The organism is Prevotella scopos JCM 17725, from assembly GCF_018127785.1.
Lineage (GTDB): Bacteria > Bacteroidota > Bacteroidia > Bacteroidales > Bacteroidaceae > Prevotella > Prevotella scopos.
Genome location: NZ_CP072390.1, coordinates 1,038,083 through 1,095,753, shown reverse-complemented (window position 1 = coordinate 1,095,753; position 57,671 = coordinate 1,038,083). Strand labels below are relative to the sequence as shown.

Here is a 57,671-nt window from a genome sequence, read left to right as displayed (position 1 = left end):
ATCTGTTCCTCTGTCAGCCTTTCTTTTAGTAGGGAACTTACCATTTCTGAATCACGTGCTGTAATAAGCAATGCCTCGTATCGGGTAATAGCATCTGCCAACTGGAGATAAACCTCAGTAATCTCCTCAAGATACGGATGCCAATCTGTATCTTCGTGTGGCCATATCAGTATAACTCCGCTTTGTGGCTCCCACTCTGCAGGTAATCGAAAGCTATGATTATAGTTTGTGTTCATAGTGCAAAGGTAAGAAAAGAAAATGTGATACTTGTCTTTCCGTCTTCTTTTTTATTATAATATATTCGTTTAGAGGATGTTGATATAAAGGCACGCATGGGTTGATATATGTCAAATAGCGGGATTGATACGAGTCAATCTTATTGACGCAGGTCAAAATTTAATAGAAAAACAAAGTGAAAGTGTAAGTTTCCTTTGTGAGATTTTGGAAAGTGTACTAACTTTGCAAGCACAAAACAACACAAACGGCACCTCAATAGGATAACAAAGAGGTAGCCACTGAAAGGGCTTCAGTCTCAATAGGGACATAGGTAAAAGATTGTATAACTCAACAGAGGAAAGGAAACGTTATGAAAGAGAAAGTAAAGAATATGAATGTTATGCGTAAGTTGATTAATTATATGACAGATGGCATTAAGGCGTACAATGTCGGTCGTGTAAATTGTTTAGCATAAATCAGAAACAGGCTTCTTCTTGCGAGATTCGCATGTAGTTAAGAAGAATAATTGAGAGAATATAAAAAAGAATCGGGTTAGAGTCAATTGACTTTAATCCGATTATTGTTTATGGAAGTTTCTCGGTTTATTTGACTTTGTTTATGAACTTAGGGAAGAATGTATAAAGTTTTGTGATTGTTTTAACATGTTAAAGAATCCCTGATGTTTTGTGGATAGATGAAATAATATCGGTTTACTCGCTTTTCTTGGTTTATTTGTAGATGTTATATTTGTTTAAAATGTAATGTTTTTGTTTATAATAGAAAGAAAAGTTTTTTTTAGCTTGTATATTTAATCTAAATTACTTAAATTTGTCCATGGTTAAGTAATAGCTGAAAACAATAGTCCGTTTGTGAAAAGGTGTCACTTAAGACTTCCCCACCATAGTAGCAACGTGGCTCAATTAATAAAATAGAAAGAATGCCATGGGGAGTCGGCTCAAAAAAAGTTATGGAAGAGATGAATACTCCTAAGCCAAATAACAATTTGGCTCTTGCGATTTTCACAACTGTATGTTGCTGTTTGCCAGCAGGTATTTATGCAATCATTCGTGCTATGAAGGTGAATGATTATTATATGATGAAACAATACGATGAAGCTGTTTTAGCTGCTAATGACGCTAAAAAGTGGAGTATTATTGGTATTGTTGCAGGTGCAATTGGTTCTATCCTCTACCTTGTTTTCTGCGGTGGTTTGGCAGCATTGAGCACAATGGCTGGATCTCACTAAATCCTTGAAACGTACTATAAAGTGTATAGGTTGGTTCTGTTTGGGAGCCTTCCTATTAATTCTGTATTATTTCTATAACCCTGTTACGACTTTATGGGCGCCTAAATGTCTCCTTAAGGTCGCAACAGGGTTACAATGTCCTGGTTGTGGCATTCAACGTGCGTTGCATGCTTTATTGCAAGGGCGATTTTTAGAAGCAATTCACTATAATTATTTTCTTCTGTTTTCTGGACCATACATCTTATCATTTGGAGTACGTGCCTTACTTCCAAAAGGGAAGGCTAAGGATAGTCTCACAAAGGTAATAGAGGATAAGCGGCTTATATGGTTATACATAATCCTCTTTTTCATTTGGTTTATTGTAAGAAACATCCTAAAGATATAGTGGATATGGGTTTTGAGAACATGAAAAGTTATGTAAATTATTAAATCTAAGATAATTATTATGGAATCAGATAAGGTGAATCATATATTGATGATGCTTTCATCAAAAATCCCTGCAGGAAGTATTCCGAGCATTCGTACAAGATTGGAAAACACTGATATTAGTGAGTCAGAGATATTGGCTCTCCTGTCTCAGATGAAAGATCCTTTGCTATCAATTCTTTTGTCAATATTTATCGGGACACTCGGTGTTGACCGTTTTTATATTGGTGATGTTGGTTTAGGTATTGGTAAGTTGTTGACAGGTGGTGGTTGTGGTATCTGGTGGCTTATAGATATCTTTTTAATAACGGATGCAACTAAGCAGAAGAATTTAGAGCAGTTGTCATACTATCTTCGCTAAAGTTAGGTAGTCCTAATTGGTTTTATTATAAAATATCCTTATATAGTTATCTCTTAATAGAAATGACTATATAAGGATGTTATGCTTTCTAAAGTCTTATAAATTGGGCTTATAATAGGTCTATTGTCTCAATTCTAATATCTTCTGTAGGACGGTCGTTGCGGTCTGTATCGTAGTTTTGTATACGTTCAACGATATCAAGACCTTCCTCCACCTCGCCGAAGACGGTGTATTGATTATCGAGGAAAGGAGTACCACCAACATTAGTATAAACCTCTATTTGTTCTTCTGTAAAGGAAGGCTTACCTTGTTGCTTACAAGTTGTTTTTGTTTGTTCTATCAGTTTGTCTTGTAGTTCTTGCAGTCTTGCACGGTCACGATTACGTCTTAAATTCATTATCTCCTCGTGATGTTCTCGTGTAAGTTGATTGAATACCTGTTGCTCTTGTTGCATGGCCATCTGATGTTCCATTTGCTTCAGTTCTGCAGGCTTAAAGGTCTTTCCCCATACAATATAGAACTGACTACCACTACTTTCTCTATTAGGGTTAACTTCATCACCAGTACGGGCTGCGCTTAAGGCACCACGTTTGTGGAAGTATTGTGGATAAACAAATTCAGCAGGAATGGTATAGTCTGGTCCACCTGTACCTAACATCTTTCCCTTAGGAGCATTCTTACTATCAGGGTCACCACCTTGTATCATGAAATCTTTTATTACTCGGTGAAAAAGGGTGCCATTGAAGTAACCTTCATCTGCCAATTTTAGGAAGTTATCACGATGTTTGGGAGTCTCATCATAAAGGCGAATGATGATATCGCCTTCAGTTGTTTTTATTTTAAGTTTTGTTGCCATGATGTTATTTATAATAATTTCTTTTGTAACTATGAAAAATGATGCTTTAGATGGTTTTTCTTTATTTTATTGATAATCAACAATCTGTATTCAAATTGTCATTAGAAACTAGTTCACTTGTTAACTGCAAACTTGTTTACCTGTCAAAAACTCACAATCCTCTTGCTTTATAGATTCTATCTTTTGCATCGTTTATTTCTTGGAACTTCTTCTCAGCTGCTTTTCTAATGTCATCTCCCAATGAAGAAACACGGTCAGGGTGATGTTTTAAAGCCATCTTGCGGTAAGCCATCTTAATCTCATCGTCAGTAGCAGATGGAGATATACCTAATACCTTATAAGCATCCTCAATGTTACCGCCTGACCTTGCTCCACTCTCCAAGTTGAGCATAGACTCTACGTCTTGAGCTGAAAGCCCAAGATATAGGGCAATCTCCTTTAGTGCAACAACTTCTTCTGGGCTTACTGTGCCATCTGCTTTTGCTATGATGACAAGGTAATTTAGTAGTTGTAGTCGTTGACTATCACTCGTATGAAAACGTATCTCTATGCAGCTCTTACGGATTGTTTCTTTAAATTGATAAGGGCCTTGTTGCTTCTGTAATTCAAATAACTTTAGCAGAATTGATTCTCCTTGACTCACAGCCTGCTCACCGAAGTTATGACGAAGGAATTGGCGAACATACTCCATTTCGGAGTGCATTATCTTACCATCGGCTTTTATTATGTAGGAGGAAAGAACAAGCATCGAGAACAAAAAGGAGTTACGATCTTCTTCAAATGGATGCGTACCTCCAAAATGACTTTGTTCGCCATATCTGCTCTGTCTATCACCACTTCTATTATTGCCTGAAAATGCTTCGTCAAGCATTGTTCCTATACAATAACCAACTAAACCACCCAGCATACTTCCACTAAGTATCCAGCCTAATGCGCCACCAATCCATTTCCCTATTGCCATATCATCTTCTATTTATATGAAATAACATCTGTTTATAGTTTCATACTGACCTATAAACAAAGATAGTGCCAAAGTATGTTAGCTTATTGATTGTAAAGATTAATAGGGAAAACTATATGAGAATTATATAACTGTAATGTTAAATGTTTTGATAGTCTGGAATCGTCTCGAGGAATGCGTATGTTTGATTCTCATAATCCATCTTACAGATATAAGTATCTAAGCCATTTGATACAATCAGATAATCAACGTGGAGTAGGAGGTTATATACTGATATCTGGTCAAACACTTTCTGTGTTAAGGGTATGGATGGAGCCTTGTACTCAATAATCATCCTCGGTCGGAGCTGATTATCGTATAATACACTATCAGCACGAACTTTCTTTTCACCCACCTGTAACGGCACCTCATTAGCGAGGAGGGAAGCTGGGTAATACTTGTGCTCGATAAGGTAGTGTATAAAGTGCTGTCGCACCCATTCTTCTGGAGTGAGTGTTATGTATTTCCTTCGAAGGACATCAAAAATCTGCTTTCGTCCGTTTACCTCTTTTACTCTAATTTGGTAAGGCGGAAGGTTAAGCTGCTTCATATCTATATATCCTATATAATAAGGTGTAAACTGAAAATGAAAGTCAAATGAAAATTTTGTTTTCTATCTCTTTTCTATTAACTTTGCATGAAAGACCGACCAGTAAGATATAACGAGGTGTGTCTCTTTCAGCAGAATTTCTGTTAAGAAGGAATCTATAGTCTCGCTCTTCTTGTCTGTGTATATGGTTTATCTTTAATGCAAAGTTAATAAAAAAGTAAATGCCAGCAAAGCAAGGACCAACATTTCAGAGTATAATGCAGGATCTGAAGAATAAGAAGTTCGCCCCCATCTATCTGCTGATGGGTGAGGAATCGTATTATATCGATCAGATTTCTGATTATATTGCAGAGTATGTTCTTTCATCAGAAGAACGGGATTTTAATCAAACCATCTGCTTCGGATCAGACGTAACTGCTGTTCAGGTAGCCGATATGGCACGCCGTTATCCAATGATGGCGGAACATCAGGTGATAATTGTCAAAGAAGCACAAAATATCCGCTCTTTGGAAGCATTGGATAAGTATCTTAAAAATCCCATAAAATCAACCATCCTTGTATGGTGTCATAAAAACGGGAAAATTGATGCACGTAAGAAGACCATAGGGTTAGCTCAGGCTGTAGGAATCGTTTTTGAAAGTAAGAAGTTACGCGATTATCAACTTCCTGATTTTATCCAAAGTTACTTGAAGGAAAAAAAGGTTAGTATCGATCCCAAGTCATGCCAGATTATAGCTGATCATATTGGGGCAGATCTTAGTCGTCTTACTTCAGAACTTGATAAGGTACTGATATCTCTTCCTGCAGACAACCTTCGGGTGACACCAGAAGTAGTGGAGAAGGAGATAGGGGTAAGTAAAGATTTTAATGCTTTTGAACTTAGAAATGCAATTGTTCAGAAAGATTATTTTAAGGCAAATCAGATTGTAAAATATTTTGACAATAATCCCAAAGCTGGTTCCCTTTTTTCTTTTCTTCCTTTGCTCTTTTCTTATTTTCAAAATTTGATGATTGTTCATTACACTCCTCGAAAAAACACGGAACAAGATATTGCAGCAGCTTTAGATTTACGAAGTGCATGGGGTGCAAAAGATTTTCTGATTGGACAAAAGAATTATTCTGCACGTAAAACGATGGACATTATTTCAAAGATTCGAGAGATTGATGGTAAGAGTAAAGGATTAGATAATCCTAATACTGGTGCAGGAGATTTGATGAAAGAGCTAATTTTCTTCATACTTCACTAAAAATAGAAGGACTTTTTATGCTATTGAGGCATAAAAATCACTTATTTTTACCCGAAATCATGATATTTTAAGCTAAAAGGAGCACTCTGAAAAGGGTGCTTTTTTTATGTTTCCTATTGATTAATAGTGTAGTTAGCTCATTTTATCCTCTTCATTTTTCGCGTATTTTTCGGCTTCTTTATCCTTGTTCGTAAATACATTAAGCACGCAAAAAATGGGACTTTTTCGTAATAATTGATTTATATTTCACATTCTTTTAGTTTTAGTTTTGTGAAATAAAAAACAGCCGTTTTTATACTTTACGTTTGTATATGTTGAATAGTACGGATAGTTTTTATATTGAAAATTGCACATACAAAAATATATTTGCAAATTAAAATCAGAGTATTTGTATTTACAAATCAATATGCATTTTCATACACTAAGAAGTTTTAATATATAATACATTGTTAATCAGATATTTATTATAATTTATTGATACTTTTATCAGCTTAAACTCTTGTTATCTCCCTTTTTATTGCATATTCGGCTATTTTAGGTTTGTATATGCCAATAAAGATTGTTTATAGCCAGTAATTTAGAGTTTTCTGCTTATTTATTCCTTTTATATTATATAGGTTTGTATATATCGTTTTGTAAATGTATATTAGAATTGCACATACTTAGTTATTTATGTTTGTAAAATGTAAATATCAAAAGTTAGATATACAAATGAAATATCATTATCTCATTATTTTGATATTTAAAATATTATGTTTACCTTTGTAAAGTTCTTAGAGAAGTGGCTATTCAGCTAAAAAACTTCTCTATTTGCTAACGAACGATAGAATTTGGATATGAAAGATCGAATCAGACAGCTCATGGAGAGTCAGCACATGACTCAACAAACTTTCGCAGATTTCATAGGAATCTCATCAGCATCTCTTAGTAGTATTTTTACTGGTAGAACAAAACCGACTCTAAATACAGTTGAGGCTATCAAGAGTAAGTTTACAAAGATTAATCTTGATTGGCTTCTGTATGGACAAGGACCTATGTTTAAGGATCAGGTTTCTGAACCTAATTCTTCAACTGGAGAAGCTGGTATGATGTCTCCTGGAGTCTCTGAGGGTGTGCTTGACTTTCCTAATCCTACCCCCTCCTCACTACCAGAGACGGAACAGATTAGCTCTCCATATAGTGATAATATGTACAAAAGTCCGTCTCGCACAGAGGTAAAATATATTGACAAACCACAACGTCGTATCACAGAGATTCGTATCTTCTTTGATGACCAAACATGGGAGACTTTTGTTCCAAAGAAGTAAGTTTTAGGAATGCGAAATTGATATTCAAAGAATAGCACTCGGAGTTTGTAAACGTATTCGTTAACTTCCGAGTGCAAAGTTACATTAGATATCTCTTAAAACAATTTCTAAGTAGCGTACATTATTCTATAAGAATCTATGTAATCTTTCTTACAAGCCTTTGTTTCTATTTTTATGTATTTGCTCTTACTATAAAGAAATAGGTGTTTATAGCATGCAAACGAACTTTAAGCCCACAAAGACCTTTTCTCTTATTTATACTACAGGGTTCTTACGTTTTATCATGTCTATCCAGAGTTTTGAAGTGTTACGATAGACTTAAATTTAAGCGTTTACTTACAAAACTATTTTCGATTTAGTTTGCTGTCATTTTAACATTTAGCACAAACTCCTTATAAACTAATTAGTTATAAACTCTCTTTGGATGACAGTAGTGACAGGAAAGTGTAAATCTAAGGAATCGTATGTTGGAAGTGGATGCCTATTACGCGCAACGAATTATTGACGTGTTCGAGAAAAGACCGAACACGCCATTAAATAAAGAAAGGATAAATGATATATTTAGTTTCGCTGCTGATGCAGCATAATATTTAACGGACTATTGGAGAATATGAAGAAGAGAGTTTACAGAGTACGAATGCAGTACATTTTCGAGGGAGTGTTTGAGGTGGTTGCCAAAAGCAGGGAGGAAGCACGGCAAAAGGTCATTCAGAATTGCGGATTGGTACTGGCTTGGAATATTCGCAGCACCCTGCCCGATGAGGAGGTGAATTGGGCTTTCTCCACCCACCCCGATGTAAGGACGGGACGGATAACCGTTCAAGAAGAACAGACAGAGTAACGCAGTCGGCAGATTTGCCGACCGATCCTTTCTTTCGTGAACCTAAGTGGATAAAGAAAGGAGCAAAGAAACCCCAATGAAAAACACCTCGTTACTTTTGACAGTGAGTTGAGACGGCTCAAAAGAATTCTAAGACAAATCCAAATCATTTTCAACTTATTTTCATATCAATCGACATATTAGTGCAAGGGATAGTTAACTGTAGTTTGTACAAGCAAGATACTTGCAGGTTTTCACCACTGCTTCCGCGAGCCTACAGCACTACTTATGCCTATATGCTTGTTGGAAGCAGGTGTTTTCATGTTGTTATGGTTTTCATAAAATTATTGCTGTCCGGTAAAAGTAAACTGAAAGCTCTGTATCTCTTTATCCATCGGTATTGCAGCAGTTTTACTCATTCTGGAGCTTGGTTTTCAGTTTCAAACTGTAAGCATTATAAAATGCACTTATTTAGACAAGAATAGACCTATAATAACCGATAATTCTAAGGAATAATAAGTTCAAGTCTATTTTAACTAATACAGATAGCCCATAAAGTTTTACCGGACAGCAATATCATAAAATACTTTCTCTTAATAAATATCCATGCATAGAACCTCGTTCAATCATGAAATCAAGAATCGGAATAATTTTATTTTTCAATCTAATTTCTTCTTTTATTTTTTGTCTGTTGATGAAAACGAACTTTCTTAAAAACTTTTCCAAATAATATAAAGTGTTTGATTCTAAGTCGTCATGATGTAACAATTTGTTGTTTGACACAATTGTATAAATCCAATCAATACCTTCGTCTTTAAAGTTTGTCCCGATTGAATTTAAAACTTTGACAACAGAATACAATACAGCAGGAATGTTTCCTATATCTTTTGAAGCATTTGCATAAAGGGATAAATTTCCCTCTTTTAAACTATGCCAATCTTCAATTCCTTCACGCCACCAACGCCATGCGAAAAAATAATTTATTATGATTTCTTTTAAATGATAGCCACATGGATTTACACATAGTTCTTTTATTTTTGGATATAGATTGTCCCAAATATGCCAAAATTGTTCATACTTGTTTAGATAATCCTCTGCACTTACTAATTCTCCAATAAATGAAGCTGTTTCTTCGGTTGAAGAAAATGAGTCAACAAATGGTTTTAGAAACGCATCAATTTCATATTTCTCTCTATGTAAAATGAAATAAGCAAAATTTTTGAAAATATGCAAGCGTAATAAGTAAATGTTAGAATTGTCTCCTGAATCATCTTTGTAACTTCTTCTGTCTTTTAATAACTGTGAAGCTAATAAGGGCAACGATTTTGCATAAATTTCTAAGTGAATTATATCTTTCGTGTCAGATGGTATTAACTGAAGAACTATTTCCAAAGAATGAATATCAAGTGAAGTAATGTTGTTTATGTCTAATGATGAATTTTCAAAAGTGAAATCAGAATTTCTTTTCTCTAATTCTTCGAAAATGGATTTTTTAGAAATTCGTCCCCAACCAATTTCTTTTCTTTTTTCAGCAACAATGGTTTTGTAGATGGGTTTGAGTTTTACATATCCGAACAGAATTGCCTGTGCAACTTTTGAATTTTGCTCCCATAATTTTGAATTATGAATAGATTCAATAACGTAATCACATATTCTTTTGTAAGCACCAAGAGATGTTTCATCGAAAAGAGTTAAAACCATTATAGAAACATAGCTTTCTATTTCATCAGGGTATTCTTTTATTAATGATGGAATTGCATGAATAGAGGCTTCAACGCCATCACTTATTTGATAATCATAATTATCGGTGAAAAGATTCGACAGGGAAGAAAGAATAATTTCTTTACAAAAAAGCTTATCTTCTTTTGATAATTTGTCTTTGTGTTCAAGTAATAATTTAGAACACGAAAACGCAGGTATAGAATAATCAAGCATACCTATTCCGTTTCGTCCTGCTTTCAGTTCTTCAACAAGTTGCTTTGTTTCTGATAAAGCTAAAAGAGGATTGTTGTCATATTCCTCTTGCTTTGCGCTTTTAGTTTGATTTCTCGCACCAATCAAAAAATCAGCCCACATTCTTAGCGAAGAGTATTTAAGAAGTTCTTGATGTTGATTTAACGCTTCTTCGCTTTCCTTTTTATGTTCGTCAGAAAGTTCTTTAGGCGTAAATTCTATTCGTAAATGGTTGTCGTCATGCTGTGATACTTTTGGTATTAAATTACGTCTATCCATTCTAGCCAACAATATTCCAAAGGATTTACTTGTTGAAGTATTTGATTTATATTGGTCAATAATGTCGTATAATTTACCGATGTATTCAGTATTCTGCTCTTCGTTAAATCCTTTGACACCAAAAAGTTGATAATTAAGAAACAATGATTCTAAATTTGAGTTTCTATGTTTATCTTCATAAGTTTTCAATCTTTCATCTGTGTATAAAATGTCTTTTATTTTATCCATTCCATATCCTATACCATACAGTGATTTAGTATGAAATTCGCCTGACCACCTAATCGTGTCTATGTGAAATAATTCAATTGTTTTGAATAAAATCAAAGCAACATCATAGAACTTATCAGGATTCGCAAGCACAACACTACAAACAACAGAAGTAAGTGAAGCTGATTTTGATTGAATGAGAATTTTAAGAAGTATATTCTGAATTATTTCGGACTTTGAGATTAGAGAAAATTCTAAAAGAATTTTTTCTAATGCCATATGCATTGACTCTAATACGTGGGGAACAGAGGGACTTCCTCCTCCACGATACATACTCCAAATTGCGTCACTCAAATACTGTGTTACTTTCGTTTCGCTTACGTGTAATGTGATTTTTTTAACGTCTTGTTGTCCATAGTCGGATTTACTATAAGAATCAACAGCCCTATTTGTAAAATCTATGATAAAATCAAGTGTTTTGCAGAATTCTATTTGCAATAACCATTTTATTGGCGTTTGATTAGCATTTGAGGGGAAATAATTCAATTCGTGTTTGCCCAGTAAGCCATAACGACTTTCCATTGTATCGCTTTCATATCCAAATCCGTCTTGCTTTTTCGGCTGTTTTTGCCAAAATAAATCACATAATTGAATAACAGATAATGGAAGTGTTTTAATTAATTCAATTGCTATGTAGGGCTTCTCTAAAATTTTAGAGCAAAGTCCTTCGTAGGGGGCTCTGTATTCTGTCCATGTATTAGAAACTACTTTGTCAAATATTTCTTTTAGTTCGGTTTTTAGTTCATTGGCTGAATTAAAAACCACTTTCAAAATTTTTTCTTCCGCAACATCGTGTATGAAGAAATTTTCTTCAGTTTCAGTTTTTTGTATTACGCTTAATGCTAATAAACCTGTGTATCTTGTTGTTACTCCTTTTTTATTGAATGCGCACCAATCAGTTAAAACAGGTAAAACAAGTTTTAGGTTGTTGTCGAAAAAGTCAGTTTCATGTTTGTAAATAAGGGCAATTACTTCTTCCCAACCTTTACCTTTAGGTTTTATAATTTCAATATTTTGAATTGCAGAAATATCAGTACAGGCGATTCTTAGCAGGAACAAAATTCGTTTTAGTATTTTAAAATCATCTGCAATGATTTCTTTCTCAAAAAATTTAAAGAATGTTTCTGAATAATCTGAAAGTAAAACGGAAACTAAAATTTCGTCTTTCCAAAATTGAATAACATCAGTGCTTGTAAAAGCACTTTGAATGAAAATTTCTATTTCCTTACTGTTTTCTGATAAATGGTCTGATAGCCATAACCTAAATGCTCTGCGAATGGGTAAAGAATTCCCTAAGTCGTCAAGAAACTCTTTTGTGGTTGATGTGTTTGAAAAACTTCGGGAAACAATTTTATTCAATGTCCATTCTTCATAAATATCGTGAGTAATAAAATATCCGCAATGAGTATCATCATAGCCGAGTATTTCATCTTGCTTTAATTGAAACAATGCTGATTGTGGTAAACTATCAGCATTGATATAGAACCGTCCTGTTTCACACCTTTGTTTGGCAATGCTGATAATACATTTTTCTCGTTCAAGGTGCAGGTTGTCTTTTTGAACGGTATTTTGTATTCGCTTTTTCCAAAGCAAGTCAATAAATTCTTTGTAGTTTCCTTGTTTGTCAATGTTGGAATGTTGTTGAACATATTCTCTTAGGTAAAACAAGTTTCTAAGTCGCTCTACGAATTTTTGATTGTCGGGAAGTGGGAATTTGAATTCGTCTGTTATTGATTTTAATTCCTCAGTACCAATCAGAGAAACATCATTTACGTCAAACGGCAACTGATAATTCTCTTTTATCAAAAAAGTTAAATCGTTAAGATAAGCGTAGCGTGTTGTAAAGATGATATTCCAAGCATTCTCTTTTAACTTTTGAATTAACGTAGTAAGAATATCGTTGCTAGAAATCTCTGCAAGTTTTTCTGCGGAATCAATTACAAATATTTTAAGTGGTTCGTCCTTGTAGGCATTGAGAAACTGTGCAAATGTAAATTTGTGGTCTATGTGAAATATGTCGTTAATGTGATTTACATTAAGTTCATTTGCCTTAAACACACAAATTGGTATTTTCTTAAAGCAAGAGTTATAAAACTCTTTGAAAATTGCGGTTTTACCGCAGCCACCTTCACCCGAAATAATTATGTTTTTTTTCTTTTGAGAAGCATTTGCTATTGATTCAACAACAGAACTTCGGTCAATTTTAATTTGTTTGTCTCCGAATGTTATTTCTGTCTGGATTGCTTGTAAAATATTCTCGTTGTGTTTATAAATCTCATCAAGTAAATTTCCTTCGTTTGGGTCAAGACTGAAAAAAACGTCATGTATGTATTTATTTTCAGGCAAAGATAATTGTAATTCAAAATTACTTGGGACTCGCCATTGAATACTTATTCCTGCTGTCTTAGCGGCTTTCTCAATGTCTAATTGATATTGCGGTTTCTTTTTGCTTTTAGTAGTGCTTTCGGAAAGTTCTTGGTTGATGTAAAGATATAATTCGTCTAGTTGCTTGTTTTGGGATTTAGCTTTTTTAATTGAATCAATAATGTCTTCTTTATTGTCAGCGATTAATGTAGTGTAGTATTTAGATTGAAAACCATAAAATTTTCCGTCTTTTTCGATTGGTTCTGTCTCAATTCCTGTTTGGTTCTTATATCGGAAAAGTCCAACACGATTGTTGAACTCTGCACAAAAAAGCAAATAAGACATTTGTTCAAATGCCCACGTTTCTTGTTTGTCGTATTTTACTCCAAAAATTTTCCAATTCATTTCTTGAATTTATTCTATTTGATGTTAATATTCCCTTAATTCCGCAGCATAAATTCTTGTAAGAACTCCAAGTGCCTGAGAAACAAAGTTCTCAAAATACTTGGATATGTCAGAATTTTCACCTATCTTGGTGCTGTAAACACAACAAGTAAGCAAAAAACTGACATGACAAAGGTAGCAATAAAAAACGAGAATATCACTTCTTTCGGTGGAATTTATCATATTATGGACGTTTTCTCAAAGTTGGGCTTTGAAAAACTTACCGAATCCGTGTTGGGCAGACGCAGGTGCAGAGGCAAGGCATTCTGTCATGGAAGAATCCTGGGCTCCCTCTTCTTCAGTTACCTTTGTTGTGAGGATTGTCTTGAGGAAATCAATGCGCTTACAGGACAGTTCAGACAGAGACCAGGTGCGCTGTTACCTGGTGCCGACACCGTGGGGCGCGGACTGAAGGAACTTGCCGAATAGAATATTGCCTATAAGAGCGAAACCTCTGACAAGTCGTATCGTTTCAACACAGCAGAAAAGTTGAATACCTTACTAAAGTTTCCCACCCCTTAAAACACTGGCTTTTCTCATTCACCTTTGCCTGTCGTCCCCCATATCCATTGACTTTTAACGCGTGACTAACAGAAGTTATGTAGTCTGTCACCTATGTTCTCTATACCTTCCTTCGAGATTTTCAAACTCATACAAAGGTAGTTGATGCAAGGATTAACAGCGTGTCACAGCTTGTAATTTGCCCTATAGCTTGTTTTGTTGTGTTGTTTTTCGAGATGTTTACTCCCTTAGCACGTATCGTGCTAATCATCCACACCACGTGTGTTAGGAACTAACACATTATGTGCTGGGTTATAGCACGGAGACTGAAAAAGCATAAGATTGTTTCTTTCTGATTATATATAAAGGTGTAAATTGTATTATTAATGTGATAGATGTTTATGGGCATTACTCATTTTGAAAGGATTTCTTTCTGTTTTTTTCTTCAATCAGTCTATAATCGGGATATTTTGCCTATATTTGCATAGTTTTTTAAACAAAGCAAAGATGAAGAAATATGTCCTCGACTTGAAGGTATCTTCCGTGGAACGTGTCAATGCAAGGAATGTCCTTATTAAGCTGACAGATGAGAAACCGCTTCCAGAGATGCTGCCTGGTCAGTTTGTAGAGGTGAGAGTGGACGGCTCGCCTTCCACTTTTCTTCGCCGTCCTATTTCCATTAATTTCGTTGATATTGAGCGTAATGAGTTATGGCTTCTGGTTGCAACCATAGGTGAAGGTACGAATACGCTTGCACGTCTCCGTGAAGGCGATACTTTAAATTGTGTGCTTCCTTTGGGTAATACGTTTGCACCTTTGGCAAGTCCGTCAGAACGAGTATTGCTTGTAGGCGGTGGTGTTGGCGTTGCTCCGTTGCTTTATTTCGGTAAGCAGATAAAGGAGGCTGGTGGATTACCTGTCTTTTTGTTGGGGGCTCGTACAGCAGCCGACTTAGCAGAGCTTTCACTTTTCGAGAAGTATGGAAAGGTATGTATTACTACAGAGGACGGTTCTGCAGGTGAGAAGGGTTTTGTCACAAATCACTCTATCCTGTCCACAGAGCGTTTTGATCGTATTTCTACGTGTGGTCCTAAGCCAATGATGAAGGCAGTGGCACGTTATGCTCATAAGGCATCAATTCCTTGCGAGGCATCGTTGGAGAATATGATGGCGTGCGGTGTTGGTGCTTGTCTGTGCTGTGTAGAGAAAACGACGGGGGGAAATCTCTGCGTTTGTACGGAAGGTCCTGTCTTCGACACACGTAGATTGATGTGGGAAGAATAAATCAGAAAAGAGAGATTGAAACTTAGTTTCCTTTTATGATACCTATATTATATTAATAGTATTAAAAAGGAAAAAGCATACAATCACATAGTTTTGTAAAAATAGATGATTAAAATATGGCTGATTTAAGTGTAAAGATAAATAACTTACAGCTCAAGAATCCAGTGATGACAGCCAGTGGTACCTTTGGCTATGGTTTGGAGTTTGCTGATTTCGTACCATTGGAGGAACTTGGAGGTATTATCGTCAAGGGTACGACGTTGGAACCACGTGAAGGAAATGACTATCCACGTATGGTAGAGACACCTCAGGGAATGCTTAATTGTGTGGGTTTGCAAAATAAGGGAGTAGATTACTTCATCAAACATATCTATCCTAAGATAAAAGATATCGACACGAATATGATTGTCAATGTCAGTGGAAATTCGCCCGAAACGTATGCGGAGACTGCAGAGAAACTTGATGCATTGGAGGGTATTCCTTCTATTGAGGTGAACATCTCTTGCCCTAATGTGAAAGAAGGTGGTATGTCGTTCGGTGTCACTTGCTCTGGAGCTGCTTCCGTTGTGAAGGCTGTGCGCCAGCATTATCACAAGACAATGATTGTCAAGCTTTCGCCTAATGTCACTGACATTGCCAGCATAGCACGTGCTTGCGAAGATGAGGGTGCTGATTCAGTATCACTGATTAACACGTTGATGGGAATGGCGATTGATATTGAGCGTCGTTGTCCAAAGTTGAGTATCCGTACGGGTGGCTTGAGTGGTCCAGCTGTAAAGCCTGTAGCTGTCCGAATGGTCAATGATGTGGCAAAGGCTGTTAAGATTCCTATTATCGGTCTTGGCGGTATTTCTACAGCTGAAGATGCGATTGAATTCCTCATGGCAGGCGCAACTGCCATTCAGATAGGTACAGCGAACTTCATTGATCCACAGGTTACGATAAAGGTGCGTGATGGTATAAACAGTTGGCTCGACCATCATGGTTGCAAGTCGGTTACGGAAATCATCAACTGTCTTGCGTAAGCAGCTAAGTAAGGTAGAGTGGGGGTAAGGCTATTCCCTACTAGGTTTACCTTGTTGAAATGTGGCATTATTAATAAAAAATAGGTGCCGACAGCGTTTTCTCATTTTGGGGCAAAACGCTATCGGCACTTCTTTTTTAGTATGGAGCAAAAAGAGGTCTATTCGACATTTCGAGTGATACGATAGTCGTGCAGTGCATAGAGCCGTAGTGTAAAATTTCTCTCATCCCTGAATCCATACGTATTTCGTTTCATTACTTTAGTCTTGTTATTGATGCCTTCGACTTTTCCTGTTGATAGATGGCAGTCATACCAAGCAAGGATGCCTTTTCTGTAGGTTCGCATGGTAATAGCTATTTTCTGCAGTTGGGTAATCTTGTTCTGTTCCGCCTGCCTTATCCTGCCGTCAAGCACTTATCCTGCCAAGGATTCCGCACCCTTACCCATTACCCTTATACAGCACCTTATCTAAATCCACTACAATCGTCTTTATATGTATGCCCTTTACTGACGGCAAACTCATCAATGCCTATATTCTCCACACCATCCAGAGAAGGAGGGCTGTATGGTGCTCAAGGTAAGAGGAGTGTATCTCCTTTACTATGTCCCATGACACACCCAGATGGTTCGACACATCCTGAAGCGTCATACCACGAAGCAAATCCACTACATACTTGGCAAAGCGGTGAGTATAGCTGCGACTGCTGGTGGCAAAGTGTATATTTTCCTGCTGGTCGAAATCATATTCTTTACATTTATAGCGTTGTACCTTCATGCGTCTAGTTACTCGCTTGCCACCTATGGGAAGTTCAACAAAGTCCCGCAGGAGATACCTATTCTTCACAATAGAGTGTGCACCACAAGAAGGGCAACATCTTCTTCGCCCTTTTGCTTGCGCATGTAAAATGATTCTGTTAAGTTTATATTCTGTACAAATGAATTCGTGGGTGTAAATCCCTCAGGCATGATATAGGAAACAGCTGTTCATCTTTGTACATTTGTTTGTGGATATTCAAATATACAATATTTACGGCGGTTTCTTTTTACCCATTATCACTTCAAATTCCTGAAGCTCCATTTGTTTACCTGTCAACCATAAAGCATTAACCAATACAAGGGGTATCTCGGTTATTACTCTCCTCTCCATTCGGAGAGGGAGGAGGCTTCTTCTCTTTTCTGGGGAATGGTAGGGGTCTCTATATTTCATTGTCAGTAATAAGTAATTTTGTCTGTTTTGATTTACATTTTTTTGCACAAACCATATTTATATGCGCATTATCTTGCAGCATGTGTTTTAAAATACATTAAAATAGAGGGCTTTCGCTTGCTGAATTATTTTCCTTTTTATTATCTTTGTAAGATAGAATAAGAATATATAAGTTTACGTTTAAAAGCAATGTTTGAAAATTTAAGTGATCGTCTTGAACGCTCCTTTAAGATTCTCAAAGGAGAGGGAAAGATTACAGAGATAAATGTAGCAGAAACCCTGAAGGACGTGCGCAGAGCGCTTCTTGATGCCGATGTTAACTATAAAGTTGCAAAATCATTTACTGACACTGTAAAGCAGAAGGCATTAGGTATGAACGTGCTTACAGCTGTTAAACCTGGACAACTCATGGTTAAGATTGTGCATGATGAGTTGGCAGAGTTGATGGGTGGTGAGGCTGTTGGTTTGAATCTGTCAGGTAAGCCATCAATCATATTGATGAGTGGTTTGCAAGGTTCTGGTAAGACCACATTCTCTGGTAAATTGGCAAACATGCTCAAGACGAAGGAACATAAGAATCCATTGCTGGTTGCTTGTGACGTATATCGTCCTGCTGCTATTGATCAGTTGAAAGTAGTTGGTGAGCAGGTTGGTGTAGCTGTCTATAGCGAGCCTGATAACAAGAATGTGAATGATATTGCAGATCACGCACTTGCAGAGGCAAAGGCAAAGGGATATGATGTTGTCATCATCGATACCGCTGGTCGTCTGGCCGTTGATGAGGAGATGATGAATGAGATTGAGAGTCTCAAGAATCATGTTCATCCTGATGAAACCCTGTTTGTCGTTGACTCAATGACAGGGCAAGACGCAGTGAATACTGCCAAGGAGTTTAATGATCGATTAGATTTTAATGGCGTCGTTCTTACAAAGCTTGATGGTGATACACGTGGTGGTGCAGCATTGTCAATCCGTACGGTTGTCACAAAGCCTATCAAGTTCATTGGCACAGGAGAGAAGATGGAAGCCATCGATGTGTTCCATCCAGGTCGTATGGCAGATCGTATCTTGGGTATGGGTGACGTAGTCTCACTTGTTGAACGTGCGCAGGAGCAGTTTGATGAGGAAGAGGCAAAGCGTCTGCAAAAGAAGATTCAGAAGAATCAGTTTGATTTCAACGATTTCTATAATCAGATACAGCAAATCAAGAAGATGGGTAACCTAAAAGACCTCGCTTCTATGATTCCTGGTGTAGGCAAAGCTATTCGAGATGTTGATATTGATGATAATGCTTTCAAAGGTATTGAAGCTATTATTCAGAGTATGACACCGAAGGAGCGTACAAATCCTGAGTTGCTCAATAATTCACGTCGTCAACGTATTGCAAAGGGTTCTGGTACCAATATACAAGAGGTCAACCGACTCATAAAACAGTTTGATCAGACGCGTAAGATGATGAAGATGGTAACTGGCTCGAAGATGGCAGGTATGATGAGCAAAATGAAGGGTATGCCAGGAATGCCAGGCATGCCGAAGATGTAAAAGAAACATATTTATCAAATAATATATTACTATGGAATATCAGTTAATAGACGGAAAGGCAACAGCTACAGCTATAAAGCGTGAGATTGCCGAAGAAGTGAAGGCAATCGTTGCCGCAGGTGGTAAACAACCCCATTTGGCTGCCGTTTTGGTGGGGCATGATGGAGGAAGTGAAACCTATGTTAAGAATAAGGTAATTGCCTGCGAACAGTGTGGCTTTAAATCTACACTCATTCGTTTTGAGGCTGATGTTACAGAAGAAGAGCTTTTGGCTTGTGTGGATAAGCTGAATAAGGATGAGGACGTTGATGGCTTCATTGTTCAGCTTCCTTTGCCAAAGCATATTGATGAGCAGAAAATAATAATGGCGGTTGACTATCGCAAGGATGTAGATGGTTTCCATCCTATTAATGTGGGACGTATGGCTATCGGACTACCTTGCTTTATTTCCGCTACTCCATTGGGTATTCTTACCTTATTGCAGCATTATCATATTGAGACTTCAGGTAAAAAGTGTGTTATCTTAGGTCGCAGTAACATCGTAGGTAAGCCTATGGCACAGTTGATGATGCAGAAGCAGTATGGAGATTCAACAGTTACAGTGTGCCACTCTCGTTCAAAAGACTTGAAGAAAGAGTGTCAAGAGGCAGATATCATTATAGCAGCTATTGGCAGACCTGAATTTGTAACAGCTGATATGGTGAAGCCTGGTGCAGTGGTTATTGACGTTGGTACAACACGTGTGAAAGACGAAACTCGTAAGGGTGGATTTAGGTTGTGTGGCGATGTTAAGTTTGATGAGGTTGCTCCTCTTTGCTCATTCATTACGCCTGTTCCGGGTGGTGTTGGTCCTATGACCATCTGTTCACTAATGAAAAATACACTTGCTGCAGGCAAGAAAGAATACTATAAGTAGATGACAGCAGAGGAATATTTCCAACGAGGTAATGAATGCCGACAGAGAGGCGACTGGCAAGAAGCCTTAGCTAACTATATGGAGGCAATCGAGTTGGACCCTGATTCTCCAGCAGTAATCGCAAAAGAAATGGTGGAGAATATTCTTAACTTCTATAACAAGGATGCGTATAATCCTTAAAATACAAAAACTATGAGCAAGATGAAAGGTGCCATTGTAGTAAACACAGATAGATGCAAAGGATGCCAATTGTGTATCGTTGCATGTCCGAAAGATGTTATTGCATTGGCTCAAAAGAAAGTAAATGTCCACGGATATCCGTATATTGAGTCAGCACGCCCAGATGATTGCATTGGTTGTGCTGCTTGTGCTACGGTGTGTCCTGATGGCTGTATCACAGTCTATCGTAAAAAAGTGGAGGTGTAATTATGGCAGAACAAGATGTAAAACTAATGAAGGGTAACGAGGCTATAGCCCATGCAGCAATCCGCTGTGGCGCTGATGGCTACTTTGGTTACCCTATCACTCCTCAGAGTGAGATAATTGAGACACTTGCAGCATTGAAACCTTGGGAAACAACGGGTATGGTTGTTCTTCAGGCTGAGAGCGAGGTGGCTTCAATCAATATGATATATGGTGGTGCTGGTGCTGGTAAGCGTGTGCTGACAAGTTCTTCATCACCTGGTGTAGCTTTGATGCAGGAGGGTATCAGCTATATGGCTGGTGCAGAACTTCCAGGCGTCTTTGTTAACGTTCAGCGTGGCGGTCCAGGTCTTGGAACAATCCAGCCGAGCCAGAGTGACTATTTCCAGGCAACACGTGGAGGTGGTAATGGCGATTACAATGTAATTGTGTTAGCACCAAACTCTGTACAGGAGATGGCTGATTTTGTCGATTTGGCTTTTGAATTAGCATTCAAGTATCGTAACCCTGCGATGATTCTTTCTGATGGTGTGATCGGTCAGATGATGGAAAAAGTAATTCTTCCTCCACAAAAACCACGCCGTACGGAGGAGGAAATCATCAAAGAATGCCCATGGGCTTCAACAGGTCGTACAGCTGATCGTAATCCTAATATCATTACTTCTTTGGAATTGAAGCCAGAGATAATGGAAGAAAGAAACCTCCACTTACAGGAGAAGTATCGTCAGATTCGTGAGAATGAGGTACGCTTTGAGACTCAGCAGTGCGAAGATGCAGACTATGTTATCGTTAGTTTCGGTAGTGCTGCACGTATCGGTGAGAAAGCTGTGGAGTTGGCACGTGAGGAAGGATTAAAGGTTGGTTTATTCCGTCCAATCACTTTGTGGCCTTTCCCAAGCAAACAGCTTGCAGAGCTTTGTAAGGGTAAGAAGGGTGTATTGGTAAGTGAAATCAATGCAGGTCAGATGGTACAGGATGTTCGTTTGGCAATCAACGGAGCTTTACCAGTAGAGCACTTTGGACGCTTAGGTGGTATTGTTCCTGACCCAGAAGAGATTGTCAACGCACTCAAGGAAACGTTAGTTAAGTAAGAAAGGAGGACGTTTATTATGGCAAATGATATAATTTCACCGGAGAACCTGGTGTATAAGAAGCCTACGCTAATGAACGACACGACAATGCACTATTGTCCAGGTTGTTCACATGGTGTGGTTCATAAGTTAGTTGCAGAAGTAATCGAGGATATGGGAATGAATGACAAGGCAATTGGAGTCTGTCCTGTAGGCTGTGCCGTGTTTGCTTATCGCTATCTCGATATTGACTGGCAAGAGGCTCCTCACGGACGTGCTCCAGCTGTTGCAACGGGTGTTAAGCGCCTTTGGGAAGATCGTTTGGTATTCACTTATCAGGGTGATGGTGACCTTGCCTGTATTGGTACAGCAGAGACACTCCATGCTTTGAACCGTGGTGAGAACTTTACAATTATCTTTATTAATAATGCCATTTATGGTATGACAGGTGGTCAGATGTCGCCTACAACGCTTATGGGTCAGAAGACTGCAACTTGTCCGTATGGTCGTGAACCAGAACTGCATGGCTATAATCTGAACATTACGGAGTTGGCAAGTCACTTGAAGGGAACCTGCTATGTAACTCGTCAGAGTGTTGACACCGTAGCTTCAATCAATAAAGCAAAGCGTGCTATTCGCAAAGCTTTTGAAGCAAGTATGCAAGGAAAGGGAAGCTCGTTGGTTGAGATTGTTTCTACCTGTAATAGTGGTTGGAAACTTACTCCTGTAAAGGCTAATGAGTGGATGCGTGAGAATATGTTCCCTGAATATGAAAAGGGAGATTTGAAAGACACCACAGGTCTTTAATTCTTCTCCCATATAAATAAGGTGTAATATGAAAAAAGAGATAATTATTAGTGGCTTCGGTGGTCAGGGCGTACTCTCTATGGGTAAGATTCTGGCTTATTCGGGACTAATGGAAAATAAGGAGATAACATGGATGCCTGCTTATGGACCAGAACAGCGTGGTGGTACTGCCAACGTTACGGTTATTGTAAGTGACGACCGTATTTCTTCTCCTATTCTCAGCAAATATGATGTTGCGATTGTTTTGAACCAGCCTTCATTGGATAAGTTTGAACCAAAGGTAAAGCCGGGTGGTTTGCTTATCTATGATGGATACGGTGTCTTCAACCCTCCAACTCGTAAGGACATCAATGTCTATCGTATCAATGCTATGGACAAGGCTGCTGAGATGAAGAATTCAAAAGTTTTTAATATGATAGTCTTAGGTGGACTGTTAAAGGTTTGTCCTGTTGTCAGCACCGATGGTCTTAAGAAGGCACTCTTTAAGAGTCTGCCAGAACGCCATCATAAACTCATTCCGCTGAATATGGAAGCAGTGGAAGAGGGCATGAAGATTATTACTCAGCAGTAATTATGAGTGATATTACTGTAGAGGTATCTGCAGTAATTTTAAGAATGAACCTGATTTTTTATAACTCTCTAATTTGTTTAAGGGATCTCAGCAGTGATGCTATGGATCCCTTTTTCTTTTATGTCTCTTATACGCTTACTATAAAGAGCTAGACATCCTGCATCTCGAAAAGGATGATAGAAAGCAGCAGAATGAAGACGAATAATTCAATTTTTCTTCTATTCAGTAATTTGTCGTCTTAATTTACGATATTGTTAGATAATAAAGAATATTTATATAATACATGGGCCTATATGACAAAAATGTGCTTAAAATCCTTGTAACTATCTAATAATCATTATCTTTGTTTTATTTATATTTTTATGGCAAAAAATCTGCTTTTATTGTGGCTCAAAATCGACTATAAAACGTGGTCATCTTAATGGTAGTCAACGCTGGTATTGTAAGTGCTGTAAGAGGAGCTTTGTTGGACATAATCGCCTTACCAATACCATTGTCAATAATCGTTATTCCAAGGGTAATCTAACAGTCAAAGATCTATCAGAGGAGTACGGAGTTTCAACCAGGACAATTTATAGAAAACTCACCAAATCTTATAAAGAAGAACTTCCCAACCTTCTTGTTCGCCCTGTAGTGGTTTTAATGGATGCCACCTATTGGGGACGTAATTTTGGTGTCGTTATCATGAAGGATTCATTGTCTGGTGATGTACTTTGGTTTAAGTTTATCAATAGGCATGAACGTCTTGAAGACTATAAGGAGGGCATAAGCTACTTGGAGTCACTTGGGTATACCATTCAAGGGCTTGTATGCGATGGTTTTAAGGGACTTAGGCAAGCTTTTCCCAATTATAAATTCCAATTATGCCAGTTCCATCAAGTAATGACTATAAAGACAAAACTAACTTCAAGACCCAAGCTTGAGGCTTCAAAAGAACTGCTTGAATTATCCAAGATGTTATGTCATACGGACAAGGAGTCCTTTATTGGGGCTTTAAAGGAATGGTACACCAAGTGGGAGGATTTTCTTAAGGAACGGACAACAACAGAAGATGGAAAATCACATTATACTCATAAAGCTCTACGTAGTGCTTTTTTGAGCCTTAAAAGGAATATGTCGTCATTGTGGACATACTATGATTACCCTGAATTGAAGATGCCAAATACAAACAATGCCATTGAATCACTCAATGCAGATTTAAAGACAAAATTGAACCTACACAAGGGGATCAGTATGGAAAGAAGAAAGATCTTCATCCAAGACTTTATAAAGTCCCATTCTCCTAAGAAATAAAAGGGGAATGGGAGATTTTAAGCACATTTTTGTCACATAAGAGAAAACGACGCTAAAATAAGCACACTTTTGTCACATAAGCCAATACATGATATATGGGCTCTTCTTCTTTATTTTTGTATTATAAGATTTAATAAAGAAAAAGAGATTGTTCTTTACTTCCACTTTTGTGGTAGTTTATGCTCATCAAATATAGTCTTGTGCATATTTTGTCTCAAAAAAATTTGGTTGTTTCATTATTTTTTTATTACTTTGCAGCGTGTTTAAGACATTGACATTATACTTTTTACAAATATTAATTAATTCAGAGAAACAATGAAAAAGTTAGTTTTAATGTTAGCTGCAGCTTCAATGGCAGCATCTGTTTCTGCTCAGACTGTAGCAGAAAGCAAGACTTTTGACAACATCTACGTTGGTATTAACGGTGGTGTTGCAACAAAGACAACTGGCCACAAGTGGTTGAGCGACCTCGATCCAAACGCTGGTATCCGTATCGGTCGTTACTTCACTCCAGTATTCGGTCTTGCTATTGAGGGTAACGCATATTTCTCAAACAAGCCTTGGGTTTCTACAGGTACAGTAGTTCGTGCTACTAACGCAAGCTTGCTCGGTACTGTAAACCTCAGCAACTGGTTCGGTGGTTACAAGGGTGAGCCACGTACATTCGAGGTTAGCGCACTCTATGGTCTTGGTTGGATGCACGTATTCACAAGTAATAAGGCGTTCGAGGATGCTACAGCTGAGAATCGTAACCGTATGACTTCTAAGGCTGCTCTTGATTTCGCTTTCAACTTTGGTTCACAGAAGCAGTTCCAGTTCTATGTAGAGCCATCTATCAACTTCGCATTCTTGGGTAATTCTCATGCAAAGAATGCTGTTGTAAGTCCTGCAGGTGTTTCTTACGTAGATAACACTTATGGCTATGGTTATAAGACAGCAGCACAGTCAGGTCAGCCAGCTTACAACATCAACAACTCATTCGTTCAGTTGAATGCTGGTTTCATCTACAAGTTTGCTAACTCTAACGGTACACACAACTTCACAATCGTTACTCCACGTGACCAGGCTGAGATCGATGCTTTGAACGCTCAGATCAACGAGCTCCGCAACCGCAAGCCAGAGGTTATCACTAAGGAGATTGTTAAGGAAGTTCCTTCTGTTAAGGTTAAGGAGTTCACTGTATCTGACCTCGTATTCGTAACGTTCGCTCAGGGTAAGTCTACTCTTACAAACGACGCTAAGGCTGCTCTTAACAACGTTAAGGAGGGTGTTCACGTTCAGGTTGTTGGTACAGCTTCTCCAGAGGGTTCTAAGGAACTTAACGATCGTCTCTCACAGGCTCGTGCTGACGTAGTTGCTAACTACCTCAAGGGTCGTGGTGTTATCGTTGACGAGGCAACTGGTAAGGGTGTACAGGGTGTAACTTCTAATCGTCTTGCAGTTGTTTACGTAAAGTAATCTAACCGAATAGGTTAAGAAGGATTATCCTTCGAACGATAAATATTAGGGGTGCATCTTAAAGATGCATCCCTTTTTCGTTTACTATAGATTATATTTTTCCTGTCACACCTATTATTTGTCTGAGACTATCAACTTGTTATGTTACAATAAGATACATGAAATTTAAAAAACGAAAGCGAACTGAAAGGCTCTATAACGCATCGTGTGGGTTGTATATTGATATTCCACCGGTTTGGTGCGGGTGCTTCGCACATGTGGTGCTGGTGCTTAACACTAATGGTGCGGATGGTATGCACCACATGTGCGAAGGATTAGCACCATTGCTGTATATGTATGGGTAGGGATTTAATGTGAGTTTAGCATATTAAAATAAAGGTCAATTTGGAGTTGTGTTTAGTTGGAGGCTATACTTTTTGACAATATTTTTAGGCTCTATGACGAGTTATCTACATGATTTATTATAGAGCCAACAGAAATAAGACTCTTCTTTTATTCTCTTGTAATAGTATCTCTCTTGTTTGGGACTATTTATCATTCTATATTTTAGTAATACTTTGTAAAATTTGATTTCAGTTTACCTCTTTCTACACCTTTTTACGACTGACTAGTAAACTCTGATAACTTAGTTTTCTTGTTAATGATAGAATAAACTTAGTATTTCTCCGTTTATATAATATATCTAGTGTGTTGATTACTTGAAATAACTGGCTAGTTTAAGAAAGGGTAATATGATAAAGTTATCAAAAATAGGAAGATATGAGTTTTTGGCAGAGCCGTTTCATTGCGACTTTACCAATCACTTATTTATGGGGCATTTAGGTAATCACATGTTGAATGCGGCTGACTTTCATAGTAATGATCGAGGTTATGGAATGCATTATCTTAATACAGTCAATAAAACCTGGGTGTTAAGTCGTTTGGCCATTGAGATGGAGGAAATGCCAAAGGCATATGATAAGTTCTTTATAGAAACTTGGGTTGATAGTGCCTTAAAATCCTTTACGAGTCGTAACTTTAAAGTAATCAGTGAGTCCGGGCAAATATATGGATATGGTAAGAGTGTGTGGGCAATGATAGATCTCGATACTCGTCAGCCTGTTGATATTCTTTCAGTACGAGATGGTTTGATCAAAGAATATATTGAAACAGAAGTTCTTTGTCCAATAGAGAAGTCATCACGTGTAAAGATGTCGGCTGTTCCTACACCTCTCTGTTCAATTGAGACCTATTATACTGATGTCGATATTAATGGTCATATCAACTCTGTCAAGTATATTGAACACGTGTTAGATCTCTGGGATTTATCTTGGTATAAAGAACATTGTATTAAGCGGTTTGAGATAGCCTATGTGGCTGAATCACATCAAGGCGACAAACTTCATTTTTATCGTGAACAACGTGATAGAGATACAGATTTTAATGTCAGAATCACGAAGAGTGATTGTGATGGGAAAGAGAGTGAAGTCTGCCGCTGCCGAGTGCAGTTCGTATAAGATTCCGATGTTGAAAAGGTTGTATCATAAGGTTCTTTAATACTTAAATAATAAGGCGTATTTTATGTGCGCCTTTATTTAATTTATTTTTTACTATTTCGCAAATGTATTATGGTGGCTTAGATTGTTCAAAAGCTTCCTTTTACGATAGAAGTAGAAAACTCCCATCCATTAGGATTTCCTCTTCTAGAACCATGTCACGCATTACTTTCTGTAGAAGATCCCAATTGTCGTTCAGCTGTCTAATATCAGTTATCAGATGCTTTTGACCATCTGATAAGAAAGTCATTAGTTGTTGTCTGATAAGTTCTTTTTCGTCTGAATCATCTTCATTGGTATGTGATAAACAAACATCGCATTGCTCACAGTCTTTTGACTTTGTTTCTCCAAAGTAAGACAATAGTTGTCTGCTACGACATACTCTTTCATTTTGCGCATAGTTGATTACTGAATTTATGCGTTTTATGAATTGTTCTTTTCTATCTTCATATACGTCCTCGCTAAGTACGACGTCATCTCCATCGATACGATCTTGTGTATAGCTTACCAGTGGTATATTCTTGCGAGGAATAAAGTTAATAATATTCTTTTTGCTGAGATTGACAAGTACCATATAAATTTGGTTTCTGTCAAGTCCCGCTTCCTGTGCAATATAGCTTTCATCAATGTACCCGAAGTCAGAGAACAAACCTCCGTAGTTGCGTAATAGGGCAGTGACAACATCATCCTCTTTATCACTGAGTGAGTCAAGTCGGTAAAGTTCATCTCTATTTAGAAGGAACCGAACACGTGCCTTGGTATCTGGATTCTGCTCATAGTCAATATAACCTGCCCTTTGAAGAATTGTCAGGGCAGCATTAACCCGTATTGGGAAGTGTTTGAAACTATTGCAGAACTTGTCTATCGGGAATTCAAAAGTGCAACCATACCCACTTCCTACACCTATCTGATAAAAGTAAGCTAAATGCTCATAAACTTCTTGGATATAATCTTTAGGCGGGAATGTGTCTTCTATTCGTTTTTGTAGTGTTCTGTTGTCATGACCATTATAAAGTAAGACGGCATAAGCCTTTTTACCATCGCGACCAGCACGTCCCGCCTCTTGGAAATAAGCTTCTAATGAACTTGGGCAATCAATGTGAATAACTGCACGTACGTTTGGCTTATCAATACCCATACCAAATGCATTTGTAGCAACCATGACACGTACCTTATCGTTCTGCCAATCATTCTGTCGTTGATCTTTGACACCAGGTTCTAAGCCTGCATGATACCACGTAGCAGAAATACTATTCTCGGCGAGCATTTGTGCTACCTCTTTTGTGCGTTTTCTGCTACGACAATAGACGATTGCGGTCTTGGGAATGGATTGCAGGATATGCACCATTTCTGCATCTTTATCCTCCGTTTGTCGTACAACATAAGCCAGATTCTTACGTTCAAAACTCATGCAGAAGACATTCTTTTCCTTGAAGCCTAACTGTTCTTGGATATCATCTACAACTTCTGGAGTGGCGGTTGCTGTCAATGCAAGAATAGGTGCATCTGGAACTAACTTCCGGATGTCTGCAATCTGAAGGTAAGAAGGACGAAAGTCATAACCCCATTGGCTGATACAATGAGCTTCATCAACTGTGATAAAGCTCACCTTTATGTGTCGTAATTTTGTCTTAAAAAGATCGGAGCAAATACGCTCAGGTGATATATATAGCAGTTTTACTCCTCCAAAGGTACAGTTTTCTAGCGTTGTGATGATGTCGTCATGACGCATGCCAGAGTAGATGGCTGCTGCTGTTATCCCTTGGCGACGTAGATGGTCAACCTGGTCCTTCATCAATGCAATGAGTGGAGTTATGACTAAGCATACTCCTTCTTGGGCTAATGCAGGTACTTGGAATGTGAGTGATTTTCCTCCTCCTGTTGGCATTAGTCCTAAGGTATCCTTACCTGAACCGATACTGTCAATGATGTCTTTCTGAATACCGCGAAAGTCAGGATAGCCCCAATATTGATGAAGAATGTCAAGGTAGGACATTGGACTTTGAATTTTGAACTTTGAAGTTTAAGTTTTGAAGTTTGAATTTTGAACTTTAGGAAGTTGAGAGTCTCCTATTGGTTTACATTCAAGCTCTTAAATCTATTTTATTAACAATCCTCTGTTGGTCTGATATCCTCTATCTGCAGTTGAACGGCTCCACGCTTGAAGACATTGTCCTCAATAGTGTATGCTATGTCAAACGAACGCTTTGACTTAATATAGCGGGCAGAGGCACTCTGACCGAAAGCGATACCATTCATTACGTTGTTTGATTTGGAATCGACCAGTTCCAACTTGATATGTTCTTGTTCACGTCCAACAACCTTACTTGTACCAAAATCATATACATCCAACGTGCAGAAAAGTGGTTTTGGATTCCCTGGGCCAAATGGCGCAAAGCGTTTTAAGTCGCTGTGCAGCTTCTTTGTGATATCCTTGAAATCAATAACAGCATCAATATCCAATATGGCTTCACGTTGTTCGGGCTCAATATGTTCTTCGACATATGCTTGGAAACGTTCGCAGAACTCTTTGACATTTGCCCATTTCATGGTTAATCCTGCAGCATAAGTGTGTCCACCGAAGTTTAATAAAAGGTCACGACAACTCTTAATGGCTGCATATACGTCAAATCCCGCTACACTACGTGCAGAGGCTGTTGCAAGATCCTCGTCACGTGTGATGACCACTGTAGGACGAAAATAGATTTCTGTCAGACGGGAGGCTACAATACCAATTACACCTTTCTTCCAATGCTCGTCATAGAGTACGATGCTCGACTGATGTTTCTGACTTTCCAAGCGAGCTACAATTTGGTTCGCTTCCTCAGTCATCTGGCGATCTACATCTTTTCGTTGTTCATTATATTCGTCAATATGCTTTGCTTGATTGAAGGCCAAGCTATATTCTCTTTCAACGAGTAGATCAACACTCTTCTTACCATTTTCCATACGTCCGCTGGCGTTGATGCGTGGTCCAATTTTGAAGATGATATCACTCATAGATAACTCACGACCATTTAGGCCGCAGATATCAATGATAGCTTTCAGTCCAAGACTAGGGTTTTGATTCAGCTGTTTCAGTCCGTGGAAGGCTAGAATACGATTCTCATCAACTACGGGAACCAAGTCTGCTGCTATGCTGACAGCACAGAAATCGAGTAGGGGAACGAGGCGTGAGAATGGAATGTTATTATTCTTTGCAAATGCCTGCATGAATTTGAAACCTACTCCACAACCGCAAAGACTCTTGAATGGGTAGGTATCGTCTGGTCTTTTAGGGTTAAGGATGGCCACAGCGGGCGGCATCACTTCGTCAGGGACGTGATGATCACAGATGATGAAGTCTATTCCTTGCTCCTTGGCATAAGTAATCTCTTCGATTGCTTTGATACCACAATCGAGGATAATGATAAGTTTTACCCCTGTTTCTTTTGCGAAGTCTATTCCTTTTTTGCTTACTCCGTATCCCTCGTCATAACGATCGGGGATGTAGTAGTCAATGTTAGAATAAAACTGGCGTAAGAATTTATATACTAATGCAACAGCCGTACAGCCATCAACATCGTAATCTCCGTAAACAAGAATACGTTCCTTATGGCCCATTGCGTCATTGAGACGATCAACTGCCGCATCCATATCCTTCATTAAAAAAGGATTGATAAGGTCAGCCAACTGTGGACGGAAGAATCGCTTAGCAGCGCTTTCAGTGGTTATACCACGGCGGATGAGTAAAGATGCGAGAATGGGACTGATACCCAACTTCTCTCCTAAGTCTTTAGCCGCATTGACCTGAGTTTCAGCAGGTGGTGTGTAGTTCCATTTAAATTGCATTTTAAATTGTTTTTATTTCTGTCCGTAAAGGTACAAAAAAAAGGTGAAATGAGGATGTTATGTAGTGTATTATTTGGTTCTGTGTATCTAATGATGGTGCTCTTCTTAGGTCTATGAGGTTAATAGATCCTATTGGTGATAAAAGAACAATCCCGCTCCAAAACATTGGAACGGGATTGTTTATAATTTCATAGTGGGTAGTTGAAAGAGCTATGTCAGAAAATATAATTATTCATTTTCATTTCAACACATCTCATTCTTTAGAGTCCCATCTTCTTACGAATATCCTTAGGAATAGCGTTCTTGTTTACCATATAGTCCATGGTGTTAGCTGCAATAAAGTTCTTGGTCATGTACCAAATACCTTTGTAGTCACCAGTCTCACCCCATGAGTTTTTCACCATGTAGTACTCCTTACCATTCTGATCCTTAGCGATACCGAAGATAAGCATACCATGGTCGTCGGTCAACTCCCAGTTGTCGAAACGGTCTTGACGCTGCTGCTGTGTAGGAACAACTTCAGGTACGTTTACACCAAGTGAGTCAATAATATCCTTCTTCTTTGCTGCAGAAAGACCAAGCCAGTGAGCCATATCGCTACCCTTCATGCTTTCAACTTTCTTACCATCAACCATGTAAGCCAAACCCTTACGTGTGAAGCCAGGCTCACTAACGTCGCCACCCCATGCTACGGTGTAGCCGCTCATTACAGCGTTATCGATGATACGCATCATCTCGTCCATAGGAAGGTTGTAAGACTGTGGATAACGCCAGTTGTCTTGTACTTCAACTGCAAACTTTGAGTAGAATGGATGATGAGTATAAGAAGTAATAGTAACATAATCGCTCCAGTTCAATCCTAGGCTTGCTGCGAAGCTCTTTGGAGTATATTGCTTGCCATCGTAGGTGAAAGTCTCTGGACACTTGCCAAGGTAAGCGTCAAGAATACCTTGCAAACCTTGCTTCCACTGACCAGAGATCTTGTTTGCCTTATTACGTGCAATAGCATTTACGTATGGTTCCAGTAATGAGAAGAACTCGTTGAAGTTATTCAGTGAATCACCATAGAGAGAGCCTGGGAAAGGCATTGCATTCTCTGGACAGATACCATAGGTCTCAAGTGTGTGAAGAACGTCGTATGCTGAACCTCCTTGAGCGAATTGACAATCACCATGGAGACGAACTACTTGCACTGCACGATCCATATATGTTTTGTTTGCAACGAAGCTCTCACAGAGATCGTATGTCTTACCAGTCTTCTTCAAAATCTCTGCCTCGAAGTAGCTAAGGGTAGAGTAGTCCCAGCAAGTACCTGAGCGGTTCTGGTCCTTAACACTTGTAATTGGATTCTGCTTTACTACAGTAAAAACAGGCTTGTTAGAGGTTGTACCTTCTTTTTTGTCAGCGGCATTAGCACCCATCGCAACTAAAGCGAGCAATGCTACTACTAATGTTTTTTTCATAAGTTTTTTAAAAAAGTTGGGTTACCGTTTTGAGTTGATCTCTTGCGGCAACCTTGATGTAAATATTAATGATAAATTTTTATTATTTCCGGTTTGCTGCAATGAAGTCTTCAACATCCTTCGGGTGGTATGGAATAATATCCTTGCCAATAAATCGGCAACCATCCTTGGTGATGAGGAGGTCGTCTTCGAGACGGATTCCTCCGAAGTCCTTATACTCATCCAGCTTGTCGAAGTTGAGGAAGTCTGCACAATGTTTCTTTGCGCGCCATTCATCAATCAATGCAGGAATGAAATAGATTCCAGGTTCATCAGTAACCACAAATCCTTCTTCTAAGCGGCGACCCATGCGCAGGCAGTTAGTTCCAAACTGCTTGAGGTTAGGGCGTGTCTCCTCGTCAAAGCCTACATTAATCTGATCGAAGGATTCCATATCATGGACATCCATTCCCATCATGTGACCAAGGCCGTGAGGCAAGAACATTGCGTGTGCACCAGCTGCTACGGCTGCATCAGTGTCACCCTTTGCCAAGCCAAGCTCTTTCATGCGGTCGAAGAGAATACGGCATACTGCGAAGTGTACATCCATATATTTAACACCTGGTTTAGAAAGACTTAACGCTGCATCGTGGCACTCTTCTACAACCTTGTATATCTCCAACTGCTTTTGGGTGAATTTGCCATTAACAGGGAATGTACGAGTATTGTCAGAACAATAGTGATTGATAGTTTCTGCTCCACAATCGCAAAGAGCAAGGCGTCCAGATTCCAGTAATGCCATAGAAGGATTACCATGCATAATCTCACCATGCTGTGAGAAGATTGTTGGGAAGGCAACCATAGAGCCATAAGAGCAAGCAATACCACTCACTTGACCACCTACAAACTTCTCTGTTACACCAGGTTTGCCTAAAATCATAGCTGTGGTGTGCATCTTATAACCAATAACAGCTGCACGCTCCAGTTCTTCTATTTCTTCTTGTGTCTTAATAGAACGCATCTTAACAACTGCATGGATAAGGTCCATACTTGCAGATTCTTTCTGCTGGTTAGGATGAATACCGAAGAGGTCGAAGATTTGAATCATGATATCTGCACGATAAGGAGGCAAAAAATGAATCTTGCGATGTTCACGTAGTGCATTGTTGCAGATCGTCTTTAGTCCCTTCATGTTGATAGTATTAGCCACGCCAACAGCATCAGCCATATCTCTTACAGAGTCAACACTACCATACCATACGATATCGTCAATATCTATATCGTCACCAATCAGCGTTTCAGTGTCATTATCGATGTCGATAACACCGACTAACCCGTCACGTTTCTGACCGAAATAATAGAGGAATGATGAATCCTGACGGAAAGGATAGTATCCATTCGCAGGAAAGTTTGCAGGCGACTCATTGTTGCCGAAAAGGATGATGATTCCCTTTCCAACAAGCTTCTTTAGCTCTGCACGGCGCTTTACATAGGTTTCTTTATTAAACATAATTCAATTATTAGTTGGTTTGATTGCAAAGATAGTTATTTTTGTTTGAAAGTTATTAACTTTGCAGGTGTTTTTTCAAGAGAAATTATGCTGATAGATAGGAAAACGGGATTAGTTTTAGAAGGTGGAGGAATGCGTGGTGTTTTTACCTCTGGCGTGTTGGATGCTTTTATGAAGTACAAGCTTTATTTTCATTACATTGTTGCTGTTTCCGCAGGAGCATGCAATGGCTTGTCGTATGCCAGTCGTCAACCGCGTCGTGCGCGTATCTCAAATATTGATATGCTTGTAAAATATGATTATATTGGCTTGCGGCATCTTGTTACTCAAGGATGTATCTTCGATCCGGAACTGCTCTATCGGCGTTTCCCTTATGAGCTTATCCCTTACGACTATGAAGAGTATTTTCGTAATTGTAAGAATGGAGATATCTTCGAAATGGTGGTAACAAATTGTCAAACGGGTTTTGCTGAATATCTTTCTGAATCATCGGGTGATAAGCATCGTCTTAATGAATTGGCACGCTCTTCTTCAAGTCTTCCATACGTTAGTAAGATTGTGACCGTAGATGGTAAGGAACTTTTGGATGGAGGTATCGTTGACTCTATTCCAGTGTTACGTTCTATTGAAACTGGACATGAAACGAACGTAGTTATCAGTACACGTAACAAAGGATGGCGTGACACAGGGCGCGACTATAAACAACCAAAATTTATCTATCGTAATTATCCTCGTTTACGCGTTGCACTAAGCCGTAGGGTAGAGGTCTATAATCGTCAGCTTGACTTGATAGATGAATTGGAAGAACAGGGTAAGATTCTTGTTATTCGCCCAGAAAACCCTATTGTTGTAGGTCGAATGGAGAAAGATGTTGAGAAGCTAGAGAACCTTTATGAGGAAGGCTTCCGCTTAGGCGAGCGATTTGTTCAGGATAATCTCCCGGAACTTCTTTGACCTCTCCGTTGTAAGTTTCATATTTGTTAGGGATTAAGTGTGTTTGAATGGATAAATGGCTCTATAATGAATCATGTGGGTTGTGTGTTGATATTCCATCGGTTTGGTGCGGGCGCTCAGCACGTGTGGTGCGGATGCTTAACACTAATGGTGCGGATGGTATGCACCACATGTGCGAAGGGTTAACACCATTGCTGTATATGGAAGGGTAGGGATTTAATGTAAGTTAAACATATTAAAATGAAGGTCAATCTAGAGTTGTGTCTAGTTGGAGGCTATACCTTTCAACAATATTTTAGGCTCTATGACGAATTACCCACACGATTCGTTATAGAGCTGGATAAATCTCTTTGCTGTTAGGACAAATCGTCTCTCTTATTGATAAAAACCAGCAAAGAATGTTTTTACAAGCTAGCTTTGATGTATTTTTCTTAGTTCTTATTTTCCCTTTCTAAATACTTTTCTTATCTTTGCACATATATTAAAATGAAAAAGAAAATGAAGAAGATAAATTTTCTCCTCGTAGTGTTGGCTGTAGTGCTGGCTTTTAGTTCGTGTAATAAGACTGAGACTTATGCTGATCAGTTGGAACGGGAGACAGAGGCTATTAACAAATTTATAATCAAGAAAGGTATTAACGTCATTAGCGAAGAGCAATTTACAAAGCAGGGAAACTCAACAGATACAACAAAGAATCAGTATGTCCTTTTCCCAAATACTGGTGTTTATATGCAGATTGTAGAGAAAGGCACTGGCGATGTTATCAAGAAAGGAGAGACTGCTACTGTTCTCTGTCGTTTCACCGAACGTAACCTTCTCAGAGATACATTACAATTATCTAATGAGGTCCTCGTCTTTAGTGCTGAGGTTGATAAGATGTCAGTCACTAACACAAGTGGAACTTATACCGCTTCGTTTGACCCTAATTCTAGCGTGATGTACAAGGTTTATCAGAATACTTCTGTTCCTGCAGGTTGGTTGGTACCTATGCCATATATCGGACTAGGTAGATTGGTTAACGCAACATCAAAGTTGTCACACGTTCGACTTATCGTTCCTTCACAACAAGGACAGGTTAATGCTTCACAGTCTGTTTATCCTTGCTACTATGATCTTACCTTTGAAAGGGGACTCTGATAAAAGGTAAAAAAGTAAAAAGATTAAAAACATACGGGAAAAACAGAGAACGTAAAAGATAAAAATAACAATCAAGGCGATAGCCTTCAAACATATTTCTAAGTATGACGCTTATTAAATCTATTTCCGGCATCCGTGGAACTATCGGAGGTCGTGCGGGAGATACACTGAACCCGCTGGACATCGTTAAATTCGTTTCTGCATACGCTACTTTCATTGCACGTAAACACCCTGGAAAGAAGCTAAAGATTGTTGTTGGTCGTGATGCACGTATCTCTGGTCCAATGGTCAAGAATGTTGTATGTGGTACGTTGATGGGTATTGGCGCAGATGTTGTAAACATCGGCTTGGCTACAACCCCTACAACAGAATTGGCTGTGCGTATGTGTGGTGCAGATGGTGGTATCATTATCACCGCTTCTCATAATCCACGCCATTGGAACGCCTTAAAACTTCTGAATGAGGAGGGTGAATTCCTTACTGCAGCTGATGGTGCTGAGGTTTTGGATATTGCAGAGCGTGAGGATTTTGATTATGCTGATGTAGATGGCTTAGGTAGTTATACTGATGATGACTCATTTGATGAACGCCACATAAACGAGGTCTTGAATCTTGATTTGGTAGATGTTGAAGCAATTAAGAAACGTAAGTTCCGTGTCGTTGTTGATGCTATCAATTCTGTTGGTGGTGTCATCCTCCCTAAGTTGCTCGATCGTCTTGGTGTTGAATATAAGTTCCTCAATGGTGATGCTACAGGTGATTTCTCTCACAACCCAGAACCACTTGCAGTAAACCTTACTGGTATTATGGATGAGGTAGCAAAGGGTGGTTATGATTTGGGTATCGTTGTTGACCCAGATGTTGATCGTTTGGCCTTTATTCAGGAGGATGGTAAGATGTATGGTGAGGAGTACACACTCGTCACTGTGGCTGATTATATTCTTGAACATATAAAGGGTAACACTGTAAGTAACCTATCTTCAACTCGTGCCTTGCGTGATGTAACTGAGAAGCACGGAGGTAAGTATTATGCTTCTGCTGTAGGTGAGGTGAATGTTACCACAAAGATGAAAGAAGTTGGTGCCGTTATCGGTGGTGAAGGTAATGGTGGTGTAATCTATCCAGATAGCCATTATGGCCGTGATGCCCTCGTTGGTATTGCACTCTTTCTTAGTTCTTTGGCACAGAAGGGACTGAAGGTAAGTGAACTTCGCAAGACTTTCCCAGAGTATTTCATTGCAAAGAATCGTATCGACCTTACTCCTGATACAGACGTTGATGCAATCCTTGTGCGTGTGAAAGAACTTTACGGACAGGAGAAGGATGTACAGGTAACTGACATCGATGGTGTTAAGCTCGATTTCCCTGATGCTTGGGTTCATCTTCGTAAGTCAAACACAGAGCCTATCATTCGCGTTTATAGCGAGGCTAACACCATGGAGGCTGCTGACGCATTGGGCAAGAAATTGATGCAGGTGGTTTACGATATGCAGTAAACTTAACCTTACTATAAAATAGAAGGAGGGTGCTTTGGAATTGTTCCGAAGCATCCTCTTTTTTGTTGGATAGCCTTATCGTTCCTACTTTTAGGTCAGCTTTAGTGTCCGAATCAGATGAGTTATGAGGTGCAATGAAGTCTGGTTTATAATTCGATGTATGCTCTTTCAATCTTGTGTTTAACTGCATCACAAGTTGTGCTTAGTACCAACACACCTTGTGCTGGCATATAGCACAAAAGGGAGAAAGCCTAGAAATTCCATGCGAAGATGTGGTATTAGATGTTTGAATATAATAAACTATAAGATTTAGTGTGAGTTTCTCTTTGTAGAAACGTTGTATTGATGAGTGGGAGATAGAACCTGCTGTGTAAGTGGAATTTTACTATTAAAGATCAGTTAATCAATTCTTTACGCTTTTTATACTACTCATCTTCAGCCCGTTGACGACCTCAATTGGGAAAATAAGTATTACTTTCTAATGTTATTTATCGTCTTTTTACTTGTTTTTTTCCTATTTAATTTCTTACTTTGTAACGATAGTTATACTCTTATATATGCGTAAACAATAGTAGGCAAGATGAATAAAACGAAGATTATTTGTACAATCTTAGGTATGATGACACTTCCTGTTGCAGCACAGACAGATTCCGTTTCAAAGAATGTTCAGCTGAAGGAGGTGGTTGTTGCAGGTGATATGGTAAAACGAGAGGTAGATTATATCAATTGTATTCCTACCCCAAAACAGCGGAAGCATGCCCATTCTGGTTTTGAACTTGTAAAGAATATGATGTTAGCAGGTGTCAATGTAGATGCAGAGAATGGTGTTATAACAACGCCAGTAGGATCGGCAACGTTATATATCAACGGAAGTAAGGCTTCTGTGAGAGAGATAGCTACATTGCGTCCAAAGGATATTCTTCGTGTTGAATACTATGATATGCCTACAGGAAAGTATGCAAATGATAAGGCTGTAATGAACTATATTGTCAAGAATTACACCTCGGGAGGTTATACACAGGTGGAGGCTCTGCAGGGAGTGGGTTATTTGAAAGGTGATTACAATCTTACCTCAAAGTATAGTCTCGGGCATTATAATGTTAATCTATGGGCAGGTAGCTGTGTACAGAACCCTAAGGTTTATGGTGAAACGACGACAGATTATCTGCTGGATAACCCTATTCATAAACAAGAGGCAGCGTATGATACTGATATGAAGAGTATCGGTCGTTACGTTAATGCCAGTCTTAGTCGGAGGACGGAGCGTACAACGTGGATGATTAGAAGCGGTGTTGAAGTTAGTACAAGGCGTGATGATGTCTTGAATGGTAGTTTGGTATATACGGGCTATACCGTTCCTTTGTTGTTTACGAATAATGTTCTTGAGCATGATAAGACTATAAAACCCACCTTTTCCCTATACTTTAACCACAATTTCAAGGGGGAAAAGAGTCTTGAATGTTCATTGGATGGTTATTATGCACGTAATACTTATAAGCGTAATAGCCTTGAAGACAGAGCTTTCTTAAGTGATGTGAAAGAAGATTATACGTATCTTAACTTTAACTCAAGCTATGTGATGCCTCTTCCCAAGGGACATAATCTAACGTTTAGTCTGATAGAATTCTTGAAGATAAGTCAAGATGAGTATAGAGGTAGTTCTCCAAGTCTGCAGCATCTGCGTTCTTCTGAATCCTTGTTTTTTGTTGATTATGCGAAGCGGTGGGGGAGAAAGGTAATGTTGGTGGCTCGTCCTGGTGTGTCTTACCTTGCTTACAAGTTGCGTGGAGAGCAGGAGGTGACACATCTGGCACCACGTTTTTACTCAATGTTCTCGTGGAGTCCAAATCAGCATCAGGCTTTACAACTGTTCTTTGCCTTAGGAAATACGTTCCCAACATTGAACACCGTAAACGCAGCAGAACAGCAGATAGATCGTGTCTTGGTACGTCGTGGCAATCCAACGATGGATAATTCTACGCTACTTGGTCCTGCTTTGACTTATTCACTCAACTTTAAGAAGTGGTCGGCTCTGTTGTCTGCCAACTATGAATATATGAGTAATGCTATTGCCAATGTTTTTCTAAAAGATAATAACAGACTGATAAATACCTATTCGAGCGATACACGCTATCATCAATATCAGCTGTTACTTTCTGCTACATGGAAACCTGTGAGTGATTTCAATGTGAAATGGGAGGGCGGATATGATTATTACCGTGTAAGCGGAGCTGCCGACGAACGTTTAGGATGCTGTTATGCACGTATGGAAGCCAGTTATTACTTGGGCGATTTCTCGCTTTCAGCTTCTGCACAGACGGCTCGCAAGGATTTGATGGGTTGTCAGGAACGTGTACACCTTCCATTCCTCTATGATTTGTCAGCAGAGTGGAGTCATGGAAATCTGTCAGTAGTCGTTACTGCACGAAATCTCTTTATACAAGGAAATGAGCGTACACGAAGTTTATTAGCCTCTAACTACCAGTGTTATGGACGTGATGTTAGCGAGCGGGATAATTCTTTTGCTTCTGTAAAAGTAGCCTATTCTCTTGACTATGGTAAGAAGGTTAACCATTCTCCTAAGTATGAGTCGAAGGCTGCAGAGAGTTCTATCTTGAGGTGAAAAGTGGGTCTTACGTAGCTTGAATGTCTGTCGCTCCACTGTTCAGAGAAACTAATAAGACTATGAAAAATCATTACATAGAGTCGAGCAAAACATCTTTAATGACGGAGTATAATCTCCCTTAAAAGTAAGTTTGTAACATACAACAAATCAGTAGATTACAAACAGTGTTGAAGAAGACGCCCTTCTTGCTCCAAGAAGAGCGTCTTCTTAACCCTTGAAGGGCATGTTCTTGAACGTAGAAGGGCCTCTTTTAGGCTCATCCTCGGCCCTTTCTCAAATTGAGAGGAGAGGGATGATTAAAATATCCTTACAATCTTCAGCGTCATTCGGAAGAGTTGTTGACGTTATTCCCGTTTAATCCACTTCAAAATTGTTGGGTCTTTCAACTTGTTGTCTTCTGCAAGTAGTACCATTTTGGAAACAATCTCTACCGTCTTTGGGTCTTCATCCATAAAGGGGAGATAGAGTTTCCCACGGTGCTGACCATGTACGGGGATGATAGGAATCTCTACACCACCAACCTGTCGCACATTGCCTGAACCGAGGTGGATAGTATAGTCAGCAAGTGTGCCTTTGACGTGGATGAAGTTGTCAGAAACCGTTACATTGTTGAATTTCATCAGCTCGGCAGTACACTTGACAATGGCTGCACGGAGTTCTTTCGTTGAGTTTCCTGTCTCTGGGTCGACGCCACCAATGAAGGCTATGCTGACTGTCATATCCACATCACGCATCACCTCGCTATAGAGAATAGGGTCGATATCAGCAATCTTCTGTTGCTTGTCAGAACGTGTAGATGAGAAGCTTACATACTCAATGGCTGGAGCCTCCACATCGGCAGGTGTGAACCAGTTGGCTTTTGCATAGAGTTCAACAGAGATTCCTTGGCGATAGAATACCTTGCGCAGACCTCCTTCATAGTCTGCACTCCATCCACGGCTACGCAATGCAGCTGCTGCCTGCTTCACCTGAATCTGATATCCACTGTAACGAAGTGACTCGTTTTGTTCTGCTTCATCAGGTGTTGGGATGTAAATCTCACGGAATACCTGTTTGAAAGGTTGTACAATCTTCTTGCTGAAGACGAGGTGTTGCCACGCTGACCACGTGCCGTCGGCATAGAGTTGCTGGGCGTGGGTAATGGTAATGGGCTCGTTTGCTTTTATCTTCTGGGTACCATTGAGCGTTTCCAGTCCCTCGTCGGTATAGAAACCTGTGGTTGTTCCTTGTCGAAGGAGTAGCAAGCGGAACATCGGACTGACGATAGGATTCTCAGCAATCACCTTTACATCCTGTGGACGTAATGGTGTCTGGCGTATCATCATATCCTCCATAATCGTGCGGGCACGCTTTCTCTGCTTTGTCCACTCCTTGCCCATAGCGGCAATATTGAGGTAGTCGGGGTGCTTCTTAATCTTTGCAGGTACCGTTTTCAACACCTTCTCACCTTGTTGAATGATGAGTTTGTTGGTGCCATCCTCTGCTAACTGTAGTTTCAGTGTGTATCCCTCCACATCTATTCCTTGTAGGAAAGCAGCGTTGTCTGTCACCTGCTGGCTCTCCATACGCCACGTCAGCTGTATCGGGTCAGCATAGCCTGCACCACGTGAGAGGTTCAGTAGGGCAATCTCACATACCCTCTTCTCTGATGCCTGACGCTGTGCGCCATACTGCTTAGACTCTTTCAGGAAGGCTTGTATAAGCTGATAGCGTCGTTGCAAAGCCTTGTCGCTCTTGTCAGGGAGTAGTCCCAATGAACAAACAGCATCCTTGTTGCGCTTGGAGTGTATCTGTTCTGTGATGGTTTCTTCGTCTATCTTGCCGAGTGCTGTGTCTGCAAAGCGACGTGCCCGACTGTGATAATTGCTGTTTCCGATGTATCGTGCAGCCTTGTAGAACAGGTAGAAACGCTTTTCTCCAACCACGGTATAAGCTTCGTGGAAGAGTTTTTCGTCAAAGGCTCCATCGGCAAGATCAGCTGGGTCGAGGTCGGTGAAGAGTGCCGTTGCAGCCCTCTTCTCGTCTTCACCCATCTCCTTAGTATGTGCAATGAAGTAGTAATAGGCAAGATCGAAGCCTTCCCAGTTGAGATACGCTTTGATAAGTGGAACCCACTGCGGTGCAAAATACGCCAACTCTAAGAGTCTGTCGTCTTTGATTGTCTTAAGTATTTCTGGCTCGTCTGTTTCGAGTGGGAAGGTACGCTCAATGATATCGGTTAGCACTGCACGCTTTTCAGTGCCGTAGCTACTTGCTATCAGGTGATCTTTGCCCAATGCTTTCATTGCCGTAACCATATATTCAGCACCCTGAAGTACCATTGCGTTACTTATACGGATGATGATATTAGAGGCTGTTGTCGGTGCATTGAGGCGAGTCATCTCAACTTTGAAGAGGTGTTGAGCTATCTTATTGATGATTCTCTCCAGATTCTTGTAAGTCTCTTTGCCGTAACGTGTGTCAACATTCTTCTCATCTTCATATAGTAAAGTAAGTCGGTGACCTCGTGTATTATAGATATAATCTCCTGCATTACGTAGTTCTTCTCCTTCGTCATTCAGCAGTAACTCCATAAAGGCATCGTCAGACAGCTTACCTTGAAGGTTGTAACGCGACAATATGAGTGCATCGATTGTATAGTATGAATAGTATAGGTTCTTATCCAGTCGGGCTATTGGCGCATACTTCCCATACATTGCCATTGACATATCTGCAAAGAGTTTGAACTCTTCTTCATTTCTCCAACAGTTTCTTGCGTATCTCATTGCAGTCTGGAAGAGTTCGCTATTGAATACGTGTTCATCATCATCTGAACCGTAACTGGAAATCCTTGTGTATCTGTTGGTTGGACAATGGAAGAATATCAACGCCAGAATGGAGTAGGCTTGAGAGAAAAGTAGGGAAGGAGTCTTCTTTTCTAAATCGTTGAGCAATGCTTGTACGATGAGTCGGAAGTGGCTGCCATACTTCCACGTTTCAATGCTTTTCTTGTTCTTGAATGGATAATTGTCAGCATCAAGTTCTACGAATTCGGTACTATAGCTGTCTTCAAGTACTAATAGCATTAAGTAGATACCCAACAAATCTTCATCCTTGAGAGTATGATCTGCCAGAAAACTTTTCCAGAGTTCAGGATAAGGGAGTGTATCAAGGGTATGCTCGTCAGACGTAAAGGAAAGATAATTGTCACCAATTGTTTGGGTTCCTCCCCAATAGTTCTTATACTCCTTGTCTGCATTGTCCTCTATAATCTTTTCCAGTTCGGTGTATAGCTTGCGCAGTTCGTCAATGGTGTAGGTAAAGACAGAGCCTGCATCTGCACGGTTCTTACCGGTAATCTTATTAAATAGCTTGCCAAGGAATGACTGCGAATCATTCTTTGTCAAGAAAGGATCGGATAGCTTAATAGTCGGAATGTCTCCCACCTTGTACAGACCGTAACCACCTTCTACTCCGGGATAGGTTGTAGGAGCAATTGTATTTGCCTCTTCACTTGTAGAAGCAAAGTCCTTTGTAAGCTGTTTGCTGCCTTCCCTAAGCTCAGTCAAAGCGGCTGGGATATAGTCTCCTTTAGTAGTCTGCAAGCGTTCGTAAGATGCTTTCAGCAGCGAGTAAGGTAAGGTGAGAAGGAGGTGCACAGCCTTATTACGTGTGTCAGAAACCTTGGATTTCAGTTTCTTCTCTATCTCCTTGATATCAGCTGTGGTAAAATCTTCCTTGGAGAAGAAGGTCAAGAGGTATTCAAAGCCCTCCTTCTCGTAGCTAAAGATATTCTTTGCAAGGTACTGGCGGCGTGCTTCAGGACTGCCTAAAGGGTAATAGTCCTGCATAAAAGCTCGTAGTGGTTCTTTACGATTATCGTCTTGACCATATCTATAATATCTGGTAAAGGATACGCTCCAGTTAGGCATTTTTTCAAGAAGGATGTGGTCAATGCACTCTTGGGTCTTTAGTTGGGAGGCAAACACCCACAGAGCATTGATGAAGGTCTCGTGCGAAAGACGGATTCTGAACCATTCAAAGCCTTGGAAGGTGAAGTCTGTATTATTCTTAACTTCCTTCTCCCATCTCACAATCTCATCAAAAAGCTGTTGAAAAAGTTCACGTTTCTTTCCAGAAACACGGCTTACCTTTCCATATTCATACATCTCCTCCCTGGCTGTACAACTTAATTGTTGTATGAAGAAAGCCTTTGTGAAAGGATCATCCAGATGCTTTGCAAAGAACTCGAAGTGGTCAGTAACTTTGAAATGACTTGAACGGTCAAGATAGTAGATGGCTGCAATACGGTTCTGAAGTGGTGCTTCATTGTTGATTAACTGTATGGCATCATGTTGTGCAACATTGAAGTCTTCAGCGCCAGCGGTGTATAAGGCGATATAAACGAGTAGTGCATTCTGTCCCATATAGGCTTTTGCTCGTTCCTCAGGGTGGTCCATGAACAGGCAAATACCCTCAAAGATGGTTTTGATATCCTTGTCGGTAACAGTCTCGTAGCCTATTCCTGCCCACGTCTGTACAGACCGTCTAACGGAGCTATAACGTAGGAGTCCTTCTTCAGCAATGACTTTTAGCATCCGTTTATAGAATGTCAGACTATATTCATTACCACATTCTACGATACTTTGGCGTAGACCTTCTTGTAGTTTTGCAGCCCTCAACACGTTGAGCAGAAGCGTATGCAACTCCTCATTGTTATTAGACTCTATGGCAGTGATGAGACTTTTTGTGAGGATTCCGACATTGTTCTCACTGGTCAACACCTCTTTTACGGCTTCGATAGTCTCTGGTTTACCTTGTTGGATGGCAGCAGTAAGGACTGGAGTGAATGAGAAGAAATAGTTTGTAACATCTGGGTACTGGCCACGGATGAGCTCGTCAATAGTGAGTCCATAGGCAGCTGTGGCAAAGAAGGTTCGCATTATGTCTGATATGTCAGATGCTATCTCCATTAAGTCGAGGTCGCCTCTTACGTCTATGCGATAGATTCCTTTCGTATGGGAGAGGTCTTTGAGTTGTCTCAGATGCGTTTCTAAGAGTTCGGAAAAGTCTTTGGGAAGAATGTGAGGGAGGTTTGCGCCTGTGGAAAGGAGTTCTTCTATTGTTTGAAAAGAGAAATTTTCCTCAGTGATTGGATTATAAAAAATATTCAGATAGTTGCCGAATTGATAGTTATCCTCCCTGCAGCTTTTTACAAGTTTCTCCTCCCATATATTGCATTTAGATAAGTTGATGTTTTCAATATACAGCTTACAGTGTTCCTGTAGTTCTTGCTTTGTTTTCATATCTTATTCTTTTTAGTAGGTTTTCAGATGATAAATCCTTCATAGTCAATGTGATATTTCTAACCGAAAGGGGTTGTGAACTGATGGATTTTGGCCGAAACTAAGAGTTTGCCCTTGTAAGCGGAACTTCTAAGAGGTTGTCTTAGAAATAAAGTCCTGTGAGCATGGTGAGTCTGATAATGACAATCTCTGCTCCTTGACAAAGCTTGATGGGAGTATCCCACGTTGTTATTTCTTCACCGTTAATGAATACTCTAAAGAGGCTGTCGTCGTATGCCTGCCTCGTTCGTTGTATTGCTTTTTCAAGCGTGTCATGGTTTTCACCATAGTTCTCAGCAAAGCGGATGCGTCCTTCCTCAGCCTGTTCGGCAATTTCACTGTCGGATAAAGCATGGTTCTCTTTCGGAGTCTGGGCTTCTGTCAGACCTTGTTGGTTCAAGGTGTAGAGTAGGGCTTCGAGCGTATTGACGGTATCATCAATCTCTATAGGGTACCTGTCTAATTCCTTTCTACTCCCCAATTTCTTTTTTACAATGTGTACTTCCATTTTGTTTAGGTGTTTCTTTCCCTTTGCAAATATAGGAAATAATTAGTAAACAAATGAATATTATCTCATTTCTTTGTGTTCAGTGGAAGGAAGGATGTGATGATAGATTATGGAGGCGAACATTAAAAAGAAGGTTTTAAGGTTCTCGGTAGTTATAAGAAAGGGTATTGATTATGTTTATAAGTGATGTGTAGACATTTGTCAAGAAGAAATGGAATGAGGGTATTTTGTGGATAAGAAGTTTCTTTGAGTTCTATTGTATGGCACATGATAAGGGGCTTAATCTGCCTAATCGGACGTTTTCAATCTATGTGTTCTTCTTCCTTTTATCCCATAGGGTAGTGCCCGTTGTTTCGAGGTGAGAGTGGGGGTGAGTCTATTTCTTTGTTTCCAGGTGGTTTTAAATTTGCTGTCACTACTATCATTCGATGTCGTTATCTAACTAATTAATTATCAGTAAGGTTACATGAAATGTTAAAAATGACAGCAAACAAAAATAAAAATAAAAATATTCTTGTAATATGTGTAATAGCTTCTCTTGTTAGGGAGTCTTTACTGCGCTAAATATTAGACTAACCATATTCTCTAAGTATTTGATGGTCTTATTTATGGGAATATGATGATGGGAGAGAGTGTTTTTGTTTTGCTTAAGTCGGTTATTAGACAACAAAACCACTAATCTTAGTTTTAGTACCAATGCTTATTAAGCATATAAAAGAAAAAACGGAAATCTATTAAAGATTTCCGCTTAATTTAAGAAGGGTGGGTGGTGGGATTCGAACCCACGACATTCAGAACCACAATCTGACGCTCTAACCAACTGAACTACATCCACCATATTGGCTATTTCTTTTTAGCGAGTGCAAAGGTACGGGTTTTATTTGGACTGACCAAATATTTCCCGTACTTTTTTATCAAAACCCTTTATTTTGCTGGTGCAGCTGGTGTTTGAGTAGCAGGTGCCACTGGTGCCTTTGCTGCTGGAGCAGCCTGCTTTTGCTGGCTTGCACCGAAGTTAGGCAAGTTGTTAGGGTTTGTTGTATTGTCTTGTTGTGTTGCAGCATTCTCAATTACACTTTCATCTGTTGGTGCTGAAGGTGCAACGTAAGCACTAGCTACGCTGAGAATAACCATTGCGATAGCTAAGCCCCAAGTAGTCTTTTCTACGAAGTCTGTAGTCTTGCGAACACCCATGATAGCATTAGATGATGAGAAGTTTGATGAAAGACCACCGCCCTTTGATTCTTGAATCAGAACGACGCCAATCATCAAGAGTGCTGCAATCACGATAAGGATTACGAATAACGTGTACATTTTCTTGTCTTATTTTTTATTGTTATTTATTATCAATTTCTCCAAAAATCGTATTTGGTCTGCAAAGTAACGATTTTTTTTCGGATATACCAAATTTAATCGCCTAATAATTTCTAATGCTTTAGCATATCGACCTTGTTTTATATAAATTCTTGCTAATGTCTCTGTGAAGTAGCCAGTATCTTCATTTTCAGCTGTTTCATTGTGGTCGTGTTCCTCTGGTTCGTATTCTGTTTCTTCCTGTAGAGTGATTTTACCTCCTTCATTGAAGATAAAGTCATCGATAAGTTCTTGCCCTCTCAATTGTGGAGTAACATCCTCATTTTGCTTGCTTTCGCTCTCCAATAGATAAGCAACGTAATCCACAGTTGCATCAGCAGGTGTTGGCTTGCGTTTTCCTTCTGTTTCTTGTACTAACTCTTCCTCCTCTGGAATCTGATCCAAGAAGGTATCGATAAGCGATGTTGTACGATCTTGCTCTTGTTTAGCAACAGCATGGTTGTTGAGAATCGTTGCTTGCTCTTCAGCTTTTCTTTGTTGTGGAGTCAGCTGATAATGGGCTTCCTCAACGAGTTTGAAGAGGATATGGCGGTCAGATATATATACTGCAGCACGTCTTAACTCGTCGTCAAAAGTAGGGTCGTGGAGCAGAAAGAGATTCTGCAACAACAGGATACGAGCAGGCTGATAATATGGATAAAGCGCAAGCATACTCCGGAGATCGTATAGGGTCTCCTTGTTTAGATTCTCCGGATGGTTAATAAGATTGGCTATATCCATAGGGCGATGGTTGTTTATGAGAGGGTGTTAAGAATAATAGTCAATGGAATGAAAGTGATGATTTGATAGACTTACCAGTTTGCAACCGTTGCGTTGAATATCTGGTCAGTAAGGTCTTTCACCATCTGAGTGACAAGCTCTTCTTGTACAGAATTCAAACTACGGACTGTTTCATAACTTGCTGAAGCTGTGAACTGGCGCTCAAAGTCCTCATTGTGATTTGTATTGTTTGTGAAGCGTACGTTAACGGTGATAGAAAGTTCTGTCTGCGCAGAGTAACCTTCACTCGATACACTCTTGTTACGTTGCTGATACTGTGTGATTTCGCCTTCTATTTTCAAATCACCATTACGTTTTACTTGCTGTAGGCGTGTGTGATTAGCGAAGACATCTTTCAGTTGGTTGTTAAACATTGGGCCCATTGGTCCCCACACGTATGTTGAGCGAATAGGGAAATCGGCAATCTGAATGGTGTGTACCTTGCTGTAATCAATACTTGCACCATTAAATTTATAGGATACACTGCAAGCTGCTAACAAAAGCAAGCAGATTACTATTACACCCCATGTTAGTGGGTGGATAGATGTGAATTTCTTTCCTATCTTCATTGTTTTCTAAGAGGGTAGAACCCTTTCCGTAACTATTTCTTAATCTTTGTCTAATCCGTATTGTCTGATGCGGCGGTAGAGTGTGCGGTCGCTGATGCCAAGTTCCAGTGCAGCCTTCTTCCTATTACCATGGTTACGCTCTAAAGCTTTCTCAACGAGTTGCTTTCCAATGTCATTCAGGTTGAGCGTCTCTGGTTCAGAAATCTCTTCTGCTTCTGCATCTTCCGCTTGTTCAATGGTGCCTGTTGAGGTAATGGCTTGTTTGTTAGGCGTAGCAGGCAGATTAGAAACTGTCGTCTGAGCTGGTTGGAAACCGCTTGCGCCATTGAGTTGTCTGCCTTCTTCTAACTGCTTTCGAACGGAATTGAGTTCACGACGTAGGTCGCTAACATTACCTTTCAAGTCATAGAGAATCTTGTAGAGAACTTCACGTTCACTCTCATAGCTGTGCGAACCATTGCTTTGTATTGTTGCTAACTCGGTGCTGTCCTGATCGCGTGGAATAAAGTGCAACAATGTATTTGCGTCAATCTCACGTTTCTCACTAAGTACAGACATCTGTTCGGTGATGTTCTTTAATTGGCGAACATTACCTGGCCATTTGTATTGCAACAGAATCTGGCGAGCCTCTTCAGTAAGCGTAATCTTTGGGAGGCGATACTTTTCAGCCATTTGCATCGCAAAGAGACGAAAGAGAAGAATAATATCCTCACCACGATCACGGAGCGGAGGCATTTGAATAGGGATTGTATTGAGACGATAGTATAAATCCTCACGGAACTTACCTTCGCTGATAGCCTTACGCATATTTACGTTGGTAGCAGCGACAATACGCACATCAGTCTTGCGGATTTCTTGTCCTCCAACACGGATGTATTCACCTGTCTCAAGCACACGAAGCAGTCGAGCCTGTGTTGCTATTGGTAGCTCTCCTACCTCATCGAGGAAGATTGTACCCTTGTTGGCTATACCGAAATAACCCTCACTCTCACCAATAGCTCCCGTAAATGAACCCTTCTCATGACCGAAAAGTTCACTATCAATGGTACCTTCTGGTATAGAACCGCAGTTAATAGCAAAGTATTTCTCGCGGCGGCGTGGAGAGTTGTCGTGAATGACACGAGGGATAATCTCCTTGCCGACACCACTCTCACCGATGATAAGCACAGATAAATCTGTGGGTGCTACCTGTAGGGCGACATCCAAAGCGCGATTGAGTCCATCGCTATTGCCAACAATGTTATATCGTTGTTTTGTTCTCTGTAATTCTGTTGTATCCATTTAACTGACAAATTTACCTATTTAATTCGGGAAAACTGCAATTTTGGCAGACTTTAACAACTTTCTTCCGGTCTTTCCTTTGTAATACTCAGAGGATTGAATTAACTTGCTTGGTTCTTTTTGTGATAATAGATTGCAGTGTATAAAACGAACGAGTGTAGATTACTTATTTTTTCTTCTTATCCAGTTTGATTAATAATAAGCCTATCGCAGTCCAAATAAGCTCGCGGACACGAACAAGTAAGGCAACGAAGATACCTGCTTCGAGCGAAAGTCCTAAACCTTTTACTGACATCAGGAAGCCACCTTCACGACCACCTAATTGAAGAGGAATGAAGAAGAGCATATTGGCAAAGAGAGAGGTGAAGGCAAGGATGAGAACACAATCAAGATAATTGACTGACGGAAGTAATACTAAAAGGATGAAGAATATCTCCAATGCACTACAAATTCTGCACGATAATTCAAGGAGAACGACTGTGAAGAAGGTGCGTGGATTCTGATTATGAAGTGATGCTATTTGTGAATCAATTCTGTCGAGTTCTTCCTTATGGCTTGCTACAAAAGGCTCTGCCCACCGTTTAACAAATGGAATATGACGAACAAGGTTCATCATACGAACAGCCAAACCTTTCTTGTATCCAGTGAGGAAAAACCAGATTGCAGATGTACAGAACACAAAGATCACCGCTAACATTATGCCCATCGGTAGATTGACTGGCTGCGTTAAGATATAAAGGAAAATGGAAATAAGCCAAAACCAAAAATGACTAAAGATATGCGTCATGGCATAAAGAACAACAGATGATGTTGCACGTTCAGTTCCAATCTTTGGGGTTAGTTCCATAATCCTGTATGGTTCACCGCCCATTAATCCGCCAGGTGTTGCATAATTAAGTGCAAATCCAGATACTGTTACCTTATATAGCCAAAGAAATGAAACTTTCTTTCGTTCTTTTATGTCTTGGGTTTGGCTACGTATAATCGTATACCAAGCAGCGGTATTGAAGATATATAAGAAAGCCCATAGTATTACAACAGCGAAGAACCAGTAGCCAGCATGCTGAATCTTCTGCCATGTATCAGCAAAGTCAAGGTTGTACACCATAATACAGAGCACAACCATACCAAATATAAAGAAGATGTTTTGAAACTTTTTGTTCATAGGTCTTCTTAATGAAAATTAGTCATAAAGAGCGAAAGAAGACACGCTTAGTGTGTCTCCTTTGCCTTATAGTTTTCACCATGATTTGGTGTTCGATCTTCACGCTTACGTGGAATTGCAAAGCGTACCTTGTCGCTCTCGTCTCTTCTTTCCTTATAAAGTTTAGGAAGAGGATTAGTCATTGGTGCATCGTAATTAATTCGATTGCGGAAGATGTCTATCGCAAGGTAGATAGCATGACGGAAAGGGAGTTCGTCAATAATGCCCTTACCTGCCAGTGCAAGACTATCGGGTATCTCTGCAGATGTACGAACGAGTGGTAGCCCTGCTGTATATGTGATACCATGACATGAAGATAGTGAACGGAACGGAGCAAGCCCTTGCTCGTAATACATTGCTAAAATACCATCAAAATGCTCGGTATAGTTACAACCAAAGAATGTGTCAGCTGGGTAAGGGCCGAAGGCTTGTATGTCGTTATCAACCAATTCGTCGATAGCAGGGAGGATAATCTCTTGTTCCTCAGAACCTAATAGACCATTGTCGCCAGCCTTAGGATTCAAACCAAGCACAGCGATGCGAGGACAAGTGATACGGAAGTCACGACGAAGACTCTTAAAAAGTAGGGTCGTATTTTTGATGATGCTTGCCTTTGTGATAGATTCTGCCACTTGGCGGAGTGGAAGATTGCGAGTGGCGAGGGCAATACGTAACTCGTCATTAATCAAGATAGAAAGTCCCTGCTCCTCTGTCTCCAAGTGATCTTCGATATATCGGCTCTGACCACTGAAGTGGAAGTGCTCATTGTTATCAATAGGAGCAGTAACGAGAACGTCAAACAGTCCCTGACGATAGTCGTCTAAAGCCTTATCAACAGCACGTAATCCTGCGACACCTGATTCTTCGGTAGGAACGCCCAACTCAACTTTTATCTCATCATCGAAGACTGGCAAAAGGTTGAGTCGTCCGTTTTGCGCTTCTGATGCATCTTTAATGATGGTGAAGTTAGCTTCCATGTCAAGTGCGTTCCGATGATAGGTGGCTACTTTTGGTGAACCATAGATGATAGGAGTACAAAGCTCCAGCATCTCTGGTTCGGCAAAAGTCTTAAAGATAAGCTCATATCCTATGCCATTAGTATCTCCGTGTGTGATTGCTACGCGGATTTTTTTATTATCGTTCATATAATTATATCTAGTGTTATATTGTAATATTCAACTCTCTTTTGGTTTTCAAGTGTAGTCTGTGTCTTTTTACTTTCTTACTTCTTTACCATTTTCCTTTTTTCCTTTTCCTCTTTCTTCTTCAATCTTTTTTGCTGTTGAGAGCAAACCGCAGGCCGCAAAGATGTCCTGTCCACGACTGGCACGAATAGTTGTGAAAACGCCATGTTGTGTCAGATAATTTCTGAACTTCTCCATCTTATGATCATCAACCCCCTTTAATGGGATGTTAGGAATAGGATGGAAGCGGATAAGGTTCATTCTGCAGTCTAATCCCTTGAGTAGTTGTACGATGGCTTTTGCATGTTCTTCGCTATCGTTAAAGTCCTTGAAGACGATGTATTCAAATGACAAGCGTCGTTGATGAGAGAAATCGTAATTACGTAGTAATTCAATTATTCCATCAATTGACATACCTTTCTCTGCAGGCATCAGTTCTTTACGTTGATCATGCAGAGGGGTGTGCATACTGATAGCAACGTGACAGTCGCTTTCATCGAGGAAACGCTTTAGCTTTCCTTTGACGCCAACGCTACTCACCGTAATACGCTTTGGTGACCATCCGTAACCAAAGTCGGCTGTCATAATTTCTGTCGTACGTAAAACATTGTCAAGATTATCCATTGGCTCGCCTTGCCCCATGAAGACGATATTCGTCAGTTTGTCACGTTCAGGGAGCGAATAAATCTGATTGAGAATGTCAGTCGCTGAAAGACTACCCTCAAACCCCTGCTTCCCAGTCTGGCAGAAAAGGCAGTTCATCTTACAACCTACCTGTGAGGATACGCAGAGGGTGGCGCGGTCTTCGTCTGGTATATATACCGTTTCAACAAACTTACCGCTATCAGTAGGGAAGAGGTATTTTATGGTTCCATCCTTAGAGTGTTGAGCATCAATCGGCTCTTTACAGCCGATAGCATATTCAGCAGCGAGTTTCTCTCTGTTTGCTTTTGAGATATTCGTCATCTCATCAATACTTCTCACATGCTGTGTATAGAGCCATTTGGCTATCTGTCCGCCTGTAAAAGCTGGCATTCCGAGCGACTTAGCAACCTCTTTCAGTTCGCCAAGTGTCATTCCCAACAAATACTTCTTTGCACCTTCCATTCTCGTTCTCAATGTTTTGTTGCTGCAAAGATAACGAAAAAATAGCTAATATTCGTGTTTTCCTTTCATTTTTGAGTGTCGGGAGTATGAAAGAGAAAAGGAGAGTGTATCAAAACTATCATGATCATGCTTCCTTATTGAATCTGCGTTTTGATATATTCTCTTTCCTTTTAGGGCAGTCTTCTGGTTAGTCAAAATGTGACTTCAGAAAAGCGAATTGTTCGTGAATATTGTATTTTGCATAATCAACGTAGGGGGTAATACTTAAATCGGAGATATCTCTCTCAACACTTTCAAAATTTCCACTTTGCATTTGATTCACACATCCTGTATCATACATAGCCTTTAATTTAGGTAGAAGTTCTGTAGCATGTAGTTCAACTACGTATGAGGTCAAAAATCCAGCGAGTAAGCCATCAATATATTGTACCTCTGGTAGTTTTTCTGTAGCAAAGGTGATGAGATTGACATACCATTCTATACATGCCTGCTTTAATTCTGGTTGTTTGATTGCTATTTCTAACATAGCATCAGATACGTAGATTTTACAGAATGTATATAGTCCAGGCTCTTTCATGAAAGAGAGTAACTTATTAAAGTTGTCTTTTGTTATTAATTTATATAAGGTTGGAATAAAGACTTCAGCAGGGATGTCACCAAAATGATAGTCATGGAAATTTTCGGATTGTCTGAGACATTCCAATATCAAGTCAAGACTGCTTTCGTTGTTCCCGACTTCACCTAAAAATATTATGGAAGATAACAATATTCCGTTATACTTTCCTTTATCAAAGCCTTTTGGGACGATACCATTGCTCGTTATTGTCATGACATAACGAATAATCTCTTCTAAATCAGAACGTAGTTCATCCTTCGGAAGGGCTAGAATACGGTCGATTATTGGTTTGCTTAACGAAGTGGAATTCTCCAGTTTGTTCAGTTCTTCTATAAGCCATTCATTTCGTATGTTCAGGGTCTCAGAATAACGTTTTGGTTTGTATGTGTATTTTGTATCCATACCATACGTGGCATGTTTCAGATAATGACTGTCATCACCTATAAAAGTGGCCTCTCCTAAGATGTATTTGAAGTCATTTCCATAAGCCTTTTTCAGTTTAGGAAGATATTTACTCGCATTATACTGGTCGGTTTCCATAAGGAAGTGTTTTCCATCTTGGCCAAATTCGTACTCGATGAGAGGTATGTCTTCAGTGTCTTCTTCCAGCATATACTTTGTGAGTTTGAAAGTATCGTCTGGTTCTATGTCAATCTCCTCAGCAAAATCTACGGCACCATAAATAATGTTATGTGCTTCCTCGTAACTGCACTCTTCAAGCTCATCAAGCTCGCTGAGAGTCTCCAGTATATAGTAAACCTCTTCAGGGTCCACTCTTGTCTTGTAAAGAGAGTCTCTTACCCCTGTGCAATAGGTGTTGTCAATGAGATAGAAGGCAAAGCTCATGTTACCGCCAGTATGTAATCTGGTAACTATGACATATCCTTTTCCAATGTCAAATATATGAGAACTGCGATAGCAACGCCCAATTTTTAAAGTCCTGACTCTCGTCTTTAAGAACTTCTCTGGTGAGAGAAACTGTTGCCCCCCATTGTTTGACGTTTTTTCTTCTTAGGCATATATCTTGCTTATTTTTTAAGTTTATTATTGTGTTACAAACTTGTTTTAGATGCTTCGCTCTTTGTTGCGTAAATGTTTTTAGCCCTAGTTGGTGGCTGGCTCAAACGAGGATGTACAAGCGTGTAAGACAAAGATACGAAAAAAGATATAAATCCAAGGGTGATAACGGAGAAATTAGTCGAAACCATAAATGAAAATAGTTGCTTCTATTCAAGCAAATAGCACAATACTTTGGTACGAAAAGAGTAACTACGGCGTATTACAAAGGCTTTGTAGCTTTTCTACAAGCGCTTTGTAATCTCTCTACAAACGGCTTGTAATCACTCTACAAAGCCTTTGTAATGTTCTGTAACACGATTTTTACCATTCCCGTTCTTCTTTATAATTATCGAAAGGGGCTCCTTCTACGTATCCATAGGCAATGAAGATGCTGTTGATATATTCCTGTTCAGCTGGTGTGATGCCTTTCTTGCCATTTCGACGAAGGTAATAAGAGCCATTTCCAAAATGATTAATGAGCGTACCACGAATACCAGCAATGTCGGTTGCCAGTACTTTGTCGAACGTATGTTCCATGCCGTAAGCTATACGTACAATGCGGTCAGCTTTATAGTAGTTGCAGTTTTCTTCATTGTTTACGGCAGGATTTACGCATTGTACGATTTTTTCTTTGTTGATATTCTCACATGCAACTATCTGGTGCAAGCATGTCTTTGCTTTCTTGCAGGTTGTGTTATAGCATAAAAGATAATGTTCTGGTGCATTTTGATACTTGTATTTGCTTTCCATTTCGTTTATAGTTTTTTGAAATCTAATATTGTTCATGGTGTTTCTTTTTCATGTTAGGGGGGTGATAAATGCAAAAGTAATAAATTTTGCTCGTATATAGGAGCATATAAAGCAATAATCTTTCAGTATGTTAGAAAACATGTTAAGTTGGTTTGATAGTGTTCGGTAAACATACGATAACTGCAAAATGATGTTAAAATTGACGTGTAATCGTTTGCGATATAAGTTTCTTTTTCTATCTTTGCAATAGAAAATAATAATATAGTCGATTTTAGGTAAAAAAGATTGTTAGGATAATTAGTTCGTCTAGTATGAAAGGGGGCGTGGCACGGACGGTAGTCAATGATGGAAGGAAGTGATACGCCCCTAAATAGACAAGTACAGGATGAACAAAGTAAAGATTGATTTCGCCTATTCTTAGGTGGGTTTCGGAACCGATTTAGGTATGAACGCTTTTAGTTTAAACGCTTGAAGATGGTGGTACAGATCCTTATAAGGCTTCGTTTCTCTGAAGAATATACTTATGTGTAATGTTTCCTTCGAAAGTGGTAGAGTGGGCGTGATAAGGTCTTTACGTATTAAAAAGAATATTGTATAATTTAATAAAGAATTAAGAATTATGGCAACAGTTTATGATTTCAGTTTGAAAGACAAGAAAGGTAACGAGGTAAGTCTCGAGACATATAAGGGTAAGGTACTTCTTATCGTAAACACAGCAACAGGTTGTGGTTTCACTCCACAGTATGAGGAGTTGGAGGCAATGTATCGTGATCTGAAGGAGAAGGGTCTTGAGATTCTTGATATTCCATGCGATCAGTTCGGTCATCAGGCACCAGGTACTGACGAGGAGATTCACGAGTTTTGTACAGCAAAGTTTGGTACTGACTTCCCACAGTTCAAGAAGAGTGAGGTAAACGGTGCTAACGAGCTTCCTCTCTACACCTGGTTGAAGAGCGAGAAGGGGTATGCTGGCGGTGCTTATGAGGAGAAGTTGGCTGCTATTATGGAAGATCTTTACAACAAGGCAAACACAGAGCCACGTAAGCAGAACGATATTCAGTGGAACTTCACTAAGTTCCTTATTAACCGCAATGGTGAAGTTGTTGCACGCTTCGAACCAACTGTTGACCTCAAGGAGGTTAAGAAGGCTGTTGAGGCTGTATTGTAATCAGTTACTGACAAGTAAGTTTTTATAGCCCTAAATGGGGCAATGGTTAATGAGTTGTAGTTTTTTAGTGGGGTTAAGCCATAAATGAATTTTTCCTTAAAGCAGATTATGCTGGGAAATGAAGTTTTCGGTTTAACCCTTTCTAAATTCGCATACTCCTTAATTATATTAGTTCAACGAAGGAAAATGTCCGTAATTATTGATGAATTCCGCAAAGAGGTATATGAGATTGTATCATCTATTCCACGTGGGCGTGTGCTGAGTTATGGACAAATAGCGTGGCTTATAGGTTATCCAAGGCATGCTCGCTTGGTAGGAAAGATGCTACGTGACGCCACTGGAACTGAAGCCTTGCCTTGTCATAGGGTGGTAAATAGTTCTGGATGTATGGCCCCTTGCTGGCCTGAGCAGCGCAGATTACTTGAAAAAGAGGGAATTACATTTCGTTCTAACGGCAGTGTTGATATGAAAAGATGGCAATGGAGACTAGAGGAATAATGTTTCTGTTGTCATTTTTGGATCTATGGTATAGAACAAAGCCACAGAGTTGATAAGTCAATGTAAAGTCAATTTCTTTTTTGATTTATGTTCGTCAATCCTTTGCAGACTGAAATAAAAGCATTAATTTTGTAGGCATAAAAAGAAAAGCAAATGCAGGCAATGATTTTTGCAGCCGGACTCGGTACCCGTTTGAAACCGCTTACTGACACAATGCCAAAAGCGTTGGTAAGGGTGGGAGGTGCGCCACTGCTTGAGCATGTTATTAAAAGATTGAAAGATGCAGGATGCAGTCGGATGGTTGTCA

General features: G+C 39.5%; 48 protein-coding genes, 1 tRNA gene and 2 pseudogenes (2 of these 51 running past the window's edge). 26 read left to right on the top strand and 25 right to left on the bottom strand.

The window, feature by feature from the left end; genetic code table 11:
* On the bottom strand, nt 1-236 hold the 5' end (the start) of the coding sequence (locus tag J4856_RS10000) for an agmatine deiminase family protein (protein ID WP_025838195.1). It extends 832 nt beyond the left edge of the window; the window shows 236 of its 1,068 coding nt (coding positions 1-236); its start codon is at nt 234-236; the stop codon falls past the left edge of the window.
* Nucleotides 237-1,183: 947 nt separating this feature from the next.
* Here J4856_RS10000 and J4856_RS09995 point away from each other — a divergent pair.
* Together J4856_RS09995 and J4856_RS13405 are read left to right on the top strand one after the other, a co-directional pair.
* On the top strand, nt 1,184-1,462 hold the full coding sequence (locus J4856_RS09995; RefSeq protein WP_025838193.1) for a CD225/dispanin family protein: 279 nt from the start codon (nt 1,184-1,186) through the stop codon (nt 1,460-1,462).
* Nucleotides 1,463-1,466: 4 nt separating this feature from the next.
* Nucleotides 1,467-1,646: pseudogene (locus J4856_RS13405) on the top strand (DUF2752 domain-containing protein); the annotation flags it as partial.
* Nucleotides 1,647-1,672: 26 nt separating this feature from the next.
* Here J4856_RS13405 and J4856_RS13270 read toward each other — a convergent pair.
* A complete protein-coding gene (locus J4856_RS13270) occupies nt 1,673-1,813 on the bottom strand; it encodes a hypothetical protein (RefSeq protein WP_234967266.1) in 141 nt (46 codons plus the stop codon).
* Nucleotides 1,814-1,907: 94 nt separating this feature from the next.
* On the opposite strand from J4856_RS13270, the gene J4856_RS09985 reads away from it, so the two are divergent.
* On the top strand, nt 1,908-2,249 hold the full coding sequence (locus J4856_RS09985) for a TM2 domain-containing protein (protein WP_025838188.1): 342 nt from the start codon (nt 1,908-1,910) through the stop codon (nt 2,247-2,249).
* A 109-nt stretch (nt 2,250-2,358) separates the two neighbouring features.
* Here the strand turns inward: J4856_RS09985 and J4856_RS09980 are convergent, their stop codons facing one another.
* The 3 genes from J4856_RS09980 to J4856_RS09970 form a co-directional block, all read right to left on the bottom strand.
* Nucleotides 2,359-3,105, bottom strand: a complete 747-nt coding sequence (locus J4856_RS09980) for a peptidylprolyl isomerase (protein WP_025838186.1) — start codon at nt 3,103-3,105, stop codon at nt 2,359-2,361.
* A gap of 151 nt (nt 3,106-3,256) precedes the next feature.
* The gene (locus J4856_RS09975; protein ID WP_025838184.1) at nt 3,257-4,066 is read right to left on the bottom strand and encodes a DnaJ domain-containing protein; all 810 of its coding nucleotides are present in this window, start codon (nt 4,064-4,066) and stop codon (nt 3,257-3,259) included.
* Between the two features lie 139 nt (nt 4,067-4,205).
* Nucleotides 4,206-4,655: a type I restriction enzyme HsdR N-terminal domain-containing protein gene (locus tag J4856_RS09970; protein WP_025838183.1), complete on the bottom strand. Its 450-nt coding sequence runs from the start codon at nt 4,653-4,655 to the stop codon at nt 4,206-4,208.
* A 221-nt stretch (nt 4,656-4,876) separates the two neighbouring features.
* On the opposite strand from J4856_RS09970, the gene holA reads away from it, so the two are divergent.
* The 3 genes from holA to J4856_RS09955 all read left to right on the top strand — a co-directional run bounded on the left by holA (nt 4,877) and on the right by J4856_RS09955 (nt 8,050).
* Nucleotides 4,877-5,902, top strand: a complete 1,026-nt coding sequence (gene holA / locus J4856_RS09965) for a DNA polymerase III subunit delta (protein ID WP_025838181.1) — start codon at nt 4,877-4,879, stop codon at nt 5,900-5,902.
* A gap of 836 nt (nt 5,903-6,738) precedes the next feature.
* The gene (locus J4856_RS09960; protein ID WP_025838178.1) at nt 6,739-7,209 is read left to right on the top strand and encodes a helix-turn-helix domain-containing protein; all 471 of its coding nucleotides are present in this window, start codon (nt 6,739-6,741) and stop codon (nt 7,207-7,209) included.
* 610 nt (nt 7,210-7,819) lie between these two features.
* Nucleotides 7,820-8,050, top strand: a complete 231-nt coding sequence (locus tag J4856_RS09955; RefSeq protein WP_025838177.1) for a hypothetical protein — start codon at nt 7,820-7,822, stop codon at nt 8,048-8,050.
* 555 nt (nt 8,051-8,605) lie between these two features.
* Here J4856_RS09955 and avs4 read toward each other — a convergent pair.
* Entirely contained in the window at nt 8,606-13,297 is a 4,692-nt protein-coding gene (gene avs4, locus J4856_RS09950; RefSeq protein ID WP_025838174.1) for an AVAST type 4 anti-phage nuclease Avs4, read from the bottom strand.
* A gap of 165 nt (nt 13,298-13,462) precedes the next feature.
* On the opposite strand from avs4, the pseudogene J4856_RS09945 reads away from it, so the two are divergent.
* The 3 genes and pseudogenes from J4856_RS09945 to J4856_RS09935 all read left to right on the top strand — a co-directional run.
* A pseudogene (locus J4856_RS09945) lies at nt 13,463-13,840 on the top strand (IS1380 family transposase); the annotation flags it as partial.
* A 504-nt stretch (nt 13,841-14,344) separates the two neighbouring features.
* Complete coding sequence (locus J4856_RS09940; protein ID WP_025838172.1) at nt 14,345-15,121, top strand: dihydroorotate dehydrogenase electron transfer subunit; 777 nt, start codon at nt 14,345-14,347, stop codon at nt 15,119-15,121.
* A gap of 116 nt (nt 15,122-15,237) precedes the next feature.
* The gene (locus tag J4856_RS09935; RefSeq protein WP_025838169.1) at nt 15,238-16,146 is read left to right on the top strand and encodes a dihydroorotate dehydrogenase; all 909 of its coding nucleotides are present in this window, start codon (nt 15,238-15,240) and stop codon (nt 16,144-16,146) included.
* A gap of 158 nt (nt 16,147-16,304) precedes the next feature.
* Here the strand turns inward: J4856_RS09935 and J4856_RS09930 are convergent, their stop codons facing one another.
* The 3 genes from J4856_RS09930 to J4856_RS09920 all read right to left on the bottom strand — a co-directional run bounded on the left by J4856_RS09930 (nt 16,305) and on the right by J4856_RS09920 (nt 17,352).
* Complete coding sequence (locus J4856_RS09930; protein ID WP_065367754.1) at nt 16,305-16,559, bottom strand: transposase; 255 nt, start codon at nt 16,557-16,559, stop codon at nt 16,305-16,307.
* A gap of 115 nt (nt 16,560-16,674) precedes the next feature.
* Nucleotides 16,675-16,989: a helix-turn-helix domain-containing protein gene (locus tag J4856_RS13265; RefSeq protein WP_025838167.1), complete on the bottom strand. Its 315-nt coding sequence runs from the start codon at nt 16,987-16,989 to the stop codon at nt 16,675-16,677.
* 183 nt (nt 16,990-17,172) lie between these two features.
* Nucleotides 17,173-17,352, bottom strand: coding sequence for a hypothetical protein (locus J4856_RS09920; protein WP_025838165.1), 180 nt, complete (start codon nt 17,350-17,352; stop codon nt 17,173-17,175).
* 189 nt (nt 17,353-17,541) lie between these two features.
* On the opposite strand from J4856_RS09920, the gene ffh reads away from it, so the two are divergent.
* From ffh to J4856_RS09870, 10 genes are all read left to right on the top strand, one after another.
* Nucleotides 17,542-18,894: a signal recognition particle protein gene (gene ffh / locus J4856_RS09915; RefSeq protein WP_025838163.1), complete on the top strand. Its 1,353-nt coding sequence runs from the start codon at nt 17,542-17,544 to the stop codon at nt 18,892-18,894.
* A gap of 31 nt (nt 18,895-18,925) precedes the next feature.
* Nucleotides 18,926-19,810, top strand: a complete 885-nt coding sequence (gene folD, locus J4856_RS09910; protein ID WP_065367755.1) for a bifunctional methylenetetrahydrofolate dehydrogenase/methenyltetrahydrofolate cyclohydrolase FolD — start codon at nt 18,926-18,928, stop codon at nt 19,808-19,810.
* Nucleotides 19,811-19,990 carry a tetratricopeptide repeat protein gene (locus tag J4856_RS09905; RefSeq protein ID WP_025838161.1) on the top strand — a complete coding sequence of 60 codons (180 nt, stop codon included), beginning with the start codon at nt 19,811-19,813 and terminating at the stop codon, nt 19,988-19,990.
* Between the two features lie 12 nt (nt 19,991-20,002).
* Complete coding sequence (locus J4856_RS09900) at nt 20,003-20,236, top strand: 4Fe-4S dicluster domain-containing protein (RefSeq protein WP_025838159.1); 234 nt, start codon at nt 20,003-20,005, stop codon at nt 20,234-20,236.
* Between the two features lie 2 nt (nt 20,237-20,238).
* Complete coding sequence (locus J4856_RS09895) at nt 20,239-21,324, top strand: 3-methyl-2-oxobutanoate dehydrogenase subunit VorB (protein ID WP_025838157.1); 1,086 nt, start codon at nt 20,239-20,241, stop codon at nt 21,322-21,324.
* Nucleotides 21,325-21,342: 18 nt separating this feature from the next.
* Complete coding sequence (locus tag J4856_RS09890) at nt 21,343-22,110, top strand: thiamine pyrophosphate-dependent enzyme (protein WP_025838155.1); 768 nt, start codon at nt 21,343-21,345, stop codon at nt 22,108-22,110.
* A gap of 28 nt (nt 22,111-22,138) precedes the next feature.
* Nucleotides 22,139-22,681 (top strand): 2-oxoacid:ferredoxin oxidoreductase subunit gamma family protein, encoded by a 543-nt coding sequence (locus J4856_RS09885; protein WP_025838153.1) that lies wholly within the window; start codon nt 22,139-22,141, stop codon nt 22,679-22,681.
* A gap of 330 nt (nt 22,682-23,011) precedes the next feature.
* Entirely contained in the window at nt 23,012-23,974 is a 963-nt protein-coding gene (locus J4856_RS09880; RefSeq protein WP_428842430.1) for an IS256 family transposase, variant Zn-binding type, read from the top strand.
* Between the two features lie 315 nt (nt 23,975-24,289).
* Nucleotides 24,290-25,432, top strand: coding sequence for an OmpA family protein (locus tag J4856_RS09875; protein ID WP_025838075.1), 1,143 nt, complete (start codon nt 24,290-24,292; stop codon nt 25,430-25,432).
* A 731-nt stretch (nt 25,433-26,163) separates the two neighbouring features.
* Nucleotides 26,164-26,928 carry an acyl-[acyl-carrier-protein] thioesterase gene (locus J4856_RS09870; RefSeq protein WP_025838078.1) on the top strand — a complete coding sequence of 255 codons (765 nt, stop codon included), beginning with the start codon at nt 26,164-26,166 and terminating at the stop codon, nt 26,926-26,928.
* A 142-nt stretch (nt 26,929-27,070) separates the two neighbouring features.
* On the opposite strand, the gene J4856_RS09865 is transcribed toward J4856_RS09870, so the two are convergent.
* The 4 genes from J4856_RS09865 to J4856_RS09850 all read right to left on the bottom strand — a co-directional run bounded on the left by J4856_RS09865 (nt 27,071) and on the right by J4856_RS09850 (nt 33,750).
* Nucleotides 27,071-28,963: a RecQ family ATP-dependent DNA helicase gene (locus J4856_RS09865; RefSeq protein ID WP_065367756.1), complete on the bottom strand. Its 1,893-nt coding sequence runs from the start codon at nt 28,961-28,963 to the stop codon at nt 27,071-27,073.
* 110 nt (nt 28,964-29,073) lie between these two features.
* Nucleotides 29,074-30,798: a single-stranded-DNA-specific exonuclease RecJ gene (gene recJ / locus J4856_RS09860; RefSeq protein WP_025838081.1), complete on the bottom strand. Its 1,725-nt coding sequence runs from the start codon at nt 30,796-30,798 to the stop codon at nt 29,074-29,076.
* Nucleotides 30,799-31,058: 260 nt separating this feature from the next.
* The gene (locus tag J4856_RS09855) at nt 31,059-32,261 is read right to left on the bottom strand and encodes a C1 family peptidase (RefSeq protein ID WP_025838083.1); all 1,203 of its coding nucleotides are present in this window, start codon (nt 32,259-32,261) and stop codon (nt 31,059-31,061) included.
* 82 nt (nt 32,262-32,343) lie between these two features.
* A complete protein-coding gene (locus J4856_RS09850; protein ID WP_025838085.1) occupies nt 32,344-33,750 on the bottom strand; it encodes an aminopeptidase P family protein in 1,407 nt (468 codons plus the stop codon).
* Between the two features lie 87 nt (nt 33,751-33,837).
* On the opposite strand from J4856_RS09850, the gene J4856_RS09845 reads away from it, so the two are divergent.
* The 4 genes from J4856_RS09845 to J4856_RS09830 all read left to right on the top strand — a co-directional run bounded on the left by J4856_RS09845 (nt 33,838) and on the right by J4856_RS09830 (nt 39,960).
* Nucleotides 33,838-34,704 (top strand): patatin-like phospholipase family protein, encoded by an 867-nt coding sequence (locus J4856_RS09845; RefSeq protein WP_025838087.1) that lies wholly within the window; start codon nt 33,838-33,840, stop codon nt 34,702-34,704.
* A 498-nt stretch (nt 34,705-35,202) separates the two neighbouring features.
* Complete coding sequence (gene bamK / locus J4856_RS09840; RefSeq protein ID WP_025838089.1) at nt 35,203-35,841, top strand: BamK family beta-barrel-assembly machinery protein; 639 nt, start codon at nt 35,203-35,205, stop codon at nt 35,839-35,841.
* Between the two features lie 104 nt (nt 35,842-35,945).
* Nucleotides 35,946-37,337, top strand: a complete 1,392-nt coding sequence (glmM, locus tag J4856_RS09835) for a phosphoglucosamine mutase (RefSeq protein ID WP_065367757.1) — start codon at nt 35,946-35,948, stop codon at nt 37,335-37,337.
* A 580-nt stretch (nt 37,338-37,917) separates the two neighbouring features.
* The gene (locus J4856_RS09830) at nt 37,918-39,960 is read left to right on the top strand and encodes a TonB-dependent receptor (RefSeq protein WP_065367758.1); all 2,043 of its coding nucleotides are present in this window, start codon (nt 37,918-37,920) and stop codon (nt 39,958-39,960) included.
* 347 nt (nt 39,961-40,307) lie between these two features.
* Here J4856_RS09830 and J4856_RS09825 read toward each other — a convergent pair whose 3' ends face one another.
* The 12 genes from J4856_RS09825 to J4856_RS09770 all read right to left on the bottom strand — a co-directional run bounded on the left by J4856_RS09825 (nt 40,308) and on the right by J4856_RS09770 (nt 55,698).
* Nucleotides 40,308-45,248, bottom strand: coding sequence for a DUF4132 domain-containing protein (locus J4856_RS09825; protein WP_065367759.1), 4,941 nt, complete (start codon nt 45,246-45,248; stop codon nt 40,308-40,310).
* 142 nt (nt 45,249-45,390) lie between these two features.
* Entirely contained in the window at nt 45,391-45,795 is a 405-nt protein-coding gene (locus J4856_RS09820) for a hypothetical protein (RefSeq protein WP_025838091.1), read from the bottom strand.
* Nucleotides 45,796-46,556: 761 nt separating this feature from the next.
* A tRNA-His gene (locus J4856_RS09815) sits at nt 46,557-46,630 on the bottom strand.
* A gap of 89 nt (nt 46,631-46,719) precedes the next feature.
* Nucleotides 46,720-47,109 carry a preprotein translocase subunit SecG gene (secG, locus tag J4856_RS09810; protein ID WP_065367760.1) on the bottom strand — a complete coding sequence of 130 codons (390 nt, stop codon included), beginning with the start codon at nt 47,107-47,109 and terminating at the stop codon, nt 46,720-46,722.
* Nucleotides 47,110-47,118: 9 nt separating this feature from the next.
* The gene (locus J4856_RS09805) at nt 47,119-47,889 is read right to left on the bottom strand and encodes a hypothetical protein (RefSeq protein ID WP_065367761.1); all 771 of its coding nucleotides are present in this window, start codon (nt 47,887-47,889) and stop codon (nt 47,119-47,121) included.
* A gap of 71 nt (nt 47,890-47,960) precedes the next feature.
* Nucleotides 47,961-48,497, bottom strand: a complete 537-nt coding sequence (locus J4856_RS09800; protein WP_025838093.1) for an LptE family protein — start codon at nt 48,495-48,497, stop codon at nt 47,961-47,963.
* Between the two features lie 39 nt (nt 48,498-48,536).
* Nucleotides 48,537-49,778 (bottom strand): sigma-54 interaction domain-containing protein, encoded by a 1,242-nt coding sequence (locus J4856_RS09795; protein WP_025838095.1) that lies wholly within the window; start codon nt 49,776-49,778, stop codon nt 48,537-48,539.
* Between the two features lie 166 nt (nt 49,779-49,944).
* On the bottom strand, nt 49,945-50,943 hold the full coding sequence (locus J4856_RS09790; RefSeq protein WP_025838098.1) for a lysylphosphatidylglycerol synthase transmembrane domain-containing protein: 999 nt from the start codon (nt 50,941-50,943) through the stop codon (nt 49,945-49,947).
* A gap of 47 nt (nt 50,944-50,990) precedes the next feature.
* On the bottom strand, nt 50,991-52,127 hold the full coding sequence (locus J4856_RS09785; RefSeq protein WP_025838100.1) for a PdxA family dehydrogenase: 1,137 nt from the start codon (nt 52,125-52,127) through the stop codon (nt 50,991-50,993).
* A 69-nt stretch (nt 52,128-52,196) separates the two neighbouring features.
* Nucleotides 52,197-53,273 (bottom strand): dual-specificity RNA methyltransferase RlmN, encoded by a 1,077-nt coding sequence (rlmN, locus tag J4856_RS09780; RefSeq protein ID WP_025838102.1) that lies wholly within the window; start codon nt 53,271-53,273, stop codon nt 52,197-52,199.
* A 187-nt stretch (nt 53,274-53,460) separates the two neighbouring features.
* A complete protein-coding gene (locus J4856_RS09775; RefSeq protein WP_025838104.1) occupies nt 53,461-54,735 on the bottom strand; it encodes a hypothetical protein in 1,275 nt (424 codons plus the stop codon).
* A gap of 534 nt (nt 54,736-55,269) precedes the next feature.
* Nucleotides 55,270-55,698: a DUF6078 family protein gene (locus J4856_RS09770; protein WP_025838106.1), complete on the bottom strand. Its 429-nt coding sequence runs from the start codon at nt 55,696-55,698 to the stop codon at nt 55,270-55,272.
* Nucleotides 55,699-56,317: 619 nt separating this feature from the next.
* On the opposite strand from J4856_RS09770, the gene J4856_RS09765 reads away from it, so the two are divergent.
* The 3 genes from J4856_RS09765 to J4856_RS09755 all read left to right on the top strand — a co-directional run.
* A complete protein-coding gene (locus J4856_RS09765; protein ID WP_025838108.1) occupies nt 56,318-56,866 on the top strand; it encodes a glutathione peroxidase in 549 nt (182 codons plus the stop codon).
* A 186-nt stretch (nt 56,867-57,052) separates the two neighbouring features.
* Nucleotides 57,053-57,364: an MGMT family protein gene (locus tag J4856_RS09760; RefSeq protein WP_025838110.1), complete on the top strand. Its 312-nt coding sequence runs from the start codon at nt 57,053-57,055 to the stop codon at nt 57,362-57,364.
* 153 nt (nt 57,365-57,517) lie between these two features.
* Nucleotides 57,518-57,671, top strand: the start of a protein-coding gene (locus J4856_RS09755; protein ID WP_025838111.1) for a sugar phosphate nucleotidyltransferase. It continues 653 nt past the right edge of the window; only the first 154 of its 807 coding nucleotides appear in the window; the start codon lies at nt 57,518-57,520; its stop codon lies off the right edge, out of view.

Bases quoted from the DNA above. Each gene is read 5' to 3' on its own strand.
- J4856_RS09995 (WP_025838193.1), top strand. From the start codon at position 1,184: ATGGAAGAGATGAATACTCCTAAGCCAAATAACAATTTGGCTCTTGCG.
- J4856_RS13270 (WP_234967266.1), bottom strand. From the start codon at position 1,813: ATGAAAAAGAGGATTATGTATAACCATATAAGCCGCTTATCCTCTATT.
- J4856_RS09985 (WP_025838188.1), top strand. From the start codon at position 1,908: ATGGAATCAGATAAGGTGAATCATATATTGATGATGCTTTCATCAAAA.
- J4856_RS09980 (WP_025838186.1), bottom strand. From the start codon at position 3,105: ATGGCAACAAAACTTAAAATAAAAACAACTGAAGGCGATATCATCATT.
- J4856_RS09975 (WP_025838184.1), bottom strand. From the start codon at position 4,066: ATGGCAATAGGGAAATGGATTGGTGGCGCATTAGGCTGGATACTTAGT.
- J4856_RS09970 (WP_025838183.1), bottom strand. From the start codon at position 4,655: ATGAAGCAGCTTAACCTTCCGCCTTACCAAATTAGAGTAAAAGAGGTA.
- holA (WP_025838181.1), top strand. From the start codon at position 4,877: ATGCCAGCAAAGCAAGGACCAACATTTCAGAGTATAATGCAGGATCTG.
- J4856_RS09960 (WP_025838178.1), top strand. From the start codon at position 6,739: ATGAAAGATCGAATCAGACAGCTCATGGAGAGTCAGCACATGACTCAA.
- J4856_RS09955 (WP_025838177.1), top strand. From the start codon at position 7,820: ATGAAGAAGAGAGTTTACAGAGTACGAATGCAGTACATTTTCGAGGGA.
- avs4 (WP_025838174.1), bottom strand. From the start codon at position 13,297: ATGAATTGGAAAATTTTTGGAGTAAAATACGACAAACAAGAAACGTGG.
- J4856_RS09940 (WP_025838172.1), top strand. From the start codon at position 14,345: ATGAAGAAATATGTCCTCGACTTGAAGGTATCTTCCGTGGAACGTGTC.
- J4856_RS09935 (WP_025838169.1), top strand. From the start codon at position 15,238: ATGGCTGATTTAAGTGTAAAGATAAATAACTTACAGCTCAAGAATCCA.
- J4856_RS09920 (WP_025838165.1), bottom strand. From the start codon at position 17,352: ATGAAATATAGAGACCCCTACCATTCCCCAGAAAAGAGAAGAAGCCTC.
- ffh (WP_025838163.1), top strand. From the start codon at position 17,542: ATGTTTGAAAATTTAAGTGATCGTCTTGAACGCTCCTTTAAGATTCTC.
- folD (WP_065367755.1), top strand. From the start codon at position 18,926: ATGGAATATCAGTTAATAGACGGAAAGGCAACAGCTACAGCTATAAAG.
- J4856_RS09905 (WP_025838161.1), top strand. From the start codon at position 19,811: ATGACAGCAGAGGAATATTTCCAACGAGGTAATGAATGCCGACAGAGA.
- J4856_RS09900 (WP_025838159.1), top strand. From the start codon at position 20,003: ATGAGCAAGATGAAAGGTGCCATTGTAGTAAACACAGATAGATGCAAA.
- J4856_RS09895 (WP_025838157.1), top strand. From the start codon at position 20,239: ATGGCAGAACAAGATGTAAAACTAATGAAGGGTAACGAGGCTATAGCC.
- J4856_RS09890 (WP_025838155.1), top strand. From the start codon at position 21,343: ATGGCAAATGATATAATTTCACCGGAGAACCTGGTGTATAAGAAGCCT.
- J4856_RS09885 (WP_025838153.1), top strand. From the start codon at position 22,139: ATGAAAAAAGAGATAATTATTAGTGGCTTCGGTGGTCAGGGCGTACTC.
- J4856_RS09875 (WP_025838075.1), top strand. From the start codon at position 24,290: ATGAAAAAGTTAGTTTTAATGTTAGCTGCAGCTTCAATGGCAGCATCT.
- J4856_RS09870 (WP_025838078.1), top strand. From the start codon at position 26,164: ATGATAAAGTTATCAAAAATAGGAAGATATGAGTTTTTGGCAGAGCCG.
- J4856_RS09865 (WP_065367756.1), bottom strand. From the start codon at position 28,963: ATGTCCTACCTTGACATTCTTCATCAATATTGGGGCTATCCTGACTTT.
- recJ (WP_025838081.1), bottom strand. From the start codon at position 30,798: ATGCAATTTAAATGGAACTACACACCACCTGCTGAAACTCAGGTCAAT.
- J4856_RS09855 (WP_025838083.1), bottom strand. From the start codon at position 32,261: ATGAAAAAAACATTAGTAGTAGCATTGCTCGCTTTAGTTGCGATGGGT.
- J4856_RS09850 (WP_025838085.1), bottom strand. From the start codon at position 33,750: ATGTTTAATAAAGAAACCTATGTAAAGCGCCGTGCAGAGCTAAAGAAG.
- J4856_RS09845 (WP_025838087.1), top strand. From the start codon at position 33,838: ATGCTGATAGATAGGAAAACGGGATTAGTTTTAGAAGGTGGAGGAATG.
- bamK (WP_025838089.1), top strand. From the start codon at position 35,203: ATGAAGAAGATAAATTTTCTCCTCGTAGTGTTGGCTGTAGTGCTGGCT.
- glmM (WP_065367757.1), top strand. From the start codon at position 35,946: ATGACGCTTATTAAATCTATTTCCGGCATCCGTGGAACTATCGGAGGT.
- J4856_RS09830 (WP_065367758.1), top strand. From the start codon at position 37,918: ATGAATAAAACGAAGATTATTTGTACAATCTTAGGTATGATGACACTT.
- J4856_RS09825 (WP_065367759.1), bottom strand. From the start codon at position 45,248: ATGAAAACAAAGCAAGAACTACAGGAACACTGTAAGCTGTATATTGAA.
- J4856_RS09820 (WP_025838091.1), bottom strand. From the start codon at position 45,795: ATGGAAGTACACATTGTAAAAAAGAAATTGGGGAGTAGAAAGGAATTA.
- secG (WP_065367760.1), bottom strand. From the start codon at position 47,109: ATGTACACGTTATTCGTAATCCTTATCGTGATTGCAGCACTCTTGATG.
- J4856_RS09805 (WP_065367761.1), bottom strand. From the start codon at position 47,889: ATGGATATAGCCAATCTTATTAACCATCCGGAGAATCTAAACAAGGAG.
- J4856_RS09800 (WP_025838093.1), bottom strand. From the start codon at position 48,497: ATGAAGATAGGAAAGAAATTCACATCTATCCACCCACTAACATGGGGT.
- J4856_RS09795 (WP_025838095.1), bottom strand. From the start codon at position 49,778: ATGGATACAACAGAATTACAGAGAACAAAACAACGATATAACATTGTT.
- J4856_RS09790 (WP_025838098.1), bottom strand. From the start codon at position 50,943: ATGAACAAAAAGTTTCAAAACATCTTCTTTATATTTGGTATGGTTGTG.
- J4856_RS09785 (WP_025838100.1), bottom strand. From the start codon at position 52,127: ATGAACGATAATAAAAAAATCCGCGTAGCAATCACACACGGAGATACT.
- rlmN (WP_025838102.1), bottom strand. From the start codon at position 53,273: ATGGAAGGTGCAAAGAAGTATTTGTTGGGAATGACACTTGGCGAACTG.
- J4856_RS09775 (WP_025838104.1), bottom strand. From the start codon at position 54,735: ATGAGCTTTGCCTTCTATCTCATTGACAACACCTATTGCACAGGGGTA.
- J4856_RS09770 (WP_025838106.1), bottom strand. From the start codon at position 55,698: ATGGAAAGCAAATACAAGTATCAAAATGCACCAGAACATTATCTTTTA.
- J4856_RS09765 (WP_025838108.1), top strand. From the start codon at position 56,318: ATGGCAACAGTTTATGATTTCAGTTTGAAAGACAAGAAAGGTAACGAG.
- J4856_RS09760 (WP_025838110.1), top strand. From the start codon at position 57,053: ATGTCCGTAATTATTGATGAATTCCGCAAAGAGGTATATGAGATTGTA.